Origin of the sequence: Balneola sp., assembly GCA_002694685.1 — a bacterium.
In the GTDB taxonomy this organism is placed as follows: domain Bacteria; phylum Bacteroidota; class Rhodothermia; order Balneolales; family Balneolaceae; genus Gracilimonas.
This window is the reverse complement of record NZMW01000004.1, coordinates 417,458-475,128: the sequence shown is the minus strand read 5'-3', so window position 1 is coordinate 475,128 and position 57,671 is coordinate 417,458. Positions and strand designations below refer to the sequence as shown.

Genomic DNA, 57,671 nt, shown 5'->3' with positions numbered 1-57,671 from the left:
ATAAATCCTGAACATGTGATTGAAGATTCGGCATTTTCTTTCCCTCTGGATACCACCAATTTTTACGACCCGGATGGAGAACCGTTTACATATACAGCAACAGAACAAGGGAAAACGGATTTGCCCGAATGGCTAAATTTTGACCCACAAACAAACACCTTCAGTGGCATAGCCCGGCAAGAGCAGGTAGATATCTATCAGTTTGAAATTGAAGTAACCGCCTCTGACGGTGAATACAGTGCTACAAGTTCATTTAAACTATATGTGAACAACGTCAATGATTCGGTGGAAGTGGTAAGCCCAATTCCTGACACCACAGCCATAGAAGATGATTTATTTACCCTGGGTATCAGCTCGGTATTCTTTGATGAAGATGACAAAAATCTCATCTACGAAGTTCATAAAAAAGGCATCAGTAGCTTACCCCAGTGGCTGTCGTTTGATGATGAAAATTTAACACTTTCCGGGACCCCCGAAAACCTTCACGTTGGTACCGTAACCATTGTTGCTGAAGCCAGCGATGGCCAATATACAGCCACTGATGAATTTATCATTACTGTTATAAACACTAATGATGACGTAACAGCCACATCAGAAACGTTCTATATCACAGCAGAAGAAGACGTTGAGAAAAATGTAGAATTTCCGATATCGCTCTTTTCTGATTCAGATGGTGACTCTCTCTCCTACGAAATGAGTACGAAAGCGGGAGAAAGTTTACCGGAATGGCTTACTTTCGATGCTGATTCACTAACCTTATCCGGAACCCCAAGCCAAAGTGATGTGGCAACCTACGAATTGGTATTAACGGCATCTGATGGCAATGGAAGCTCGGCATCCATCAATGTGATACTTGAAGTTTCATATACTATTGACTTCCCGGTCAGTACATTTCGATTACCTGAAACCGAATCGCTGCAGGAAGACTTTCCTTCTTTCGAGTATGCAGACCTTGATACTCTTTTTACTGATGAAGATATAGCTATAGATGACAGCCTTACCTATGATGTACGCCGTACGGGAATAGCCCTGACAGACACTTTAAAGGGAAGTACACTCTATTTATACCCTACCCCCGACTCAAGCGGTTCAACAACATTGTATCTCACAGCGAGAGATAAAGATGGATACGCTGCAACAGACACCGTTGAAATTATTGTCGAAGCGGTAAATGATCTTCCTATACCAAACTTTGGAGTCTCAGATAAAGAACTTTCAGCCAGTGGTTTACAGGTGCAATTTTCTGACTCTTCATCCGACCATAAAGATCCATTTGGAGGCATAAGTGAGTGGTACTGGGATTTTGGTAATGATTCCGTTTCAACAGAAAGGGAACCCTCCTTATTATTTACTGAAGAAGGAACGTATAATGTACTTCTTAAAGTCACAGACAATGAAGGCGGAACAGATTCATTAATTAAACAGATCGAAATTGAATTTATAGCTTCTGAAACAATTTCTGTGGATAAAGGGGCCGTAGGATACATTTTGGAATCATTAGGTATATACCTCTATATAATTAATGATAATTCCGGAAGTGTATTTGATTTAACATTTAGCAAAAAGTTTATAGATGAAGATCAGCAACTTCCGGATAGCATATCCACGTTGATGGGGGATTTTTATTGGTCAGCAGAGGTGCAATCCGCATCCGATGATCCTCTTAACTTTGAATATAGTATAACATTCGACCTGGAAGGATTTGAGTTAGATACCGTGAATTATTCGGATCTAACCGTGCTTAAAAGAGCAAATGAAGATTCATCATGGATAAGCATTGAAGATCTGGGGGCAAATATTCGCATTGATTCCGTAGAAAACACATTCTTAGTTACGGGTTTAACATCGTTTTCAGATTTTGTATTTGCAGTTAAAGAAAAATACATAGGCACTGCCAATGAGTTACTTGCCGGTATTCCAAAAGAATTTGAACTCAGTCAAAACTACCCCAACCCCTTCAATCCAACAACAACCATTCGTTTTGGCTTAAAAGAAGCTGTAGATGTTCGTTTGGAAGTATTCAACCTGCTTGGGCAAAAGGTAGCTACTTTAGCAAATGAAAAAATGAAAGCCGGCTACCATAAGGTAAATTTCGATGCCTCTCACCTTTCAAGTGGTATGTATATCTATAGAATTGTTACCGGAGACTATGTTCAAACCCGGAAAATGATTCTTGTGAAATGATAGGCTTTATTTATAGGTTGATTTAGTAATAGTTTAACTAACTCCAAATCTTATGAAATCAGCCCTAGTTTTTATTTTCACTCTATTTATATCAGCTTCTGCTTTGGCACAGGATTATGCCATCCAGCAGCTCGAGGATTCTCCCCGCCATCACGAATGGGTGACGATAGAATCAAATGACCGAACGCTTCACAATTTTGTAGTGTACCCGGAGACTTCTGAGCCTGCTCCTGTGGTTATTGTAATTCATGAAAACCGGGGCTTAAATGACTGGGCTCGCAGTTTCGCAGACCAGCTAGCCGGAAAAGGGTTTATTGCCGTAGCTCCCGATCTTATCTCGAATACGGTTGATGGCATTAAGAAAACCAGTGACTTTGAAACTTCTGATGCCGCTCGTCAGGCTATTTATGGGTTAGAAGCTGACTTCGTTACCAAAGATTTAATGAACGTTCTAGAATACGCCAAAACCATCAAGGCGGGAGATGGAACCTTTGCTGTTGCCGGATTTTGCTGGGGAGGCTCTCAGTCATTTCGTTTCGCTACCAATGCCGGTGATGCTATTGATGCGGCTTTCGTTTTCTATGGAACAGGCCCCGGAGATCAGGAAGCTTACAGCAGCGTTGAAGTTCCGGTTTATGGGTTCTACGGTGGAGACGATCAGCGCGTGAATTCCACCATTGAGTCATCAGAAGAAGCGATGAATTCATTCAACAAAACCTACCAATACGAAATTTACGAGGGCGCCGGCCACGCTTTCATGCGCCGGGGAGATGACCCTGAGGCACCCTCTGACGATCCTAACGTTATGGCACGAAATAAATCGTGGGATCGGTTAGTTTCTATATTGAATGAACTTTAAAACATCAGTTAGAAGCAATACAGGCTGAGTCTTTTTTCGTATTCATTAAAAAAGCGAAATCATTACATTCAGCCTGAATCTAATTTTAATAAACTCTCCCGTTTTGAAAAGCTACGCTATTTTAATTCTGGCTACATCTCTATTTATGGGATGTTCCTTTTCCAAAAAGAAATCAAACGACACGGAAACACCACAAAATTCAGAATCGGTATCTGAGTCTAGCTCTGCTGTGCAGGATTCTGTGTTGGTAACTCAGCCTTATTCCTTAGAAGCTGACACTTCTGAACTAACTTCCTTCTCCGGTCAGTTCAACTATACCGGTAATGAACCCTTTACTGAGGCTGCCTTGTTTGTATCCAATGGAGGCCCCACCTACAGGCTTACTGGTGATGAAACCTTTATGAAGGAAACCTTTGATAGCCTGTCGGGCAAAACCGTTACGGTTTATGGCAAAATGGTAGAATCTGAGACTTCTACTCTTTTGGAAGTCCACTATTATGAATTAATTGAAAATTAAGACCTATGAAGAAATTATTATTACTTCCACTGTTTGTACTAATCTTTTCCACTTCGGGACTTTTGGCTCAGGATGTACAGCTTCCTGAATCCCAGAAAGAGGGAGTCAAAAAAAGCTATCCCATCCACGTAAGTGATAAGCTAAATAATAGTGAGCTTATGCAAAGGTTGAGAGCCAATCCGAGTACTTCTTCAAGCAGAAGTAAATCAATGCTTGTTATTGATGATGAAGGAGACGAAAGGTTTTTCTTCGTGTATGATTTCAACACTGAAAATTTCACACCAGTCGAATTCAGACTCGTCAGAAAGGGTGCCCTTACTCAAATTTGGTTTGAAATTGATGAAATTGATAATGGGCATTTAAACACGGCTGTAGCCGATAGCATGTTCAAGTATCTGGAGGAAAAATCGAATCAGTTTTCCTTCAACCCAAACAAAGGAATTATTGAACTGAGTAACGAATACCTGGGAGATCCTCCCAATTATGACGGAGATGGCGTCGTTGATTTTCTGATTACAGATATTAAAGATGGCTGGAGTCCTGAAACAGGTGGCGGCTATACTGGTGGATTTTTCTATGGCGTGGATCAAAACACGGATCCCGGTGCCGGAGGAAGTTTCCGGTCGAATGAGCGGGATGTTTTGTATATCGATTCTTATCCAGGAATTTCGAATGGGGAAGAAATCAACCCCCTACGCCCTTTAGCAACTCTTTCTCATGAGTACCAGCACCTGATTCATTATAACTACAATAGTGGAGCACAAAGCGAAATAACCTTCATTAACGAAGCGCAGTCTAACTTTGCTTCTTTACTAAGTGGGTATTTTCCGCACTCAAGCTATGGAGGCTATTTAGCGGATACTAATATCCCCCTTTTTCAGTGGAGTTCCGGCAATGACGTTTTGGTCGACTATGGTCGTGCCGCTTCTTTTGCCAGCTATATGTGGGATCAGCTTGGTTTTGAAAATTCCGGATCGCTGACTCAAAATCCGCTAAGTGGAAGAGCCGGTATTACCTCTACATTCACCGGCCTTGACGCACCCTTTACTTTTGAAGAATTCTTGGTGAACTGGAGTATTGCCAATCTTATTAACGACAAGAATATCAGTAGCCTCTATGGATACGATCATCCCTTTTTGACTAATTTAGAGGCCTCGGTAAGATTCAATGAGCCCAATATTGATGAGCAAACTATTAAAGTTGAAAATGGAGCGAGTCAATACATTGGGTTTCAGCAGGTTAAGAATCTCGAAATCTCTATCTCATCCGCAAACACTGGCGTTAGTGAAATCAGGATTGTTACGAATTTAGCCGGCGATGTGGAAGTGAACACACTGAGCAGCGGCTCCACATTCACAACACCAGCAGAGCAATCATACGATCAGGTCTATATCGTTTTGGTAAACACCTCCACTACAGAAAACGAGCCTTTAGAGTTTACCGTCTCTGCTAATGGAGAACAGTCTTACAACCTGACTACCGTCAGCACCTTTGAGGAAAATATTAAGTTTTACTGGCCGGTACCGTACGAGAATGATTCAGGTGTTGGAAGGTTAGGGTTCAGTAATCAATACACCATCGATTCTGATGCTTTGATCCACTCTCTGGAACTTTATATAACTTCCGGCCAAGGCGCCGATGGTGAACAAATTGGAGTGAAAGGAAATGGAACCCTTCGCCTTGCAGCGTACACCGATCAAAATGGGGAACCTGGAGAAGTCATTGCTGCCGATTCTATCGACTTTTCACAAATAGGTTCCGGATGGCAGACGTTTAATGTCACAGATTGGGACGTGGTACTCGAACAAGGCACTAACATTCATATTGTGTATGAAATTATTGTTCCCACTTTAGACCGGGATGTGAACTCTATCCCACTTCGTTTGGATGATGGAACCGGTGTACAAAATGTAACCCATGTTGTAACCGGACCGGATGAATTTGCAGATATGTTTAACGATACCGATACCAATGGCCAACATGGAGTATGGAACCGGCTTATTCTTGCTGATGCGGTTATCACTGACACAGAAGAACTAGGATTTACTCAACCTGAAAGCTTTCAGCTTAGCCAAAACTACCCGAATCCATTTAACCCAACTACGAATATTGACTTCGCACTTCCACAAGCTATGGATGTCGAAATCCAGGTATATAATGCGCTTGGACAAGAGGTAGCAACTTTGGTCAATTCCTCCATGCCGGCCGGAAGTCATTCTGTAACCTGGAATGCTCAGGACATGGCATCCGGACTCTATATTTATAGATTAGTAGCCGGAGACTTCACTCAAACCAAAAAGATGGTGTTGATGAAATAAATATTTATTTACCTCTTTATTCTTTTCAAAAGCTCGGCCAAATAACCGAGCTTTTTTTGTTATCTGATTTATGTAATAAAGCAGAATTCTATTTAACTTTGATTCGATAATGAATGCCCGAGTGGCGGAATTGGTAGACGCGTGCGCTTCAGGTGCGTATGTCTTCGGACGTGGAGGTTCAAGTCCTCTCTCGGGTACTTAATTTAATGTAAGTATAGTAAAAACAAGAGCTGAAAAATCTTGTTACCAACTGTGTTACCACAAATAAGGTGCTTTTCAGCTTTTTGAGTGGTTAAGGCAAAAAATAATATGTTTTGTTGAACTGCCACTTTTACCACTTACACCACTTTTTGATATGAAATTGATCAGGTGGTTTATATCACCTGTCAATAATGCCTATATTGATGGTGTGGTGCTATCAAACAATAGGTAGTTTATTTCGAGAGCCAGTTTCCTTTGTGGTGAAGGAACTGGCTCCTTTTTTTTGATCATAACCCTCTTTTCTCAAAAATAGCCCTAAAGCCTCAGAAACGGCTTTCATATTTCAATTGTGAGGCTTTCTCTCTTCCTGGTTAATGGTATGGCATTCATAAAAAAACCCCTCAGCTACTAACTGAGAGGCTTAACCGGATGAAATAAAATGATCAAAGATTGGATAATAAGTTATCAGTGCTTTTGGCTAGCTTCCTAATTCGCTTCCTGAATGCTATGGATTCTTTTGTATAGAGGCCATGCTTAAAAGCGTTCTGGTTTCCTTTAGGCGCTCCAACACCCTCAGCACCCCCATGCAATCTACAACGTCCGTTTCTCTTTGTGCCTGGTCGCTTACAGGGAGTACCGGATCTAGTCTTAGCTCCACATTTTGGGAGTTTATCAAAAGGGTTTCCCGATTCATGGGGTTGTTCTTCCATTTATAACTAATCCCCCTCCCCCTTACCGTTGAAGGTTCCTATAGCAGCTTTACCACCTTCATGCACGTGAACATGCTTTACAATTACTTCCTGCTTTCCTTTCTTTCTGTGATTAGCTAAAGCATTAACTAATTTAGATGAACTGCCACTAAGTTTATTCACTGCATTGATATAGGTTTTCTGAGCTTCTAAGAATCCTTCTTTTTTATTTGAGTCCACTGAGGCTAATGATTTTAGCATAGCATTGTGAACGCCAATGATCTGCATAGTTAGCATAGCCTCAATTGGATCCTCTGGACTGCAAGCATCCATTTGAGCCATTATCATATTAAATTGACGGTCTGTTTCCCCTTCATTGCTTCCATGCCTGATTAGGCAACTCATCTGTTCTTTGATTATCTCAGAGGATAATTCAATTGAAGCATTCTCAGAAAGCCCGAACATCTTTAATAGCTTACTAAAACCATCCTCTTGATTGATTTTCATGCTACCATCTTCACCTTTAAGAAACTGAAGGGGCTTTTTTTCTTTCTTTGCTACGTTGGACATATTAGTATTGGTTTAAATGAGTTCTCTTAGTTTTTATAGTCTATTTTTCAGTGTTGTTCTGCTCGATACTGGGTATAAGCTTTATAAATCTTTCTATTAAGCGCACTCTTTTCTTTTTTTCCATGTATCATTGAATAGAAGGCATAGCAAAGATTCAACTGGTCACCAAATAACCCATAGGTAAGACCATCTTCATCTCTGGCATCCCTAACATCACTGAAGCCATACAATACGGGTTTTCCATTCTCTCCCTTGTAGAAGTTAAATAAGCCCGGATGAAAGTTTGAATAGCTATTCCGGTGAAGGTACCCGATAACATCACACATGGATTCAAATATTTCCATCTTCTTACGCAAATCTATTTTGTGAAACTTTTCGTGGTAAATACTACCATCCGGAAAGTCCATGACGATATAATTCTCAGTATAATCATAGCAGGTAGGAAGGCCGGGATGTTTAAGGGAGCTTAGAATTGAAATTTCTATTTCAAATTCCTGTCTATTAAAATCCTTGGGCACTTTTAGTAAATAGTCTTTAGAATCCCCATCTTTGCGTACCCTATGATATTCTCCCTCCATGCCTGGAGATGTCGAGATTCCATGTTTCTTTTTTTGCACGCTCCATTTCCCAAAGTTATCCATCATTTAAACCTTTCAAATTAGTCGTCAGTTTTAGTTTTTGTAAGTTATGCTTCGGATTAAATGAGTGGCTTTAGCTGTGATAATCTGTTTTTCAGTCCGTTAGAAACGGTATCTGAAGAAACCTTTTCCTTTATTCGTTCAAAGTCACCTACCATGGTTAAATGGTACAGGGCATCAATTTTTAAGCTTCTCTGCTTCAGTGGCAGGCATTGTTTTGAAAGCTCGGTTCCTTCATTCATAACCTTACCGGAAAAATGATTTTCAAAGTGTTCAAGTAGAAAATCAAATATCTGGTCGTTCTCCCAGCCTTCAGATTTAAGCGCTGTAACATCTACACTGGAACGTTTTGTTAATGTTAATGGAGCATCCTTTTCATAATTCAAAAGAAGCCTGATAATTTCGGCTTTCGTTTCTTGGCCGTGCATACTGGTTAAGGTTACAAAGACAAAGGGGAACCCAAAGCCTGTTACGTAGTCATAATGTCGATATGTAAATAAGTCTGTATTCATTTTTTTAATTTTTGAGTGATTGTTTCTAGTAATTATATCGGTTTTAGATTTTTAAGGAATTTTTCTTACTTCGATTTATAACACTCAATACTTTTGGACTTAATTTTCTCTCAAAGAATAGTTCATTTCAAACATGTGAGTTTGGTTGATGCTGAATTGAAGCAAGGTATAATTTACCACCGACCAGCTTCTCTTCTTTTTTTAACTGTTCTACCAGCCTAAAGAAAGCTATTGATACTGCGTCTTCAGCCTCTCCGGGCTTACCGGAATATGTCGGTAGCTCTTGTTTAAGTAAGGAACCAAATCGATCCGTATAAACCCCATCATATCCACCGCAACCAATGCCACCAACAACTATTTGACCTTTTTCAGGATCGAAGGCATGTCGATTGTCTTCTTTGCTATTGTTTAGCCTCCAAAGCTCTGGCTTTCCCTCCTGGTTAAAACCAATTGTGTTGATATTGTAGAGAACCTCTGGCTCGAAATTGTGTTTATCCTTCATTTGCTTTAGAAATTCATCTACAGTTTCCTTTAAAACTAATCCTGTGATTTTTGCGACCTCTTCTGGATACTTGGCGCCAGCTTCTTCCAACCTTTTCATAATGATAGGCTTGACTGAATGCATATTACCAAGCCAAAGCATTCCAACCTGAGAATTGACTTGGATTATTTTATTGTTGTTTGTGCTAGTGATTTCGTTATTGAAAAAAGCAGCCCCATCTGAGGCAAGCAATATTTTATCTGGAAGGCAGGCGTATGCTATTACTGACATAATTATTCTTAGGTTTCTCTGGTTACAATTTCTAATTCTGCTTTTGAGCCATCAGGAAGCTTGCAATACAAGTTGCCGTTCTTAATGCCCATAAATTCTATCGTATTTGATTTAACTCCCTTTCCCCCGGTGGTCATATCCAAGTAGCTGATGGGAGACTCATAAGCTATCATGCCATTATTTCCCAACAAGGTTTGAGGTTTGTATGTAATGACTTCAACATTGTCGATATAAGTCAATAGGATGTCTGTTGAATCTTGAGAGGCTCCTAAGTCAAATCTTAAATGATGCGTTGAGGCATCTTCTGGAACAACAAAAGTACATGACACTGTATGCCACACACCCCGATCACCAATATCATCACCATCCGGAACGGTTACATTTTGTTGAGTGAGAAGATAGGTATCATTAAAAATATCTATGGTAGCCAAAACAGATTCTATGCTCCCCCACGCTCCTTTATAAAGCTTAAATACAACTTCAGGCACTCTATCAAACGGATCAGAGCTTAACTTTGCCCTAGCCCTTACCGTTACTGTTTTTCCCTGATAGCTACTAAGGTCAAACTCTTGATAGAATCTCTTAAACAGGTAGTAGTCTGCACCTACAGTCCCTCGGTTAATTCTCAAGCTATACGTTCCTGAATGTGACTCACTGCTTCTGTCAAAGCTTCCGGTTCCAGACCCACCAAGCGGATCAACCCAATCATAGGTTCCAGATGTATCTACCTGTGGGTTGCCTGTTTCAAAATCAGCATTTCCAATAATTCCAGACTCAATTGTCTCTACTGTGTCAGGGATTGAGGCTGTAAAATCACCAAACCTGATAGCTTTAAAAGAATCCTTAGTAATCCAAATTTCTTTATCGCCTGAATCAATATTAAGCCCCCCAACATTCAGTTGGTAATGATCAGGAGTAAAAATGATTTGCTTTGAATCAATATGGTTTGTGTGTCTTTTCATATTTCTATTTTTACATCTAATGATTTTAAATTGAACTTAGAGAGCAAAAACCCGGCACCCGGCCAGTGCTTTCACTCAGTAAGTATTGCCTATGCGGTTTCACCAAATAAACGTCTTGAAAGTTTTTGAGTTCTTGGCTCTAATTTTCCGAAATCCTGCTGCAGCTCAAAATAATCTGAGATCTTTTCTTTGTCTTTCGGGAATACTTCTGAAGCCTCTGCCAAAACCTTAAACTTGGGGTTATCAGAAATAACAGAAGCTTTATAAATAGCTCTCTTTGTTTCCTCACTTGGATCTGTTTTCAGCATCCGTATCAAGTCCTCATCGCTGCTATTTGCGAAGGATTGAACAGCCTGATCAAAGGCAATAGGATTGCTTACTTCACTACCGGAATAAACTCGCTTACCAAGTGATTTAATACCGTTGTTAATGATATTGGCTTTCTGTTCCTGAAGCTTTTTATACTCTCGATCTCTTTCTAATTCAAGCTCATTAACTCGCCTGTTCTTAGCGCCCTCTGTTAAGTCTGAACTTTCCTTTACTTCTTTAGTTTGGTTCCGGTAATCTTCACCACTTTTATTAAGTGCTGCGTTCTGTTCTGAAATGCTTTCTCTAATCTGATTGAGTGTTGACATGGTTAGTCCTCTTTTTTTTCCTCTTTAAGTGTTACTTTTATTTCAACTTTAGTGTCTTTACGGCCTTCGTAAAGCCTGGATAGTCTCGCCCGGTCTGGACTGTTAGGGATGATCAAAGGGCTATTAAGAACCCGTCTTAATTCTGTCTCGGTGGTAATCACTTCTTTGCTCATGGTTTTATTTGTTTAGTTATTGTTTCAGTGATTTGATTATTGTAAACGCTACAAAATTGCTTATTCGTGGTAACATTGTTGGTAACAAAATTAAATTTCTATTGTTTTTATTGAATTTATAAAAATTATTGTGCTCGTTGAACGACTCAAACACTCAAATCATCCCATTCTTTTGGATACCCTCTCGAGTCGAAAACCTCTTCAGTCCAGGGGTTCCATCCGTATGGTGAAAAATCTCTCAGATCATATTGAATCAAATAATCTGCAATATCATATCCCGAATGCCTCTCAGATGCTTTTGTTTCCAGTAAAGTGGATACCTTAATTGAGGCCACATCCTTCAACTCTTCAGCCTTTACCTTCCATTGATCATAAACCCCGATATCTGGAAACAATGTGATTGATCTTCCTGCCAAAGGCTTCATTTTATATTCACTGATCCCATGAAGCTGGCCTGAAGCAATCCAATGGAACTGAGGCAGATATTGAGAGGCAATAAGAGCTGTTTTCTCACTTTCTACAATGGCTACTGGTTTGGTATCATCTACAATGTGAAGGCCGTAAAAACATTGAACAAGCTCAAAGGTTTCCAGGTGGCCGGTTCTCTTTAATTTGCTATGTATCCAGTCCTGAGTATAGCCTGTTTTCAATCTGTGGCCATCTTCAGAATATGCCATCATTTTGCCTGATCGCACCTTTCCAGCTTCATCAATCTGCCAGAATATTGCCCAGCCATCTTTGGAAGTACCTACTTTATAAAGCTCAGCAACTGAAGAGGCGATTTCCCAACTCCAGCCTGGAAGAGAGGCCATCCAAGATAAAAGTGTGTTGGCTTCATAATTGCCCTGAGAATGCTTCAAATACTTATCTGGCAATGTACTGGCTTTAGGTGCTTTGGTTGGCTCAGATCTACTGTAAAGCATGTTAGTAAGCTCAATTCCATCTGCTTGGCGTGGTGGTTTGTGATAGCCACAACTTTGCTCTCTGTCGCACCTTCCAACATCATCTGGAAGATAGCTTCCATTATCTTGGTCAACGTATCTCACAAATCTTTTGCACTCACATGCTGGACATCGGAACTTCTTTGAGCTTGGATCTAATTGATATCTGTATTCTTTAGTGAGCATGGCCATTCACCTGGTGTTTTTTGATATGAATAACCTTTCCAACATTCTTGGTACTAGTGAAAAGCCCTAAGGTATCGCAGCGCTTAAGCATGTTCTTTTTGGAGAGTGGTTTCAATCCTTCACTAAAGCACCATTCACGGTAAGACTGATAGACTGGTTTAGCCTGTGTCCAGCTTTCCGGATCTGCTTTATAGCCTAAATCATCCATAAATAAAGCCACTGAGTCAGATTCTTTTCTGAAGTCCTTTAAAACTTGATCTGAAGCCTCACAATGTGAAAAGCCTTCCTGTTCAATCAGTCTATTCAGGCCAGCCAGCACCCAATTAAATACACCCGGCAGCTCATTGGATATGATTTTCTCAGCCAGCTTGGGATCTCTTCTCTCAGGCTCAATGTATTGATCAAAGGGAATGATTAGGAAGCGCTCAAAGAAAGCGTCTGTATGCTCAACATCAGCAGGAAGTTTATTTGTGTTAAAGGCAAATTTACATACGTTCCTCAGTATAAATGGCTCTTTGTATGGAAGTCTTGCCTCAATCGGTTCACCTGAAGCAAGCTGTTTAAAGGTATTACTTTGAAGCTTATCACCTACATCTGAAGCCCAATTAATCAACTTATTTACTAATTTGGCTCGGGTATAATTTGTATCGTCAGTTAGGTTCTGAAGGCCATAGAAACTGATATTATTCTCTCCCAGCATAGCCTTTATGATGTCAAACATCACGCTTTTTCCGTTCCTACCAGATCCATAAAGAAAGAGAACTTTTTCAAGTTTCAGATTTCTTAGAAAAATATACCCCATAAACTCAGCCAATACAGTTTGGCTCTCCTGATCTGGTAACACTTCAGAAAGGTATCTCTCAAAAAGTGGTGCTGAAGCCTCCGGGGTGTATTTAAAAGGAAGCTGGTAAGTCATAAAATCATCTGGATCAAACTCCCTCAGATTCTGTCCTTTAGGGGTTATCTCAAAGGTTCCGTTTTGAAGGTTAACTAATGCAGTGTTTCCATCAATTTCAGGCTCCGGAAGGTGCGCTGAAGATTCAAACTGTTTGAACAGCTTATCCTTAAACTCGTAATACCTGGAGTCGAATTTCGGAACTCCCATCTTCTCGGCTACATTTCCTAAGAATGCTGCCAACTCTTCTTTATTAAGTACATGCCAATATTCGCCGTTATAGACGTAATAATCTGCTAATCTTTGGCATAGATCCCATTCATTAGCCCTTGCAACCTCTAAAAGCTTTTCTATGGTTATAATCAGATAATGCTTCTGATAAAGCTTAAATGAGTCCAGCTTTTTTTGAATCTCACTTAATTCATCAGGATCATGAATATCTTTTTGCTTGGCTCTGAGTTTTTCAACTTTAGGATATGCTTCTTTATCAAAGTCTATTTCTTCAACTTGTGCCAATAAGTTTTTAAGTACAAAAGAAGCATCTTTCTGAACCGGCTTTGGGCTAGCCAGTCTTTGGGCTTCATCAATTATTTCATCTGGTGATATCATTATTTGAGTAGTTTATTTCGATTGTTATTTAAGAGGGCTTTATGTGGTGATCCTCTAAAAATTCCATGATTCCCTTACGTGGGTAAAGAATTTTTCTACCATGTTTTGAATATGGGATTTGGTTAGAATCCCGCATGTGCTGAATGGTTCTTGAACTCCACCCGGTAAGGTCGATCAACTCTTCTTTTGTTAGCCAGGGCTTTGCTGTGGCTTCCTTCACCAACTCAGGAAGAGATTCATTTACTTTCTTGTCAAAGAGCTTACTAAACACCTTCTCTAAGGCGCTTTCGGTTGTTACAATTACTGTATTATCTGTGTTAATATTATCTTCCATTTCTTGATGCGATATATTTAAAGTGGCAGCCTGTATAAGGCATATTTATATGGCAAAGTGTTAAGCACTTATGCTGCGTGCTCTTGCCTGCTGCGTGCCCACTCATCAAGATCTGATTCAAAATATCCAACTGTTCTTGGTCCCAAATCTATCTTATTAGGAAAATCTGGATCTTTCATTCTCCTGTAAAAAGAGGCTAAAGATATATTCAGCTTATCTGCTGCTTCTTGAGGTCTTAAAATTCTATCATTTTGAGTACGGCTTTCTTCGTTCATATCTAGTTCTTTTGTTCTGATTAATGACATCAATAGAAAGCTATGGATAGACATTGAGAAACTTGGCTTAAAATATTAAAGCCGACCTCCTTACCCTTTAGAACATACTATACTCTTTAAAAAGTGGTGAAAGTGGTAAAAGTGGTGGTATGAGAAAACATTTATTTTTTGATAAAAAGAAACCCCGGCTATTGTACCGGGGATTTAGATTAAGCTTCTAACTTTCTCAGTTTTTTGATTTCGAATGTGTAATCCTGAATGCGTTCAAATGAATCATTGTGAAGAAACTCCATTAACTCTTCCTTTTTGGCCTCAAGGCTTTCAATGGTTCTTTTGTGATCTGGCTCCATCGGGGTGTAAGTCTTCATGAGGTCAATAGATTCACCCATTGTGTAGAGCAAATTATGCACATAACAGATTGCTCCAGCGCTCATGCTGCGGATGCAGTCTTCTATATTTAACCCTCTTTCATCAAGTATGGAATCAAATACCACTATTTTAACGACTTCCATTTTATTCCAAACTGAAGTGCTAAATACTGTTTTGTCTTCCAGTATTGGGGGGATGATTTCTTCCAGGAAATTATCGAATTCAGTTTCACTCATTTCATTAGAAAGTGATTTTAAGCCCTCTACAAATGAATTAAGGTCTTCTTTTACTTGCTGTAACTTTTTTGGTGCTTTTTCTTTAGTTTCCATTGTTAATCTACTTTTTTAGGTTAATGATGAAGCCTCAGGATATGTTTTGCGACTGGCCTGGGGCTTCTGTTTTTGTTAGTATTATTATCTTGATTGAACAAGTTCTTTCAATTCTTTGTCAGCATCATATTCACTGAGTGAATCCAGATATTGCTCTGTAGTGGCTCTCTTACTGTGAGCTAATGCCTTACCTATAAAATCAAGGCTCAATCCTTTAGCCTTTGCCCAGCGTGCGAATGAATGCCGGGATATGTGAAAACTGATATTTGTATCTATTCCAGCCATCTTTTGAAGATCCTTTAGCTTTCTGTTTACAATTACATTCTGAGAGTTAGCCTTTTTCTTATAACCGGAAACAGTCATATTCATATCAGGAAGTATTGGGAAAATGAAGTCCTTATCTTTATTTGATTCATCTTCGTAATGGCTCAGGATCTGCTTTGCTGGTTCTGTGAGAAGTATATCCTTTGCTCTTCGGGTCTTTCCCATTGTATAGGTCAACCTGCCATCTTTGATATTTTCCCATTTCAAGTGAGCTAAATCTGTAAACCTGATTCCAGCATTCCAGAAAGAAAACATGAAGTAGTTTTTTACATGCCAAAGCTGTGAGCCTTCATCCAATTCAAGCGCCTCAATGTTCTGAATTTGCTCAATAGATAAGGCTTTTTTCTTTGTTGTTACTTCTTTTGTTTGTTCATAAATAGAATGATCGAAAGGATTTTCTTCAATTATACCCTCTCTGTGAGCTTGCTTAAATACGGCCTTTAGCTTCACCATATTGCTGGCTATTGTGTTGGGATGATTGCCCTTTTCAATGGTTCCATCTTCCTGCTTCTTATCTTTAGCCAGCCATGTTTGAAAATCATTCAACATGTAAGGTGTTACTTCATCAAAAGAAACATCTCCAGCATAATCTTTGAACTTATTCGCTGAAGTCCTGGTCTGTTTATAGGGATTAAATTTTCCATCATCCTTTAGCTTCTCTGAATATTGATAAGCATACCCATGTACTTTGATTGAGCTGGCCTCATCAGTTTCATTGAGTTTTTCCACAATCTCTTTTCTGCCAATACCTTCATTCTCATCAATAATCCTGTTTATCTCATTCCAGATTTGAAATATTTTGTTATTCCAGGCATCAGCTGAAGGATGATCTTTGATCCAGTTCCGTTTGGTATAATTACCTTTTTTATTCCAGCTCTTTGCCTCAATGTAAATCTCAGTAGAATAGAGTGAGTAAGATCTGTTTTGAGTGATCCTTAAATAAACAGGATAAAGGCCATCGGCTGTTTTTCTTCTCTTCAGTAGGTAAGGCGTGATAGTGGTTTTCATGTGGTGTGGTGTTATTTGTAGAAAGGTGGTTTATAATTGGCTTCAGCTATTCCATGAAGTTCTATGTATTCAGGATCAATTGAATCCTGCTCTAGTATCCACTGCCAGCGTGCTGAAAATTCTCCAACATTGTCCTGGATAAGCTCAGTTTTAAAACCTTTGCTGTCTATTTCAAGAATAGCGTACTCATCTAAATAAACCTGATTCACTGCTATGTGATCAGATACCTTATTCACTACATCATTTACTTTAAATGCTACATTCTCAAATAGGAAGATCTGGCCTTCATCATTAGCCTTTAACCCCTCCCCCAATATCTTCTCAACTAAAAGTATATCCCTGTCTGTAATGTGATAGTATTTCATATTGGTGGTGTGTGGTGAATATCAAATGTTACCAACTTTGTTACCAACAATATAGGGATAATATTACGTCTTATGAAAGTATTAAATTACATAAATGCCTTATGAGAGGGTTGAGAAGTTATTTAATGGGGCAAAGCTAATCAGGGCTTTTCAATTGTTTGAGTCCTCTCTCGGGTACAAATAGCCCAGTAAAGCATTGTTTTTACTGGGCTATTTTATTATGGTGAAATTTGGGTAAAACTTTCTCAGTCTTTTCCTTTGGTGGAGTCATAGTTCTTGGCTGACCAGTTTCTGGATCTTGGCTAGCTCTGAACCGACCTCGTTCTATTACATACCTAATTCTGTCTACTTGATCATGGGTTATGTCCCTCCCTCCTTTCGGCTGATTCCAATAATCCATAACGTTGTAGCTCACAAAATTTTGTCCAGAACAAGATGTACGATTAGTGCTTTGTGAACCTGATTCATATACTTCCCGATCATATACTTTTGTGTCGCTTGCAAAATCAGTGTCTGAGTCACAAGCAGTGGGTCCAAATACATGAAATAACCCAAAGTAATGACCAACCTCATGAGGAAAAACCCAATTTCCTTCCCAAAGATTATCGAGTTCCAGAGCAATGCCTTCAATGCTGAGAGGGGTTTCATCATCGGTACACTCCAAACCTCCTAGGTTACTATCACAACTAAGCCTTGGGTAAATTCCCCAACTGTATCCATTCTTTGTATCTCCAATCCATACATTGATGTAGAAGTCAGGATCCCAGTAATGATCCCACATCCAGTCTTCAAATAAAATAGAATATTCGGTACCAGGCCTTTGGATCCTATTAATACCAGGCTCCTCAAGTTCTTCCCCTTTCGGGTTGACTGTAGCAAGTTTAAAAGACATCGCAGCAGGAGTAGAATTTGGAGTATAACTCAGAGATTCATTGCTAAATACCTGCCTTAACTTATTCAATTGGTTATCAATAACATCCTGAGAAACATTATATCCATCACCTATTTCTTCACCATCATGAACAATGTGAAAAATGATATTGAATTCTACTTCGGTAAGCTTTTGTTGTCGACGCACTTCTATAAGTAACGTATCTGAACTTATGCCTTCATACTCAGCATGAATTCTATAATATCCAGGTACTTCTGAACTGAATTTTTTTGGAGTACTTACTACTTCGCCATTTGAATACAACGTATAACTGGTTCCTATTTGTGCCTGCTCTCCGTTATCCAATTTACCCGTCACACTAATTTCTATCGGTATGAGATTCCCCGCTACACTTAGTAATTCGGAAGCCTCGATATCAAGGTGACTGATACGGGGCTCCGGATTTTTCTTAGGTCCGCTATCAATCAGATCACACCCTGAGAAAAGACCCAATAATAAAACAGAAATAATTAGCCTTAACATATCTATTGATCTTTAATCTCTTTCATCCACCACTTTAATGTTTCCGGAAAAGATGCAACCCAAACAGCTGAGTCATGACCGCTGGGGAATACATTCAATATTGAAGGTATTCCGTTTTCTTTTAGAGAATTATACAGTGACGCAAGATTAGATCTCATGGGTTGTTGCTCAAGCAGACCAACACTGAGGTAGTGCATGGCAGCATTTTCCCATCCTTTAACAGGTTCCTTTTTTACGGTCTCAGGCCCCAAAGAATTAGCTATTATTAGGCCAAATTTATCCGGCATTTCACGCCCAATAAGAAGTGCGAAATTTGCACCGCTTGAAACCCCATGTATCGCTCTCAACGTCCTGTCTTTAGATGCATTATATTCTGCTTCTATTATTGCCGGGACCTCATGAGTAAAATAATACTTATGAGCCAGATGATGATTAACAACTAAAAGGCTGTCTGCACCCGGATACTCACCAACCCCTTCATGATATTCGACCGTTCTGTAATCATTGGTTGGGTTATAGGGTTTATTACTATTAACCAGCCCTCGTCGCCCCCATATTCCTACTAATATAACGGGAGGCAGCTCTCCAGACTTAATCAGTGGATCTATAATTTGTGCATATTTCCCAACTCCTTGTCCATCTGCAAAATATACTACCGGATATGTTCCATTTTCAGGTGCTTTACTCGGTTTATAAATGGAAATTTTTCGCCATTCCTTCAGCGTATCACTCCATATAGAATCGATTTTAATGATACCGTTTAGATCTTCAGTAATTTCCTGTTTAGCCTCGGCATTTTTGCCCCGCCATATACGAATGGTTTCATCATCCGTGACAAATGAAGCGCCCTTTTGATAGGAAATACTTGTGGAAATCAGGGCTGTATCCAAGCCGGGTATGTTAAGAGAAATAGCCCAGATATCTGTGTTTTCAAATCTTGAAAGCGGTAGCTGTATTCCACCCATTAGCTGTAGACTTTGTATAGATTCATCATCAAGACGGTAGGCTGCCGACCACGTGTTTCCATTACTCCATATCGAATAATTACTTGAGTCAAGGTAAGCTCGAGCCTCATCTAATGAGGGATTCTGCGTGATTCGGCAGGCTGTTTTATCGCTATCAATTGATTCTGAACAATCGGGGAATGATCGCCAGGAAGGTATCTTTTCTAAAATAAGATCCTGTGAGTGGGCGATATCCGAGAATAACAGAGCTACTAATATTCCAAGTAAGCATATATTCTGAACTAGTCTTTTACTAATCATCTGAACATTGACCTAAATTTAATTCTGAAATATCTGATCTGATATTTGTTGAACTATATCGAGTGTAGAAGGTGACTTAAAAGGCTTATTCATCATTTTTAGCTGGGTAATCACATATTCAGGATTTTCCAAAAAATGGCTGGTTCCTGGTAGTACGTTGAGGTTTGCATTCGGAAGTAGCTTAAATAACTCAAGCGTATGCTCGATTTTGACAGCGTCACGGTCTCCTACCATAAGCGTTACCGGCATAGAAACCTCTGTGATTTTGGAATCAGGAATTGCTTTTTGCTCCGCCATCAGCTTTACTTGTAGCCGCATATCAGGAATGGGGATTTCTTCATATCGATTTACCATCCCCACGATTTCAGGTAACATCGCCGTGGTGTCCAGTCGTGTATTTGCACCGGATATTAACATGCGGTCAATTTTTTGAGGGATGGTATAGCCTAACATCAAGCCAACTATTCCTCCATCACTATGCCCCCATATTCTGATCTTTTCATAGCCAAGTTCATTAATTAAGGCTGTTAACTCTTTGGTAATGAATTCATAGCTCAATAGGTTTTCATTGCAAGAGCTTTGGCCGTGGCAAGGGCTGTCAACCGCTATCACTTCGTATTCTGATACCAGCTCGGGGAGTAAACGATACACACTTTTTGTGGAACCTCCGTTGCCATGGAGAACTAACAAAGGATTGCCTGATCCAAATTTTTCATAGTGTAAGGTGGAATGCTGAGTTTTAAATTCAAAACTTTGTCCTTTTACTCCATTGCTTAAAACTACATCTTGAGCTAATACCTGGGTCCCCAAAAAAAGAGAAATCAATACTAAAAGAATACGCTTCATAATACTTGCACGTCTTAAATGATTTATTGAAATCATATTCTAAGCAAATGAAAGACGCATTAATTGTAAATATCCGACAATCTCGGATAGATCAAGGAAAACTCTTTCCAAATGCCTGATCATTTTTTGTTATAAGTCGCTTTTGCAAACTGGGTATAAATTCCTTGTTGCTGAATAAAATCGGTTACTATCATACTGCCATCGTTCTGTAAAGCGTAAACCGTTCGGCCTTGCTCGGTATCAGATCTGCCCCAATCTACGCTTAACGTATTGCCTTCAACCTGACCTTTGAGGGGAAAACTTATCCCTCTTACATCAAACCAGGTACCGGTCCATCCCTTTTCTCCCGGACGATACATTGCGATAGCATTAAATGTGACAGGACTGCTATTCTCAGGGGTTCTGCTATTTTGGAATGTAAGCTTTAAGAATTGCCCACCCAGCTCCTTTTCCCAACGCATATCGAAGGTAGCTTCGGAGCCCATTAAATTGCCCGTACCCTGCCAGCTGCCTATAAAGTGTTGCGATAGGTTTTTCTGAGCAGTGACATCATGGTTCATATACACTGTGGATATCAATATGATCAAGGTTACAATTATTTTTCTCATCACTAATCCAATTCAGTCTAGTATTTATGTTTGTACTATTTTTATACCGTTAACACCATGATAACTTTTTAAAGTTTGATCCGTATTTCTCCGGTGATATGAGTTTATCTAAATAATTAGGCGTTTAATTGTAAATATCCGACACTTTGATTCCGATAGAGAAAATACCTCAAGACCATTCGGTTGCATTACATATTGACAGATACCAGTTTTATGATTTTAGTAAACCGGCCTACCTGAAAACAGTGCCTAATGGTAAATTTGATGTTTACTTTATTTTAGAGGGTAGCTTTTCGGTACTTGATCAATGTGATGGCACTTTTAAAAAAGCTCCCAATACAGGGCTATTCTTTGCCAGTAATGATTCTTCTCTACTTCGTATTGATGCGGGAATGAAGTGCATAAATATTAAAATGAAGATCTCAGTGTTGGGTCACCCTGAGTTTAAACTTCCCAAAACCAACAAACTTCTGATCCCCTTTTCTTTCCCTTTCAGTCCTGAAGTCCAGGATGAAATCAGAAAACACTTAGCCAATCGACAGGAAGGATTTGAAACAGAATGGTTAGACGCTCTATTTAAAAGAATACTATCTCCTATCCCCAAAGAAGGGAAAATTTTAAAAGTACTGGAGGAATTCACAGACCTTAACAATGAAGATATAGGGTCAATTTCACAGTCCCTTTTTATGACAACCAAAAGCCTCTATCGATTTGTAAAGAAACATTTTTCACTTTCTCCAAAACAGCTCAAAGATGTAATCAGGTTTGATTTGACAACTTCACACCTGAAGAAGAATCCCTCCACCAATCTGGTCGAAGCTTTATCATTTGGCTATTATGATCAGTCCCACTTTGTGAAAGAATGCCGAAAAATAACCGGTATGCCTCCTAAAGAATTCTTTTCTGATATGCCTTTTACCACCAATGATTTGATATTAGAACACATCAATAAAGGCTGACAATTTCTGCGAGAACTAAGTCATTCTTTGGCCAAAATTTCCCTTTCACATTCCATAATCTGGTTCTGTCTGTTTTTTACAATTTAAGCTCGGGCAATCCTGATAGTTTATTGAACTCTATCTGGCGAACTTAAACTATTGTAACAGCCAAATAGTGCTTTAATAAATTGAAATGAAGTTCTCACATTTTATGTCTTTTAGAATCCCATCAGCAATATCATCAAAAAAATATTCTCTACTCCTGTTTCTAATCCTTCCTTTTCTACTTCTTGATAGTATTCAAGCTCAAACAGCTGACCAAATCATTCAACAAATGGCTGCTGAAATGGGAGGTATTGAAACCCTTGCACCAATCCAGTTTATCAAATCCACTCATGTTGGGCATAAGCACTGGATCGAACAATCTGAAAATCCAAAAGGGCCTTTTATCACTTCTTATGAAAGAGCTACCGAAGTGAGGGCTCTTCAGGAAGATAAGATTCATCAGGAGTTGTCAGTCACCCAGTTTCAGTTTAAGCAACCTGTTGAAAGTGTTTCCCTGATAGCCGGAAATTCTGGCTACATGAAATTCGGAGAACGCAATTATCCTATGCCTACAAGTTACTCCGGTGAATTTTTAGAGTGGATTCGGTACGATCCGGTTACTGTTGTTCAAAAACTCCTTAAATCAAATTCTCTTCAAAAGAAACCGGATGTAATTATTGATGATATACCTCATTTCGTGATTGATGCTACCTTTGATGAAAGTTTGCACAGGTTGTATATCAGCCAAGACACCTACCTGATCTCAGAAATTGACTTTATAACTACCCTTCCCAATGATCAGTTTTATGCCCTCTGGGGAAGTTTTAAAACGAACGTGAAATTCTCTCTTTATAACTTTTTCGAAAATGGGGTTAGGTACCCTATGCAGTGGGATATTTACCGCAGGGATCTGAAGTGGAAGTCATCAACAATTCTGGATATCGATTTTAAGCCTGAAGTCCCGGACAGCTTATTTATTACTGATCAGCAACTTTTTGATACCGGCTCAATACACGATAAAAAAGCAGATTTTTCTTCTATTCAGGAAATAGCCGATGGTGTGTTTTTGTTACCCGGAGCCTGGTTTGTCAGCTGGATTATACATGAGAACGAGATCGTAGTTATTGAAGCGCCAATCAGTTCTTCATACAGCTCAAGTGTCATTGATTATTTGTCATCTACCTATCCTAATAAAACCATATCTGCTGTTATTAATGCATCAGATGCTCATCCCCATATCGCTGGTCTGAGAACCTATGCTGCAAAAAATATCCCTGTTTACAGTTCTTACCGGAATCAGGAATTGATCGAAGAATTATTCGAGGCGAATTACTCAAAACATCCGGATGTGCTATCGGAAGTCTCTCACCTGCCTACTGTTGCGCCCGTTAAAACCAAGATGAAATTAAATGACCGAATTGAAATCTATCCTGTTGAAGGCGAAGGGGGTGCCCGCATGCTGTTTGTTTATCTAAAGAATGAAAAACTATTATATGCTGCTGATTTGATTCAGAAAATTCCGAATGGCTCTTTTTTTATGCCCCAATATCTTACTGAAGTAAAAGATGTGATTGAACGTAATCAGCTTAACGTTGAAACGGTTTATGCACTCCATACACCACCTATTCCGTGGCAATCTGTTGAAACTTTTTTAATGGACTTCAGTAGCGCTCAATAGCTTGTTGAGCCAAACCAAAATAAAATCTTGACATCCAAGCTATGTTTTGCAGAACGGCCATTTTTCTATTCTCTTTTTTTCTGATCACTGATCTTGCTGCCCAAAATGCACAGCGGCTTCAACCAGAGCATTTTCAGCCTTACACAACATACTTTGAAATTGAAGCTGGAGTAATTAACGGGGCAGATTCTTTAATCCTGGAAGTTTCAGAAAGCCAGTTTCTCTCATTAGGCGAGTTACATAATCGTGTTCAATTAAGTCTATTTACTTCCGCTTTACTGGATACTGCGACCTCTTTTGGATTTAGTTATTTCGCAGTTGAAACAGGACCATATGCGGCCGATAAATTGGAGAACCTGATAGAAGAAGATCCTGACAGGGTTTCAGAATTCTATGATGAATATTCCAAGAATCTATTCAACATTTACCCTATTCCCTTTTTTACAGGAAAAGCTGATCTGAAAATGCTGGAAGTGGCTAACAAAAATGGATATGATTTATGGGGGATTGATCAAGAGTTCTCTTTCGCAATTCCATACTTACTAGATGAACTTGCAGCCCAAGCCGGTGAACTAACACCTGATCAACAAAAACTTTTGAGAAAGCTACATAGGAAGATTAACCGGAAACAATTACGGGCACAGATTTTCAGAAGTTATGCCTTAGCATGTAACCTCAAAAAATCAGAGCTCTTGAACTCCTACCTTGACTCTCTTGAAAAAAATGATGCCCAGATTTTGATGATTATTGATTCCATACAGGAAAGCCTCAACATCTACTGCTTATATGAAGAAGGTAGTTATAATCTTAGCAACCGAACTCGAATAGCATATTTTAAATCCAATTTTGATAATAAGTTTGCTCAAGCGCTAGACGAAGACTCCGAGCCCAAAGTAATCCTTAAGATGGGCAGTTATCATTCGGGAAGAGAGCGAAGCCCACTTAACTATCTTGATATGGGTAATCATATACAGCATCTATCTGACAGCTTAGGAAGTAAGGCGTTATATCTGCGTTTTCTAAATCGTTATATCGATGGCGAAGATATGATGGATAATAAGAATTATTCGCTCTCTGGAAATTTTATGAGTGTTGGAAGTAAAGATCGGTGGGCACTTATTGATGTAAGACCGCTTCGAAAAAAAATTCTTAATAAAGAGCTCACAGGTTCAAAATTTGAGGTTCGGGAGATCATCAATTACGACTATATCGTAATCATGCCTGATGATTCTTCTGTAGAAAAGCACTATTAATTATGTTGATTTCAAAATTGTCGTTTTTTTCCAATTTGCTTTGGGTTCTGACTTTTAATTTGGTTCAAATTATCAACCTAATATAAGTTCATGAAAAACCTAGTCCTGCTTTTATTATTTGTACTAAGTACATCAACCTCAGTAATCAGTCAAAATTTACAAGACCTTAACTGGATCAGTGGTTACTGGACAGGAAATACCCAGGGAGTTGCCATGGAAGAACTCTGGACTCCCGTAGCCGGAAATATGATCTTGGGCGTACACCGCGATGTTGTTGGAGAAAATTCTGGCTTTGAATTCCTGCGTATCACAACAAAAGACGACGGCACCATTGTATACCTTGCATCTCCTTCTGGAAAAGAACCTACTGAGTTCACATTGTCGGAATTGACTTCAGAAAAAGTGGTTTTTGAGAATCTTAGCCACGACTTCCCACAACGTATTATTTACAGCCGTGCCGGAGATAAACTGACAGCCAGAATTGAAGATGAAAGTGGAGAAAAAGGAATGCAGTGGTCTTGGACTAAAATGGAGTTAAAATAGCTATGAGAATAATTAAGATCGTATTACTATTAGGGCTTTTAAATTCATTAAATGTCTGTGCTCAAAAAGCACAAAAACAATATAATCCTGAAGGTTTAACCTACCATAGTATTGGTACAGTTCTGGGCTTTACCATTGCTGCTCATGATATGCCAAACATGGTCGAATTTTATAGAAAGGTTTTTAATGTCGATTTTTCTGAAAAAACCATACAAGGATTTACCCTATTTGAGGGTGAGTGGTTAGGATTGAATTTATTAATCTGTCCCGCTGAATTTGCACAAAATACGGCCCAACAAACACGGCATCAGTTAGATATCGCCGTAACTGATTTTGATCTTATTATAGAAAATGTGCAGCAATTTGGGGGATCATTATTAGGAGAGGTTACCGTTCAGGATGGAATTCGAAGTGTCGGTATTCTCGATCCCGACAAGAACTCCATGATTATTATGGAAGCCCAGAAGTAGGATAGCTTATCTTTTACCAATCTTATCCGTTTTCGTAGAAGAGATGAGTGAAACTGAAATTAGAATCAAAGAAATCCTTTGGAGTAAGTCCGGTATACTTTTTAAAATCCTTAATAAAATGGGCTTGGTCGTAGTATCCGTTATCATACGCAAGCTCAGTAAGTGTATTATATTCTTTGTTGATCATCTTATGTACTGCTGTTTTCAACCTGATGATCTTTGACAGTTGTTTGAGATTTACACCTACAGTATCCGTAAACCTCCGCTCCAGAGTACGTCTGCTTACCGAGCTTTCTATAGGAAGCTCATTGATTTTCTGTCTACCCTGACTTGAAATAATTGTATTCACGGCATCATTGACAATAGAATCTGCAATTGCAGAAGATTCAAACGTAGCCGTCAGGTAATGTTCAATAAGCTTTATTCGCTCCTCACTGGTTGAAGCATCCAGAATTTTGGATCCAAGAGATAATCCTTCAGGCCCTAAAACCTTATCCAATGGTACCGCAGAATCCTGAAATTCTTTAGCTGCCATTTGTGATATGGGTTGTAAGCCCTCCGGTTTGAACCTGACAGCAAACATTCCGGAATCGCCTGAAGGTTCAATCTCAAGCTTCTGAGTCAGTTGCCCAAAAACGAAACATCGCGGTTGCTTGATCTTGCTTCCATCCGGCAGGTATTGGTAATAAAAATCTCCATAATGAAAGATCATTTCCATGCATCCATCGGGAACAATGGTCTGCTTTTCATTAATCTCTTCACTTGTGCCTTCCAGCACCCAATAACATTTCAGGATAGATTTTAAATCATCACTGGGTTCAAACTCTTTATAAATCATTTTCCCCTTATAGCTTTAGTCGGACGCTCAAAATACAGCATTGGTTTGCAACAATACGAATTGTCTGTTTTATACAATTACCTCTGTGGAATTGCTTTTAAGTTCAGGTAAATCGATCTCAAAACTGACTCCAATGTCATTGAAATTTCTACCATATCTACTCTTTCTAATATCCTTGTTACCTGAAATGGCCTTTACTCAAGACAAGAAATTTAACCCGTGGGAAATAGTTTTTAATATTGAATATTCAAATCCAGGTCGTTCTACCTACGACTTTAACATCTTCAAAACCAATTCAGAGATTGAATATCATTCCCGGACAGAATTCAGACCTTCGATACAAATTGGAATTAATTACCATTTAAGCCGATCGTTTTTTCTATCTGGTCGTGTTGGGTGGGTAGATAATGGACACCTTTCAAATCGATTAATAGTTCCCGAATTTGATGAAAGCACCTACAGTTATCGGGCACTTTTTTTGAGTACCGGAGCTGGAGCTGGATACAACACCCCAAAATTCTTTAAGAGCTTGAATATTGAACTTTCAACATACCTGGTGTTGAATACTTTTATCAAAGAAATAAGTGAGGAGCCTGAATTCGATTCCATTGATATTTTTCGATGGAGAAACTATTTGAGTACCCGTTCGAACCTTGGAGTGAAGTACCATCTTTCAGAAAAAATTAAATTATATACCGGCATCTCGTTAGACTATAACTTCACCCCAACTACTAAGAAAGTTCAACCTCAAGACAGTATTAATAATAATATTCTAAGGTCTTCATTTAAGCTCGGAGTAAGCTATCGCCCTTAGATTAACCCACACCATTTTTTGCAAACAAAAGTAGTTTTACTGAATCAACAATGGTTGATAGTTTTCAACTCTTAAAATTTTCAAGAAAGGGAACAGACTTCGGTGTAGTCTTCTCTAAATCTTTCCATCCATATTGGTTTTGGCAACCTCACTTTGGGTTGATATGGCAGAAGCTTTTCCACCTCTTTTTATCCAACGGAAGATCCCGTACACCATCAGTGCCCAAACTACGAAGATGAGCTCCAATAAAATCAAGTAGGTTGGCCATTCTGGTAGCAGGCTGAAAAAGGTAGTTCCAGGTGGCTTACCCATAACATACAGGTAGTTACTGCTCAACAATAGATTAATTCCACCAATAAAAAGTGCCACCATATTTAATGCAATGACTGAACGACCAACATCACGAATTTCTAACTCCCACTTCCACTCAATAGCTGGGTACAGTGCCACCAGCACCAATAAAAGGTGCACCAACCAATAGCGGATAGCATCATAATGGAAAAGGGAATATTCTATAGAAGGGGTGAAATTTGCCTGTGACACGCCCAGTACTACCCAAAAGAAGATAATGGCCCATGTATTTCTGTCACTTTTCAAATACACCCACACAAGTACAAAGGGAAGAAAATTACACATATGAAGAGGGATGTCATGAGTAACATCAAAAGTACCTGTGTATATGTTCAAGGGAATCTTCATAAGCTGAGATGAAGATATCAGCAATGCTATAGCCAAGAGAACCTTACGCTGATATTCGGGACTCCTTCCTTTCATAAATGGAATAAACCAGGCACAAAAGAATACAAAAAGAGCGAGCACTACAAAGTGCTCAACTGAATAAGGCAAAAACAAGTTTGTATTATCAAAAAAGGTGTTCAAAAATGGTGCTGATTGGTATTAATAGAAGTCGAATTTTTTTATATCGATTTTTGACTCCAGGAATTCAGGCTAAAAAAACAAAAAAATTAGATTATTTAATCAAGTATGAGAAAATATTTTTTGTTACTACTCAAGTTCCCAGAATATACACTGGTCAAGGTAAAACTAATCACATATATTAGGTATACTTTATATAACATTTAGATAGTTTTATTATGCAGTCACCAGTCACAACTCAATATCGTGAATTTGAAAAAATAGCAACCAGTATTTTCGAAGATGCTTCACTTGCATCAGCCTTTGTCGCACAAGAAATAGCTTCAACCATTCAGGCGAATAATAAGAATAACACGCATACTGCTCTAGGTTTAGCGACAGGGTCGACCCCGGTAAAAGTATATGATGAACTTGTCAGAATTTACCGTGAAGAAGAAATAGATTTTAGCCGGGTTTTCACCTTTAATCTTGATGAGTATTACCCGATGAGTCCAGATTCTCGTCAGAGTTATGTGACCTACATGAAGGAGTATTTCTTTGACCATGTGAATATCCCAAAGGAGCAAATCAACATTCCTGATGGAACACTTAATAAGAATCAGGTGATTCCCTTTTGCAAGTCTTATGAGAGAAAAATCAGGGATTTAGGAGGGCTGGATATACAAATTTTAGGGATCGGAAGAACCGGTCATATTGGCTTCAACGAACCCGGATCTTCCATTCACTCTGAAACCAGGCTTATAGCTCTGGACAACCTGACAATATTGGATGCAGCTAGTAGTTTTTATGGGGTTGAAAATGTTCCTAAGCAGGCAATCACAATGGGAGTTGGTACCATCATGAATGCCAAGCGTTTACTGCTCATGGCTTGGGGAGAAGGCAAGGCGGATATCATCAAGAGAACGGTTGAGGGTGAAATAACCGAACAAGTACCTGCTACTTATCTTCAACATCACAAAAATGCGGAAGTAATTCTTGACCAAGCCGCCTCGGCAGAACTTACCAAAATCAAAACTCCCTGGCTGGTTGGTCCTATCAAGTGGAGCGACGCTCTGATTAGAAAAGCTGTTGTTTGGTTAAGCCTAAAGCTTGGTAAGCCTATTTTAAAGCTCACAGATCAGGATTATAGTGAAAACGGCATGAATGATATCCTTACTGATTTTGGGGACTCCTACTCTATCAATATTCGGATTTTTAATGAAATTCAGCATACCATCACGGGCTGGCCAGGAGGTAAACCTGAAGCTGATGATTCAACCCGTCCCGAAAGAGCAAAACCTTACCCAAAAAAAGTGCTGATTTTCAGTCCCCACCCCGATGATGATGTCATATCAATGGGAGGCACTTTTATACGGTTAGCCGACCAAGGGCACGAAGTTCACGTAGCCTATCAAACATCCGGTAATATTGCTGTTTTTGATGATGAAGCACTTAGGTTTGCTGATTTTGTGACTGATTATAATGATGCCTTTCATTTCAAAGATGAAAGTGTACTTCAAACTTTTGAAGACATCCGAGCGTTTTTAAAGCAGAAAGAATCCGGGGAAGTAGACTCCAAAAAAGTCAAAACCATTAAGGGGCTTATACGCCAGGGAGAAGCCAAAGCCGCATGTCGGTTTATTGGTATACCCAATGAGCAGATTCATTTCCTTAATCTCCCTTTTTATGAAACGGGTAGAATTCGAAAAAAACCAATCGGTAAAGACGATATTAGAATCGTGAAGGAGTTGATTGAAGAAATTAAACCCCATCAAATTTATGCTGCGGGAGATCTTTCTGATCCTCATGGGACACATCGCGTATGCCTGGATGCCATCTTTAAAGCTGTAAACATTTTAAAAGATAAAAGCTGGATGAAAGACTGTTGGCTGTGGTTATATCGCGGGGCCTGGCAGGAATGGGATATTTCCGAAATTGAGATGGCAGTCCCACTCAGTCCATATGAGAAGAACAGAAAACGTAGCGCAATCTTTAAGCATCAATCCCAAAAAGACCGCCCTCTTTTTCCTGGTACGGATAAAAGAGAATTTTGGCAGCGGGCGGAAGAAAGAAATCAAAAAACAGCCGAACTTTATGACCAGCTTGGACTTGCAGAGTACGAAGCCATTGAAGCTTTTGTGCGACACAAATTTATTTAATGTGAAAAATACACTTTCATATCTGTTAATAAGCTTAGCAAATAAGTTTTTAAAGACTTATGGATAATAATTTTCGAATAAAAATAGCTGACTATTAGTAGAAATTAAGATTATTGGGTATATTAGGTATAGAATAATTAAGAAAAGCATATACAGAAAATATGGCTATAGATTTTCAGGATTCCACCCCGCTCTATGTTCAAATTGTTAAGGACATCAAAACTAAAATATCTAGTGGCAAGCTTGAAATTGGGGAGCAGTTAAAAACGCACAAAGAACTTGCAAAAGAATATGATGTGAGTTTGATCACTGTTAAAAGTGCATTGTCTTCATTAATTGATGAAGGTTATTTATTTAGCCGTGTAGGAAAAGGGACTTTTGTTGCCAAAAAGGAAGAAAAGCATTCTATTTCTCAACACGACTCAGTAGGGTTAGTTCTTCAGGATCTCAAAAATCCTTTCTTTTCGCTAATAGCACATATGGTTGAAGAGACCGCTTACTCCAAAAAGTATAACCTGCTTCTATCTAACAGCTCAAGTAAAATTGAGAAGGAAGAGGGTCAGATTAAACACTTTAAGGAAATGGGAGTAAAGGGATTGATCATAGCAACTTTCCGAAAAAAACCCCACGCACCTGAAATTATCAGAAACCTGCACAATGAAGGATACCCTTATGTGATGGTTTCTTACGTAGCTGATGAAGACATTTGGTATGTTGGAACCGACCATGAAGGCGGTGCTCATATGGGAACCAAACACCTTATAGATCTGGGATACCAAAAAATTGGTTACATCAATAGTCATACAAAGAATGCTCTAGGGCAAGTAAGACATGAGGGCTTCAAGCGAGCTTTAAAAGAAAACGGAGTCCCTTACGATTCAAGCCTAAACCTTAGCCCTACCTTTCCAAATTCAATGGGTGGCTTTGACACCGGCTATAAACTTGGTGATGATTTTGATAAGATGGATAATAAGCCTGAAGCGTATTTCTCGTATAACGATCTCACCGCACTTGGATTTATAAAACGCATACAGGAGCTGGGATACAATGTTCCCGAAGATGTTGCTGTAGTTGGTTTCGATGATATTGATCAAGCTGATTATGCCAATGTACCTTTAACTACTATTCACCAGCCAGTTGAAAAAATTGGAGCGGCAGCTATTGATACATTAATCAGCAGAATTGAAGGCAAGGATGCGGATGCTCATCGTATCATTTTTCCGCCAACCCTGGTAGTCAGGGATTCGTGTGGAGCTAAACTACATGAGAAAGTAGAGCAAAGCTAAATAGCTGAATACAAATTTGAATTAATCTACTCTGGTACGTCCAGCTTTTCACCATTAATTCGGACATTCTCATATCTGAGATCTTCAACATATGCCACATTCTGCGGAGTATCTGCCTGAAGAACCTCAAGATTAACTACTCTTATATTCCTTGCAGGCATTTGCTGAATCCCCAGAATTTCTATGCCAACTCGTGATTGCTTTGCGGTTACATTTTCAATCACAAAGTGTTCGTATTCAGCCGGGTAATTCCCTCCCCGATGAGAATGGTAGTTGATATGAAAGCGTAATAAGATATCTGCTTTTTCCACCTCTGTGTTTCTGACAAAAACATGGCGTATGTAGCCACCACGGTCCAGATTTGATTTGAAATATATTGCTGAAGCTACTTCTCCCAGCCTATTACTCTCCATATATATATTCTGTACTCCGCCCGACATCTCACTCCCAACGGCCAGCGCATTATGTCCTTCCATATAATTATCACGAATAATAATCTTTTCACTGGGTTTTGCCACCCGCCATCCATCCTGATCTCTACCAGACTTGATGACAATACTATCATCACCTGTCGAAAAACTATTGCCTTCAATTAAAGCCAGTGTGGAAGAATCGAGGACTACCCCATCGTTATTCAACCGATAACTTTTCACCGTTACGTTTCTTAACGTAATCTGTGAGCTATAAATAAAGTGATTAACCCACATGGGTGAATTTTTAATTGTAATGTCTTTCACCAAAATCTTTGTACTAGAAAAAAACTGAATAAAGCTAGGCCTGAGGTAATCGTCCAGACCAAAAACCCGCTCATTTACAGGAACACCTTCTGCCCCCATTTGTCTGAGTCTGTTTTGTGCTTCATCTTGTTTATCCCGCCATGTTGCAAAGCCATGCTCAGCATTTCCATTAAGCGTTCCCCCACCTGTAATAGCAACATTGTGCGCTTGATAAGCATAGATCAATGGAGAAAAGTTAAAAGCCTCGGTGCCCTCCCATCGGGTTAGCACTTGGGGCAAATAGTCTTCCGGGTCGTCACTAAAAACCAACTCAGCACCCTTTGAAATATGCAGGTTGACATTACTTTTCAAGTGAATAGGCCCCTTCACATACCACCTACCTTCAGGAATAATGACCTTCCCTCCACCCTCATAATTAGCTCTTTCTATGGCTTTCTGGATTGAAGGCAGGGCATTGGCAGTATCAGACTTGAAATCAGTAATCAAAAACTTGCGTTCAGGAAACTCAGGCAAGGTAATTGTTTTCTCTATTTCATCAACCTTCTGCCAACCTGTAGTTTGAGCCTGGACTGTGGTATAACTTATTATCCAGATCAGAGCCACTACCGGAAGAAATAAAACAGAAGTTTTCTTCATCTATACAAAGCTTAGTAAATAGGCTAGCAATAAGTAGCCCATCACAATTATCCATGATATTCCGAACCCTTTCAAATCAACCTCATAATTTTTAAAGCTGAATGTTTTACGGAGATTAAGTAAATCTACAAGTAGCAGACCTTCCCCATTTTTTAATGCCATATTGTTATCTAACAGCTTGGTTTTTCCTTTTGCTTTAGGAATATCATCGGCAACGTCGCTTTCATCAGAATCAGGAATCAATGTTGCATCATCCAGATCGCTTTCATCAACGTCAGAAACTTTAATACCAGCCTCTTTAAGTCGGTCTTCGTGTCCAACAGGAGTATTTAACAGCGAATAGAATACGTTTAATTTATCCTCATCTTCTGGTTTTGTGAAGTAGCTAACTGTGATCATTGTTGCAAAACCAATCGGGAGATAAAGCGCTACTTGCTCCGGAAATGACCAGCCATAAAAGTCAGTAGTAAAAGCAAGAATGGCAGTAATAATCATTGAAGACCAAGCTCCGTATCTATTCGCCTTTTTCCAGAAAATTCCCATCCAGAATGCAATACCCAAGAATGCCATAATCTTCCAGATCAGGAATAATCCCTCAACTACCGAGGGAATATAAAGTGCGATACCAACTCCAGCCGCTACAACAGCTACGGAACTAACTCTGGCTACAGTTAAATAATGATCCTGATCAGCTCCTTTATTTAAAAAACGCTGGTAGAAATTTCTTGTAAACAAAGCCGATCCATTCACCATAAAATTATTACAGGCTGCTACCACGGCAGCAACAATAGCCGCAATCATCAGTCCAATAAATCCGGTAGGCAGCAACTCCAAAATGGCTAAGCCAAAAGCCTGCTCTCGTTGAGAAACATCTGCAATCATTAAAGAGGGAAATACCACTGCAATAAAAATCCCACTAAAAACCCATCCAAGAGTTACAAAACGCTTCAGGAAGTTTCCGTAAGTCCAACCACTTCTACAGCTGATCTCTGTTTTTCCTGAACCATTAATCGACATATGATGAGGCTGAACTACAACACCCACCAAACCATTAAGTACTGCCATCACAATAAAAAACAGTGTAACCTCTTCATTGGCAACCAGGCTAAACCAATCTTCTGGTAAAGCTTCGTGAACGGCCGCCATACCACCGGCTTGCTCCAGCGCAAATGGAATGAGTAAAAACGAAAGTAGAATAATGAAGAAACCCTGAATCAATTGTGTGCTTGCAGCGGCAACTAATCCTCCCAATAATCCATACAGAACAAAGAAAGCAACCATCCCAAAAACCGCCATTTCAGTGGAAATAACTCCTCCACTAACAGCTTCAATGGTCACGCCTGTACCTTTTAATACGACACCAATATTGGCAGCAAACCATGCTAAACCAACAAAAGCATAGGCTGCTCCCATACTGGTGCCATAACGTTCTTCGAAAAAATCACCAATAGTTATATAGCGAAGCCGTCGATAAATCGGAGAAATCAACCAATAAAAGGGAGTAGAAAATAGATACAACCACTGGTACCAAATTCCAGCGAGACCAATCTGTGAGGACGCACCAATAACTGCAACGGCTTGGTCAGCCCTCGTGCCTGCCCCAAATGCCTGGGCTATCATCAGTAATTTCCCAAACCGCCGGCCTCCCATGAAATAATCGCCGGTGGATTTAACGGCTTTATTTGAATACCAGCCGATAGCTGTGATTAACACAATATAGCCGGCAATTACAGTCCAATCTAAAAGGGTGATTCCCAGAAATACATTATCCATGATTATTCCCCTGCTCCGTCTAGATATCTTTCTACAGAAATGGCTGCATACAACAGAGCTCCCAATCCTCGGGGATCGCTTCTTCGGGTTCCCCAATTTGCATATTCCTCATCCGAAAAGAAGATAGGTGTACCACGTACAATACCAACTACATCTCCTTCCTCATTGATTTGCCGAGTAAGTGATGCCCAGCCTTTATTAATTGCTTCATCATAAGTAGCTCGATCCAGCCAACCTTCGGTTACACCTGTCGCAAATGCCCTAACGAACATAGCTGTGGCTGATGTTTCCAAATAAGTTGATGGGTCATCCAGTACCTGATGCCATCTCCCATCTTCAGACTGTACAGCTAGCAGCCCTTCCGAGTGACGAGTAAAAATCTCCTGTATTTCTTCTTTTTGAGGGTGATCCTCGGGCATGGCCAACAGTAGTTCTGTCTTAGCCATCATGGTCCAGCCGTTGGCCCTTCCCCACTTTGTGGACGAATGTTCTCCATTCTCCGAAAAGTAACCGTGCCAGTAGATATTCGAGAATTCATCCAAAAGATATTTATCAAACTTAATAACCTGGTCAACTACTTCGTCCATATATTTTGCTTCGCCGGTTAGTTCATGCATCTTCAATAGGACAATGCTTGCCATAAAAAGATCATCAGCCCAAACCGACATCGTGTCGGGAGTAAAGCGAGCAAAGGTGCCATCCGGCATCCGTGAAGCATCATTCATAATGTAATCAGTAACACGACTAGCCAGCTTGTATTCCTCTGAATCGGTGTCAACTTCATCTTGAGCGATCAACCGATTTACATAAGGCACCGTCTGCATGCCCATATCATCAAGTAAGGAAAAACGGAAATAGTGCCCGAATGGACTTTCTATCAATCCATAGTCCTCTCTCATCGCTTCAATATCTTCAATATTGTTGAGCAAGAAGTCCATATGCTGGTTGATGTAATCACTGTAATCCAAAGAAGAGAATTCATTGGATACATTGTTCATAGCATCCAGAAATGTTCCCCCGGAATAGTGCCAGTTTTGATAGGTTAGCCAGCCCGGCAAAGATTTAACCAAATGTTTTTTGGGAAGATCCCATCGCACCGACTCTCCATTTACTGATGTGAACTCAGCCGTCACCAACTCCTTTGGGCTCAATAATGGATTCATAAACTCCATCTCTTCTACCCTTTCTTGAACAGGGCCAACCCACCAATATCCATAGCCTGCTAGTTCTTCTTCCGTTGATGGGGCTTGTGCCTCCACAGCAGGGTGACTTAACCCATTATCCGAGCGAACCACATTAAAATAAATTCGATTTGGAACATCTGTGTTTCTCGGGGTGAATTTAATCGACAGCTGGTGTTCTCCATCCTCAAGATCAACCGAAAAACGATCTTCATATTCAAACAGTCCATAATCGATATTATCAAAATGTCCCGCGGAATTGGAAGATTCAGAGTAGATGGCTTCGCCATTTAGTTGAACTTTGATTGTACCAGCTGGATAAGTCAGAGCAAACTGGGATCCAAAATCATAATCTTCAACTCCTTCTACTGTAATCACTGACCGAGCGTAGTAAACACCTTGCTCTCCAGCAGGAAACTCTACCATAAAGACTCCATCCTGTTCAAACTCCTGAACGGCGGGTTCGAAATGGAATTCGGTTCCATTCACAATTACATCCGAAACGTGACGGGCAAACTCTTCTGGAGTCATCGCTGGTTCAGATTGCTGGCCGCAGCCTGCGAATATTGTAACGGTGACAAAAGCAGTTAACAGAGAAAAATATTTAAGGGTATTCATAATTGGTCGGTTTCAGATGAGAAATCGTTGATTTATCGTTTATAAATAAGTGGGTTTAAGTCTGTGGCAGCAACATCGCCAGGCTCAAGTCCGGGAAGAAATGCGTCTCTATCATCAGGATGGGCGGAATTTGTAAATTCACTTACTTTCACCCCGTCTTCCATGTAAATGATAGTCATAACAGCACGAACCTGATCAGAAATATTTGCACTGGCACGATGGAAAGTCCATCCTCCGTGAAAACTGATTTCTCCGGCATCGAAGCCTTCATCTACCAACTCCAAATTAGCATCAGACAATGCTTTTCTAATTCTCTCTTCGCTTTCATCGCTGATTTCCAGATCCCTGCCGAAATCATACTTGTGACTTTTCTTACTGAACGCGAGTGGTCCCATATCAGAAGTTGTTTTCTGAAGGGGAATCCAGGCGGTTATTGTATTATCCGTTTCCAGAGGCCAGTAAAATTGATCCGCATGCCAGGGTGTGATATTCTGGACTTTCTCTCCGCTTGGTTCTTTGTACAATGCCTGATCATGATATAACCTTACACCTTCTACCTGCATTAAGTCTGCAGCCAGTTTACCAAGCCGCTTACTCATTACTAGTTTTTTTATCGTTTCGTTAGTCTTAAAGAGATTACCGATCTGGATGAATGCTTTTTCGAAGGTCGAGCGCTCTTCCATTGGTTTTTTGAGTAATGGATTTTTCTCGTGAACTACTTTTGTAATCTCATGATTAAAATAATCCAGCGTTTCCTCATCCAGTACCTGTTTTAGCTTTATAAATCCATTCTCCTGATAATATTCGATGTCTTCAGGTTTCAATTCATAGGGTTCGTTTAATTTTTGCTCGATTTTATTCATGATATTTTCTCTATGATATTTTTTGCTGAGTGATTATCTAAGTAAAGTTTTGCATCTGGATGAAGGCGCAAAACTGTAGATGGACATTCTTCTGAGACAGGATGAAACAAGGTTTTTGATGCCGCAACGGCTTTGGCTGATCCCGGCACTACAACGGATAAGTAATCAGCTTTCATCAAAGTTGGAATAGTTAGAGTAACTGCAGTTTCCGGCACATCTTCCAGCGTTTTGAATTGTCCATCATTTACCTGTTGTTGTCTGCAGATTTGATCCAGCTCCACTTCTTTAAGTACTTTTGGGTCCTTAAAATCAGCGACAGGGGGGTCATTAAAAGCAAGGTGCCCATTTTCTCCAATTCCCAAACAGATAATATCGATATTAGCTTCATCGATGAGATTAGAGTAAGCCTCAAAATCACTTTGCATATAATGTACTGCGCCAAATGGTTTATGCTGGAAAAGATGTTCTTTCAAAAAATTCCCAAAACGTTGAGGGGCTTCATTCGGGATGGTATGATATTCATCCATGTGAAAAGCAGTGATTTTTTGCCAAGGGATATCTTCAATCTTGAGCAACTCTTCCAAGAATTCTTTTTGAGAAACAGCCGCGGCAAATACCATCCGAACTGATTCTTTCTCATCAGAAACTTTTTTAATTCTTTCAGCAACATCCTGAGCAGCTTGTTCCCCAAGACTTTGGCGGCTTTCAAAGAAAAAGACCTTTAATTTTCCAGCTATATATTTTTTAATAGTACTCACAATCGTATTCTTTCTATTCGATGATTTTATATCGGTTCTTATAACTGCGCATTTCAGAATCAGGTAAGCGAAAGCTAAAAGCCCAGTCTCCATCACCTTGAGTAATTCGAATCATTAAATGATTTCTGCCCTCCTTTAGCGGTAGGTATAGTTCATCTTCATCAAGAGTAAAAGGTCGTTCCACATAGTTTTCATGAACCGATTCTCCGTTTAGATATACTTCGATTCCATCGCTACTTCCGGCTAATGCCCGTACTTTCCGATCTTCCTGAATATCAATATGTGCGAAGGCATACATCACAACATTTTCGTCAGGATTATGAAGTTCGTCGAGATCAACTTTTGCAAAGTATGGGGTATTAACCCTTCTCCAGCGGTACTTCACATCATCATAGAAAAACTCTTCCGTCACATTTGGGAAGGTTGCTTCAATACCGCTCATATCTTCCAGATGATCTACACCCGGATCTTTAAAACCATCAGGATTGGGAATTGGCTCAATCATCAGCCACCCCTGGAAGTACCACCCTTTACTCTCCTGGATATCAAGACGGATTTCTGATGGCGGGGGCAGTTTTTCACCCTTATCAAAATCATAAGTTACGCTTAAAACAGAGTCTCGTAATTCAGATAGGTTTGCAATCTGAGCATCATACTTCTCAATTACTCGATCTAAGGCGTATACTCTGTTTTCCATAGACCATAGGTATTGATTTCGGGTCTTCAGCTCAACCAAATTAGCGTAGGCTTGTGAAATCAGACCATATGCCTCTACCAATTTTGCACGTGTTGCCATTCTATCTTCATCCTGAATAGATACTGCTTCGGAATAGTTAGATGAAGCTTTCACCAAACCGGGTCTGCTTGTAGCAATAAACTTATACAAATCGATGATATGCTGGATATATAAAATATCTTCTTCATAAATCAGAGGAGTGTAGTTTTGCAAATGACGCTCTGCTTTCTCCACAATTTCCATCACCTTAGGCCAGTCCTGAATATTCATCAGAACGGTCTCTCCTTTTTCAGGAACTACTTTAGCCCAAATAATATCTTCATTCATCTTCTCCGTTGACTTCAAATTTGCCAACTCGTTTAGGGAATGAATGGCTTCAGAGAGTCCATTTCCATCTGCTCCATATACCACCCGATTAAATCGAGTGTCGTAAGTATCATCATCGAAATTACTGTGCCAGCTTTGGTCAGCCGCGTAAGCTACTCCGTACCAGTCTCTGGAGAACAGTGCAAAACCGCCATCATCCCAAACCGTATTCAGCATACCCCAGACACCTTGTTTGACTGATTCTTCCATGAACCCACCAATATTTCCTCTTGCTACATTAAAATCAGGAATAGTGCTGTAGGAATTTAAAATCCCGGTTGAAACCAGCTGTGTGAAACCGGCTTCTTTAAATGGGATGATTCTATGGGAGTAGTCATCAAAAATATCGTAACCCCAGGTAATCAAAATGATATCCTTTGGGAGCAACTCAAGAAGCTTTGGGTGATCCAAAGCAATATCGCCCCACATCATCATCTTCTTACCCATACCTGTGATAATCTTGTGGATTCTTTTGATGTGATTAGCATAAACCACTTCCATCCCTAAACTGTCTACCATTGCTTTGGAAGCGCCGGTCCCCAAATCAAAAGTCTCATCGGAATTGATGTGGAAATAATCAGAGTGAAAAGCGGGAATCATTTCAGAGTAAATATCTTCCAGCAATTCATAGCTTTCCTCAAAAGCAGGAGAAAGCAGCATTCCACTTTCACCTAAGTGGGCGTATTCAGGATGCTGAAGGATTTGATCGAAGTGTCCAAAAGACTGAAAATTCCCAACCAGATCTATATGATATTTTTTTGCATAATCGGCTAACTCAGCCCATTCCTGGATATCCAGCGCACCTCCGGGAGGAGCAAATGCTGGATGGCTTTCTGTCTCAACCACATTCTCTGTGTAATAGGTCAGCATATTGATTTTCATCTCTGCCATTCGCTCAATCTGCTGGTGCATATATTCTTTAGTAGGAACCGGTCCCCGGCTGATATCATCCATCATTCCACGGATTTCAAGATCCGGCCAATCGGTAATCTTCATGGCAGGAATTTCTTCTTCTGCTCGCTTGGTTCTCAGCAGCTGTTTAAGGGTTTGAACTCCGTAAAAAGCACCTTTTTTGGTATTCGCAGAAATCAAGACCAGATCTTTAGACACCAATAGCTGGTAGCCTTCATCTCCAATTTGGTCATTTCTACTTACACTATTCGTTTTGGCTAGTCGATCAAATTTATTGCTTTCACCATGAACCCCAACCACAATTTTCCGATTCGCTTTTGCAGAAATTTCCTTACCCAAACTTTGCTGGAATTCTTTAGATAATTGCTCTTTTAGAAAAGCTTCTTCTCCAGTATCGCTTAGATGAAATTCAATTGAAATATCACCAGAAAGAGAAAATGCGCCTTGCTTGTATTCAACCTGCTGGGGATTTGGAACCAGATTTATGTTCTGTTGAGCTACTGCTGTACTCAACCATAATGTGGTAAGTAGAACTGCAAATATAATGTTTCGGATTGCTTTCATAGTCTATAATTTTTCTTGAATAAATTTTGCTGCTTGGGTGTAAGCTGAATCTAAATTGGCTACACCCGATTCTGCTCCTCCAATGTCGATCCCAAAGTGACCTTTAAAGTCAATGACATCCAAGGTCTCAAAAAAGTCATCCCAACGAATTATGCCATCTCCAATGGCCAGGTGTTCAACTTGCTGTCCTCGGTTGTCTGAAATGTGGATGTAATCGATGTAGTCTTTCAGTCTTCTGAGTGAAAGCTGGAGGTTATCTTTCAGGAAGTATTGGTTAGCGGTATCGAAATTGAAGCGAAGATTATCTCGCCCAACGGCATCATGAAAATGCAGAAAGGCATCGGTTGTAGAAGCCAAAACACCAAGGGCCGGATGCATTTGATAGGTTAAGCCATAGTTTGCGGCAATATCACAAGCTTCTCTATAGGTTGCAGTGAGTTGCTCCCAGTACTTCTTCCAGTTTAAATCATCAGGGAACTTGGCAGAGAGAATCACATCTTCATGGTAATGACGCACAACAGGGATATCTTCCGGAAACTGATAAGGTGGCAGGGGGGCATTATCCAAAATCCCTAAAGCCCCAAACGCTGAGGCAACTTCACAGCCTTTCTCAAACAATTGGAGATTGTGTTCTCTTTCCTTTTCATCGGTAGATGAAAGTCCGGGCAAAACCGCACAGAAATAAGGTACTTCTAAATCAAGTTCACTTATTTTTTGGGCGATGTGGTTCTTCATCTCATACACCTTAGTAAGATGGTTTTCGCGGATTCCTTCCAGCTCAACCGACTGAAAGCCCAAAGCTTTAAATTCCTCCAAATACTGGAGGGTATCCTCAGCGGGTGGCGGGTAGCCATACTTACTGATGGTATACAAATAAGCACACGAAATTCTGGAGTTAATCATCATTCTGTAAGTCTGGATCGTTAAAAAGTTCTTTTATCTCGGCTACTCCTCTAATTGAAATAACCGCAGCAATCACAAAAAAGATAGTTGCGAACACACCAAATAAGATCATCCAAATCAAAGTCCCGTCATTCATAACTGATCTCCGCTTCGTTAATTATTTTGGCCGGGTATTTCTTCTGGGTAGCTAAAGAGCCGACTATCATTCCCAGTGCAGCCAGTATAAAACTCAAAAATCCTGCAGTATTTACATCAGTAGCAAAAGCCAACCATGCGGGTAGAGAAGAGGAGAACTTTTCCAAAAGCAGAAATGCTGCCGGAGTGACCGCTCCTAAAATCAATGCTGCCTGGGCTCCTACATCATTTGCCTTTTTCCAATATAAACCGGCCGTGACCGTGCCTAAAGCACCGGCGGTATACATGGTTCCTGTTATAAAAATGTATTGAAAAGCCGTTTCTGGAATTTGATACCAAAGCCCGAATATGAGCAAGAAAAGCCCGATTAGTCCTGAAATGAATCTGGATATCATCATCTTGGTTTGCTCGCTAAATCCTCCAGGCTTCAGAATAGAAATAACATCCAGTGTAATTACTGAACTCCATGCCAATACATAGGAACTGTAAGTGCTCATTGAAGCGGCTAACAAGCCGGCAACCAGCAAGCCAAGCAGACCTACAGGAACTAATTCACCAAGCAGCATGGGCATAGCAGCTGCAGTATTTTCTCCTCCTCCAAAATAAGCGAAGGCTGCCACTCCCCAGAACATGGGAATCATAGCCCTTCCTGCAAAAGTTAGACCGGTGATCCAGAATACTTTTTTTGCTACTTCCGGACTTTCAGAAGATAATGCCTTTGACGTACCCGGCTGCCATAGTGCAGCGGCAGCAATATTGGTTACCAGAATCCAGATGATGAAGCTCCAGCCAAACCTCGGATTTTCAATCGGGTTAAACCCTCCATTTCCAAAACCAGACATAACGGATTCTGAAATCAGGCTAAGATCAACTTCCAAAAGAACAATAATAGTTGTCGCTAGCATGGCAAAGGAAAGCACTACATACTGCATAAAGTCAGTGATAACCACGGAAAACATTCCTCCCAGAATGGTGTAAGACATAACAACAATCAGCATTAACGTCATGATAAAGCCAAGTGCCTGAGGGCCAAATCCCATCACCTCAGATAAGAAAATTCCATCGAACTTCAGAAATATCCCCATATTCAATACTCCGCCAACAAACAGAATCAAACCGCCAGTTACCCGAACTTTTTTATTGAATCTCAGTTCGTAGAATTCGGGGATGGTCATCATACCATAGTAGCGAAGTTTTTCTATGATAAACCCGGTTTTCCCTACTGTTGTATATGCGATCATCGCTAAAATACCAATGATGAAACAGGAAAAGCCCGTCACATATCCAAGTTCTCCAAAATAGACAAAGGTTACCGTCCCTAATTCAGTAGCGGTAAAAGTGGCAACACCTAAGGAAACTTTGATCTTTCGTCCAGCGACCATATAGCCGCTTAGATTCTGAACATACCTCTTCACCCAGATACCCACATAAACGGTAACTATCAGATAAGTGATAAGTATTATCCAATCTATTGGAGTAAAATTCATGCCTCAGGGTTAAACAGTTGTGTCCAAAATTGTTGGTATTGTTCCCACTTCATGAAGTTAATTCCCCAGTGTGGACTAGCGCCTGTCATCCACGTTGAAACCCGGCCTTTGCCGTAATCATGTTCAGCCAGCAGCGGATGCCATTCTCCCATGTTTTCAATTTCAACAATAGCAGTAGCAGAAGACTTAAGTTTTGTTTCGTTGAAGCCTAGGATGGGAGGCACTGTATCCCAGTCGAGCCCTTTAACAGCTCGATGGCTATCCTCTACCGTTCTTACTTTGTAGCTGGATGTTGACTCTATCAGATCATCTCCCGGGAGGCAATCAACAGGAAGAACATTCTTGAATCGGGATCTTCCCCAGCCGCCTTTCCCAAGTTCGCCAGAAAAACTTAGCCAGCCTCCATTCATATGAAAATGACCGCCCTTTTCCACCCATTCCCTCAGCAGATCAAACCGGTCCGGGAAGGTGACATAGGAATCTTCCCACTTGGTGCGGTTAAAGAAGTCGGGATGTAACATCAGGCATTTGGTTTCTACATCTGCAAAGATGATGATATCGGCCCAATCCAGACGCTCATCAAACTCTTCGGGAGACATGTGATACAGTTCCCAGGAAGGTTGGGTTATTACTTCTGCTTTCGGAATTTTGCGGAGCGTATCTACGAATGGCTTCGCATAATTCAGTACTTCTACGTCTTTACTTGGTGCCTCAAATGGAGACTCAACATACGTTTGGCCTATGTGAATACACCAGTTTCCAACATGCCAGATGGTTAATCGATCGGAACTCATACTTCTAATAATGATTTGTTTCTGTAACTGCTATTTATTTTATATCAGAGACAAGAAAACCTGACTTAGGTTTCTTAGGGCGGTGATCATCTTGGATTCTTTCCAATGAATTCCAGTGGTCTCTTAACTTGAATGCCACACTTTTTGGGTGACGGTCGCGAGTAAATACGCCTTTCTTATTTAGAACTACCCTTCTGAAATGCTGAGGGGTCATGAAATCAGCGAAGTTCCAAACATGAGCACCTGCAACAAATTCTCTTGGTTCCATAACCTCCAGGTATTTGAAGATGAAAGCCGTCTGAAATTCTTCTGTAAACATTTGAGCTGTCGTAGCGTGCAGACCTTCAACAGTATCAGCTCCAAATTCAGTGACCATAATGGGTTTGCCATATTTTTCGAAGGTGGCATCCAGCTCTCGTGCTAAATCTTTCCCTGCCTGTTCTAAGTCTACCGGATTTGTATACCAGCCGTAGTACCTGTTTATCCCAATGATATCACACGACTCTAATACTACATCATTTTCCTTATGAGCGGCCATTGAGATGGACATAATTGGACGAGTATCATCTAGACCTTTTGTGAAATCATACAGCTCTTTGAAATACTTTTTGCTGGTTTCGTTCTGATAAAATTCCTCCGCCCATAAATTCGGCTCATTGGTTATAGACCAGGAAATCACGCTTGGGTGATTCTTATCCCGTTTAATTAATTCTTTGATAGATTGCTTATGGTTTTCAAATAAAGGCTTAAGCTCATCAAAATCGTTGGACCAAAATCCCAAGCTAACAGCAGGAACCTCATCAATAATCAGGAACCCGAGTTTGTCTGCCAAACGCATCATTTCTTCGTCATAGGGATAGTGACTGGTTCTGTATGAATTTGCCCCAATCCATCGCATAAGCTCATGATCTTTTAGATAAGCCGGACGAAATTGACCGCGGCCTACAATCGGAAAATCTTCATGCTTACCAAAGCCACTCATAAAAAGAGGCTCGTTGTTAAACATGATTTTTCCTCCTTCAACCCGAACTTCCCGAATACCAAAGGTTTCATGGTATTCATCTACTACCTTTCCGTCTTTCATTAACGAAATGCTGGCGGTATATAAGTAGGGGTTTGAGGGCGACCACCACTCGGGTTCATCAACGGAAAGTTTACAAACTCCATTTTTACTATCGCCCTTGGCTATTTCCTGATCATCCGCAGACAGGATCCGGACATTAAAGTCCAAATCTGTCGTTACGTCTGCGGTGATTGTTATTTGTCCTTCCAGAGTAGAATGAATGGAGGTATCTGAAATGTACTCTTTAGGAGTTGTAACAACCTGAACGGATCGTGTTAGTCCGCCATAGGGGAAAAAATCAAATCGGGTTGCCGGAAAAAGATGTCGGCGTTCATAGCTTGGTGTACTATAAAGAGGAGATTCCGGACTTACATCCTGAGGAATGGTGTGCATCGAAAGAGAGCTATCTACACAAACCACCAGGTGATTTTTTTTACCTTTCTCATTGAGAGCTTCAGACAGGTCTAATTCAAAAGGCAGATATCCTCCTGAATGCTCACCTACGAAATTTCCGTTAAGCCATACTTCTGCTTTATGATCTGCTGCTGCAATACGCAGCCAAACTTTACTGCTTTCCTGAACCATTGCAGGTATTGTAAAATAAGTTTCATGCCAAGCCTTACCTACGTAATTTCGAAGTCCCTGCTCCGCAAGCTGCTCATTCCAAGAGCCGGGAATGGCAATCGAATGCACTTCACCGGCTAACTTATTCTTATACCAACCACCTTTGTGACCTTCTTCATTAGGATCTGCTTTTAAGTTCCAGTACCCACCTAAATCAAATACTGCGCGAAAATTATTTTGTTGTGGAAAGAGCATATTATCCTTCTAATTATTCAATGTTACTATTTTTAAATCCCGAAAATCCCAATGATTCCCAGTATTGCCATAATCAGGGAAAAGAGGAAAATCAGACCTAATACAATATTCTTAGCAGGTTTAAGAGCGTGTTCCCCAACCACCTCTTTTCGATTCATAAGAATGATCATAAATAAGATGACAACCGGGGTTACTGTAGCTATAAAAGCCTGAGAAAGAATCATGATAAAAACAGGTCGGCCGCCAAATAATGGCACGGAGAGTGTCAGCAGAACAATACCAAGAGAGATCAAACGGTTGGTCTTAGACTGGAAATCAGGATTTACTCCCTGATAATCTGCAAGCAGCATAGGTGCTAACATAATGTGCGGAAATAAGGAAGAAAGTCCTGCAGCCAGGATACCACCTACAAATATTGATACTGCAAATCGTCCGGCAAATGGCTCAAGCAGACGTACCATATCAATAGCGTTATCTACTTTCATTCCTTCTTGATGCAAGGTACCTGCGGCAGCTGCCATCACCGCTATACTCAATACAAACATCAAAATAGCTGAAAACTTTGCGTCTCTTTTCTCGAGCTTAAATTGCTCTACCCCCCAGCCTTTTCCTTTTATAAGAACAGAGCGAACTACATAAATTACAGCTCCCATTGTAGTTCCAACCATGCTGGCAATAAGCAAAAAAGCACCTGACTCATTCGGAACGCCGGCAACAATTCCTGCTATCACTTCTGATGGTTCAGGAATCACCATAAACATGGTAATTATAAAACTTAAGCCCATCACGCCTACAAATACCGCAAGCACTTTCTCGAAGAAATTTTGTTTCCCTTTCCAAAGCAAAGCATACAGTGCACCACCAAAGAGAATGGTTGAATATAGCGGGTCAATTCCCGCACCGGATTCTGTAAGTGGACGGGTCCACTCCTGAGTCACCTGTGTCACTATTGCCATCACTCCAATACAGCCTACTGCTTCTGTAAAAACCAATGCAACCAGAACAAAGAGTCCTGCAGGTTTCCCAAAATGCTTTTTATAGCTATGTATTACTGTGTCGCCGGTTACGATGGTATACTTCCCAAACAGTACAATCAGTATGTATGTAAAAACACAAGAAAGCAGTAAAGGTAATGCCATTCTCATTCCATACTCGGCGCCGGTAGAAGCCATTGAGGTAACACTTCCCGTTCCAATATTATAGCCGATTATGAATAAAGCCGGGCCAACTGAAAGAATAAATAACTTAAACTTTTCTAGAACCCCTGGTTGTGATGTTGGATCTGCCATCTATGTTTATTTAGAAGTTTGTTGAATGGAAATTTTCACTAACTGTTTAGATGGCAGTTCTAAACGGAATCTATCGCCGCCCTTATTTACGGTAATGTCTCGGGACTCTATAGTTTCCCCTTCTGAGGTTAACTCAAGCTTGTAGCTCCCTTTTGAAAGTTGCCATGAACGCATGGTTAGCCCTTCATTCTTCTCTGAAAAGGAGAACAGCTCTGCATCAAGCCTGGTGGAATCACTATCGGTAACTAAATAAGTGATATCCCGGCTGGCATCTTCCCAGCTTACTGCTATGTAAGGAGACGAGCTCTCAGCTATGCCATACCCGGTAACCATGCCCTGGACAATGCCTATTTCCCGGGCATTCCCCGGACCGATATGAATCCGATCGGTATGGATGGCTTCAGTAGTAAATAGTGGATAATTGTAACGGATGGTTTCCAGGTAGGGTTGAATTCCTTCCACCAAGAAGCCGGTATTTCCGGTAAGTCTGTATTTTATGAAGGGCGTGCCGTGCTCAATAATCAGTTTATCATACTTATTATTACCGGTAAGCAATCGCCAGGTCCCAACTACATTCCAGAATCCGTCACTGTTGCCCAGTTGATGAGCCGCCCAGCCTTCAGAACCTTCTTCAAACTGATTTTGTGAACTATTGAGATCACCGCTATACTTTGAAACCAAATCTAAATGCTGAATGAAAGGCGTCAGGTATTTATCATTTCCGGTCATCGTCCAGGTGAATAGCAGTTGATCCAGAATGGCACTTCCTCCACTCCAGTCAAAATAATCCCAGTACATATTAGCCGTATACCAGTTGTCTTCACTCCCATTAAATTCTCCGGATGGAAAAGCAATAGAGGCTGGAATAATACCCACTGGTTTCCCTTTGTCTGTTTGTTGGGAAACAGCTAACCAGCCATCCGCCCATTCTTCAAGAGCTTTTAAAGTGGAAGCATCCTGCGTTTTCCAGGCATAATAGCGAACTGCTTTTGCAGCACGAGTGGTATAAGGAACATCCCTGTTCTTTGGAGGCTCCATTTCTATTTCAGTTGAACTAAACCAGGAGGATTTAAAAAAACGATGGTTATTATCGTTAAAACCAGTCCAAAGGTTTTTGAAGTAATCGGCTGAATAAGACAACCGTTCTTCATACCTGTCATCATCATTATATAAAACCATTAAAGGTGCAGTATCCGAAATAAACTCGGAGGAATGCTCAACATCACTTGGGTTTTTCGCATAGCCCTTATAGACTTTTGAGCTATTCCATACCCCATCAGCAAGTTTCTTCCAGCCTTCATACACCACAGAGTCACCTGAAAGAATCAAGGGTGACCAAAAGCGAAGAATTTCTACATCATCGCCGTATTTCCCGCCAAATTCACCGCGTTCATCCTGTTGCTCCAGCACCCACCAGTCGGCAATATGTTTTAGCCGGTTGGTAACTTCCCACTGCGCAAAAGCCCAGTCAGGAGCATTCGTAGGTTTATTAATTCCATCAAAGGGATCTTCATTATCTATCTGCTCCCCGTTATACATCCGAACCATCTCATCCTGGGGGTGAAGCTCCAGCATCTTTGCCAAATCTCTTTCAGCTGCATCTTTTTCGTAGTGGATTCCTCTTTCCAGCCATAACCAATACAACAAACGGCCTCTGTACCAAAGCTCTCGCTCATATAAAGGGTTTTCTTCTGCACCAGAATAGTTAAGAAGACCATCATAAAGCATCACCGTTTGATGTAAATGATCAAACAGGCCTAACTCAGTCTTCTCGGTGTACTTACTCCACCCCCTGTACCAGAAATATTTTTCTGCTTTTTGGAGAATCTGAAGCTGTAATTTCCAAAATGTGGCAAAGTTCTCATATTCTTCCTGTTGAGCTAATTCATCCAGTTCCTGAACGAGTGGCTCAAGTTCTCTTTCACTGTCATAGACTCCAGCGTTTTCTAGTTTTGCAAAAACTTCAGCAGCCGCCCCTTTCGGTTCTGAACTTGGAATCATAGAAAATCCTAGCAGACGGAATGCATCTTCATTCCCAATAAAATCCAGCTGTAACCCATCATCTTCAATAACCACCTTTCGCTGGATTACACGATATATTTTTTGAATACTCTCCCTTTCCTCTGAATTTGGAGTAAACGTTTGTAGTTCAGGAGTAATATTCTCTCCATTTGCCATAACCACTGCCGTGCTTGAGTCTTCCAGACCTGCTTCAAACCAAACGGTAACCCACCACTCTCCTTTGGGGATATCTGCTTTAAACTTTAGCTCTGTTCCTGAAATACCGTCAATTAAAAAAGCATCCCTGGATGGTTCCCACCCCTCGTGAAAAAAGCTTTCACCACTGTTTTGGCTTAACCAGCCATATCCATTTTCTTCAGAATAAGTCCATGACGGGGTAAGTGGAATTGCATCATCAGAAAGCTCTGCCTCAGCTGCGCCGACATCAAAGAAGTAAGGTTCGCTTTCAAACGATATTGGTTCGGGTTGATTTGTTATTTGGCATGATGTGAGTAGAAATAGAATACAAACCAAAAAACCGAAGTTACCCTGGTAGCTTTTATACAAATTCTTTTTTGACTTCTGATGCATGAGTGAGAGAACAATTTAATACTGAAGGGCTATTTCACCCGCCCTTCAGCTATTTTTCTTGGTATCTAATTTGATGTACTACTTGATAAGAGTCATTCTGCCTGTTTTCACAAAACTGTTTGTAGCAGAATTAGCGGTTACTCTGTAAATGTACAATCCGGAGGTAAGGCTTGAAGCATCAACCTTAATATTCAGATTGGTTCCAGCACTCAATTTCTGAGCAGGAACTGACATTACACGCTGACCAATCACACTAAATACATCAATGCTTACAGTAGCGGCTTCAGCTAAGTTGAAAGAAATATTAGTGGTTGGGTTGAATGGGTTTGGATAGTTACCGTTCAACTGAAATGCCTGAGGTGAGGTGCTTCCCGGCTCTTCAAATTCATTGCTTACCGTCATACCGCCATGCCAGATCAATGAACCAAGCTGTTGACCTGAAGTACCACCTGTGTAAGAGTCGAAGGTATCTGCATATCCAAAGTCAAATGGTTCGCCGTCTACAGGAAACGAAGGAGGAGACTCATTGTCTGGATCTGTCCAGTATGAGGTAACTACATCGGAAGGAACAGCCGGACCATCTGTGAATGAAACATCTTCATTCAAAAAGGTAGATGCACTTCCCTGATCATCAACAAAAGCCTGAGCAGTTGCATTGAAATTAACCGGTGCCTCTACTGAATCTGGATAAGCATCTACAATGGCACTGGCTAAATACACATTATTGTTATTAGCCATAAAGCTCTGTGCACCCAGTGAATCAGTCTCACTTTGAGTTAATTCTTTAAGACTTACAACAGCTAAATGAGGATCCTCTGAATTTGTGTTATGACCATAGAAAGAAGCATTCACGATCATGTTATTAGTCATTACCCCTTCAACAATAGGGCCTAACTCAAAAGCAGAATTGTTACCAATATTCACAGCTGTATTCTGGTTGATGTGAGCGTAGTTAATTATACCTCCACCACCGTCACGAATAATCTGACTGGTAATGTTATAGAAGGTATTATTCTCGAACCAAAGAGTATCAATTTGGTTACCACGATCATCAATACCACGGCCATTATCAGGACTTGCAGATGTACCAATATTGCTCACAATTGAGTTTGTAAGAAAAATTCGAGTCCCAGTACCGTCAATTCGAAAACCAGACTGCCCGTCTTTATCTAACTGACAATTATCTACCCTAATGGTGACATCATTCTCACTTACCCTAATGATTCGTGTATTTAAACCACCCAACTCATCTTCGTTGGTAACATACAGGCCTCTAATTGTCAGACTTCCTCTTGGTCTAAAAGCCCGGCTTGAACCTCCACCTTCATCAACTGCTGGAATAAGTCTTGGGCGCTCTGTCCATCCATCTTCAGCAACAATAGTAAGGTGAAACCCTCTGTGCTCAATACTTCCATCGAGCAGGTAAGTGCCTCCGCTTTCCAATACGTACACTGTACTTGAATCCGTTCTTGCACCAGTAGCAGTCGTATCACTATCAATGGCTTCGTTTAGCGTGCCCACTCCGGGTTCTACCGTAACCGTACGCTGCGCGTAAGCTTCTTGTAAAGGTAATAAGAGCACTGTCATACAAAACAGAAATGCCCCTATAACTGTGACTAGTTTATTAGTATCGATTGTCATAATCGCTCCTTTTTTTTGGTTGATAATGCAATTAAGCATTTGTTAAAACTTATACTTTACTCCAATACTTCCGGTTAACCCGTAAGTAAAATTTTGTGTATTCAGGCGTGTACTTCCGGCTCCTATAAAATCTCTTTCTACTTCACTGGTGAGGTTGTTGACATTCAGAAATGCCGTAAGGTTAGGTAGTGTCGCAAAAGATTGGTTTACCCTGATATCCCAAAAACTAAATCCCCTGGAGAGTTGATCTACCGGTTCTGAAGAACCTAATTCTTCTAAAATTTCTTGCTGATAAGCTAATGATGCCCTAGCCGAGAAAAGCCCAATTTCATATCCCAAAGTAAATGAAGCGGTTACGTCTGGCTGCCCGGGAAGCTTACCTGATCTTACCGTATCTATAATTGTTGGCCTAAACGGAGGTTCGGGACTTCTTGGCCCAATTTTTAAAACCGGGAAGAAAGTTTCGGATTTAATAAACGCAATGTTTGTTGACAGTATAAGCCCATTAAGTGGTTTTGGTAAAAATTTAAAATCTGTCTGTAAATCAAATTCCACTCCTCTTACTGTTGATATTCCGTCAGCGTTTACTGGTGAAGTCAACTCATATCCTGCAAAATCTCCCTCCGTAATCCTCGTAGTTCTGAGGTAATCTACGTCTTCAATTTCCTTATAGAATACACCTGCACTAAAAAAACCAAATCGGCTGTTATAGAATGAAATAAAAGCATCGTAATTGATAGCTTTTGAATGCTTTAAATTTGGGTTACCCCTCGATATCTGCCTTTCAGGTTCATTAATCTGTTCATAGGGCACTAAATTGTTATAATCCGGCCTTGACAGGCTATGTGTGTAGGCAAACCGCAGATCTATTCCTTCTACAATAGCTACCTTTAAGTGAAACTGAGGAAAAATCTCCCCATAATTTTGACCACCAGTTGTATCTGAAATAGTACCAGTCTCTCCGAGGTTTCCTCTTAAATTACCTACGTTTCCTTCATAAAATGTCTCTACGTATTCATACCTGACACCCGGCAGAAATGTAACCTTGGGACCAATTTCTAACTCCCCCATTACATAAGCAGAACTAACTGTTTCACCAGCCTCATAATCTTCCAGTTCCACAAAACGATTTAGCCCATAGAAATCCGAATAAGTATTATAAAAATCATTGAGGCCGCCCATGTCCAATCCTGGACTTAGTACTGAATACCCATTAATGTTAGGAATATTATAATCCTGATTTATAAAGTTACTTATCGCAATGTGTGTATCGTTGTACAAGTCAAATTTATCGGGATTAGCCTGCCCTATCTCACTTACAACGTTAAAGTCTGTTTGTACCGAGTTGTCGTTACTATCTTTGTCTTTTTTCCTAACCTTACCACCCGCCTTCAAGTAGCCATTCAGGTTTTCATTAAGCTGGAAATTATATTTTAAGTTTCCTGAAACAGTCAGATCTCTTTCTGTTCTCCTATACCGATCATTTGTACCATAGAGGAAATAGGTCGCATCTAAATTATTTCTCGCCTTTGCAATTATGTCATCAACGTCCGTTTCATCTAACCCACTATCATAAGCTCCTACTTCATAGAATCGGGCATAATTCCCAAAAGTCTGCTTAGCTAAGGTGAATGAATAAGCTCCCTGCCAATCTACCTCAAAATTATTCAGTTCGTGACGACCAGTTAATACATTGGTATACAGTAGCTCATACCTCTCCTGGTCTCTGGCATCGTATTCAGTTCTGGTATTACCTACCCGATACCTTTTTCGATATCTTTGCTCATCCCGATCTGTTCTTCCAAATAGAGTAGAGAGAGAAACTTCACTGGCATCATTAAATTGATAGTCAAGACTGGTGCTTAATCCATATTTATCTCTTACCTGGAAGTTATCTGCAAAATTCAGATTATTTATCACATTAATTGAATCGCTCTGGTTCCATTCCGGATCTATATCAAATAATTCTGACCCACGATTAGCTCGCTGAATACTTCCTGAGACCAATACACCCAACTTGTCATCAAAAAAGCGATTACTACCATATGCCGAAAACTTATATTGTCCAAGTTCAGAACGAATATCATTGTAACCCGTCTCGGCACTAACATTTCCCCTGAATTCTGAGGGAGCTCTTTTCACTAATAAGTTAATCGTTCCACCTACAGCATCAGCATCCTTATCAGGGGTTAGAGCCTTATAAACCTGAATACCATCCAATACGTCAGAAGGAAGTAAACTTAAATCTACCGAACGATCTCCTTCCGTTCCCGGCATCCTTACACCATTCACAGTAATAGAATTGAACCTTGGCGACAAACCCCTAACAACTACTTTAGATGCTTCCCCAGCATCTCGCTGAACTGAAACTCCGGGAAGTCTGGCTACCGACTCAGCAGCATTTTGATCAGGCAGCTCTGCGAGTCTTTCTTTTGAAACTACATTTACAATTGTATTTGAATTCATCTGTTCCTTAATAGCCGCAACCTGCCCTGCAGCCTGTGCTAATACCTGAATTTCTTCCCCTTGTACAAAGTCACCTTCTAAAACAATACTGAGTGTTGTTTCTGATCCTTCCGTGACCGTCACCTCAACAAATTTTGTCTTATACCCCAGGTATGAAATGCGCATATCATAGCTTCCAACAGGAATGTTAGCTATTTCAAATTCACCATTAATATCTGTAGCAGCTCCTTTAGATATTTCGGTAATAAAAACGTTAGCACCAAAAATCTCTTCGCCTGTTAAAGAATCTGCGACCACCCCATTAATTATCCCCGTACCTTGACTCAGTGCAGAAAAGGGAACCAAAAGGATTCCCACAAAACAAACAAAATGTTTCAGCACTGTTATAAAACCGATTCTTTTGAGCAGCTCTGGCTTTAATTTCATTGTCTAAATATCAGGTCTTAGAAAATTAATCTATATGCATCTTGCCATAAGAACTATAAAAAGCGCTTTTATGACTCATGCTTAATATGCTAGGTATACTTTATATATGCAATTTTATTTTGCCCTTTTTCACATTTTTATATAATCTACTTCTTATAGCCTATTCTTTTGAATAGCAGTGAGTTTTTTGGCTTCTTTAATGCTGATCATCTTGAAGCTTAATCTATTCGAAGTCCAAACCTGACCTAAGCGCCATAAATCAGCATCTATAACTTTAGCAATTCTGGGATAGCCGCCTACCGACTGTGCGTCTTTCATCAAAACTATGGGACTTCCTCCTTTTGGTAGCTGAATAATTCCAGGAACAACTGGAGCCGATTTCATTTCTCTCTCTATAACATTAAAGCCATCCTGAACTTTCAGCCGTATCCCCATTCGATTACTCTGGCTTGAAATCTCAAATTCAGTAGCTAAAAACTTTGCCCTTTGATCTTCAGGCAACCACTGCCACTCTGGTCCTTCGATTAATCGTATTCTTTGCTTTGATGAAAAGTATGGAATGAGCTTTTGAGGAACTTCGCGGACTTCAGTATCAAGACTTTTTGTTTGCCAGTTTAACAGATCACCTTTTTTGAGCTTTCTCCCTTTAATCCCTCCAAATGATGCTGGGATATAAGTTGAGTAGCTACTCATTACTTTTTCTATTTCCCAGTTCCCGCGAATGGCTAAATAGATACGACATCCTTTTTTTATCTGCCCGATGTTGAGTATATCACCAGAATGGACAACCAAAGTCTCATTGGCTTTTCTCTGTTCAGAATTAAGCGTTATCTCTGCCTCTCCTCCACTTAACCCAATAATTGCATCAGAGTTAAACTGGTAACGGCCTCCTTGAATGGTCATTTCTAAAACTGGAGCATCCCCCTCATTTCCCACCAACCAGTTCACTAAGCTGTACGCGTGGTCGTCCATCACCCCTGAAACCGGGACTCCATAATTTCGGTATCCAACTCGGCCAGCGTCCTGAACGGTTGTAAGCATCCCCCCATCCAATACTTCCAAGCTTCCATTCATGATGAATACCCTTTTAGATTCTGGAATTCCTCTTCAGATATTTTATTGAATTTGACCTTATCTCCAGCCCTAACTTGAGTCGGTGGATCCTGTAAAGCATCAAAAAAAGATAATGGAGTCTGACCAATAATCTGCCAACCACCCGGACTTTCCAGCGAATAAATCCCGGTTTGATTTCCTCCAATCCCTACCGATCCTGCAGGTATTTTAGTCCTCGGCTCGGCTCTTCTTGGGCAAGCAATGTTTTCAGACAATCCCGACAGGTACAGAAAGCCAGGTATGAATCCCTGCATTGCAACGGTATAAGATCCTGAGGTGTGAAGTTCGATAATTTCCTTACGGTTTAAACTGGTATGACCTTCAACTTCATCCCAATCCAATCCCAATTCATAACACACCGGAATTTCATGTATCTGGGGCGAATTCAAATTGGCTGAAATATCAGCACATGCTTTTTCTATAGTTTGCAGCTCTTTATTTATTTCTCCAAGTAGTCGGTCATAGACAAGCACAATACTTTCTAAGGATGGGATAATATCAACCACACCATTAATAGAAGCCTCTTCAAGTATGTTTACAGCCTGATGAATACTTTCGATTTGGACATCAGACCGGTCTGACTTTAGGCTCAGAGCTTGCTCTCCTAGCTCTGAAACGGTCCAAATTCCTCCGTTAAGATGCAGTGATTTCGACATCCTGTTTCTCCAGATAATCGTGGATTTCCTGAGCTAATTCTTCCGCACCCTCGGTATCGCTATGAAGGCAGATAGTTTCGGCGGTTATCGGAAGTTCTAAATCACCATATGTTTTGACCGTGCCTTTCAAGAATCCGGACAGCTGATCCAAAACTTCTTTTTTATTGTGAAGGACAGCTCCTTCCAAAGATCGAGATCTCAAACTCAGGTCATCTTCGTATCTTCGATCTGCAAAGACTTCGCTCCGAACTTTCAGTCCGGCATCTATTGCAACTTCACTTAGAACAGAATTGGCCGGGGCATAGATCAGCATATCCTCCTTAATCTGAACGATGGCTTTTACAATTCCCAAAGCTGTTTCCTCGTCCTTTGCTGCATGATTATAAAGAGCCCCGTGTGGTTTTACATGATGAAGTGTGCCTCCTAAAGATTCGGTCATCCCCTTTAAAGCCGAAACTTGATATAGTACACAAGCTTCCAGTTCATCCGCCGACAAATTCATAATACGCCGACCAAAGCCTTGCAGGTCCGGGTAAGATGGATGTGCACCAATGGAGACATTATTCTTTAGTGCAAGCTTAATGGTTTTAGCAATAGTTACCGGGTCACCTGAATGAAAGCCACAAGCAATATTACAGCTCGAGATGAAAGGCATAATCTTGGAATCACGCTCATCGTCATACATTCCATAAAATTCACCGATATCACAGTTCAGATCTATCTTGGTAATCATAACTATAGAAAATTAAAGACTGAATTTAGACTTCTGAATCCAACTAAAATCGTAACGAGGATCACAATAATAGCCATTATATTTTGTTGGGTTGAATTCCTGTTGGAACCCAACAGCATTGGCTTATTCATTATATATAAAAGGAAAATCGCGATAACCGGAAGCGTAATTCCATTAGCAATTTGGGCAAATTCAATGAGCTGAACAGGATTAAAACTCACAGCAGAAAATATAACTCCGGCAAACAATACAACCATCCAGACTGCTCTGAACTTTACAGATTTCAAATCATTCTTCCAGCCCAAAATACCTTTAGTTGCATAAGCTGCAGCAAGAGGCGCTGTTACAGCTGATGTAATTCCCGCTGCAAAAAGCCCGATACCCATAAATACTTTTGCCCAGCTTCCAAGTAACGGTTCCAGTTGTTGCGCCATGTCTGAAGCACTTTTAATGTCTGTAAGTGTTCCATCAGAAGCTGCTGCACTTGTAATCACAATACAGATAGAAATGGTACCGCCAAGAATGATCCCGACCGCATTTTCAATACGCATATCTGAAAGCTGAGAATAGCTTTTGTACCTTTCTTGAACCGTTGAGGCGTGTAAAAACAGGTTATAGGGAACTACCGTGGTTCCGATAAGAGCAATAACAGTCAGGAATTCGTCGGGAGAAGCGACGGGGACAAAAAGTCCTTTTAGAATGGCACTTAAATCCGGCTGAATGACAACGGCAG

51 protein-coding genes and 1 tRNA gene (2 of these 52 running past the window's edge) are annotated in these 57,671 nt (G+C 40.3%); 14 read left to right on the top strand and 38 right to left on the bottom strand.

Features of this window, described 5'->3' with window-relative positions:
• From CL667_07610 to CL667_07590, 5 genes are all read left to right on the top strand, one after another.
• Nucleotides 1-2,184, top strand: the 3' end of a protein-coding gene (locus CL667_07610; GenBank protein ID MAL17562.1) for a hypothetical protein. It extends 3,918 nt beyond the left edge of the window; the window shows 2,184 of its 6,102 coding nt (coding positions 3,919-6,102); its start codon lies beyond the left edge, outside the window; the stop codon is at nucleotides 2,182-2,184.
• A 52-nt stretch (nucleotides 2,185-2,236) separates the two neighbouring features.
• The gene (locus tag CL667_07605) at nucleotides 2,237-3,043 is read left to right on the top strand and encodes a carboxymethylenebutenolidase (GenBank protein MAL17561.1); all 807 of its coding nucleotides are present in this window, start codon (nucleotides 2,237-2,239) and stop codon (nucleotides 3,041-3,043) included.
• Nucleotides 3,044-3,188: 145 nt separating this feature from the next.
• Nucleotides 3,189-3,560: a hypothetical protein gene (locus CL667_07600; GenBank protein ID MAL17560.1), complete on the top strand. Its 372-nt coding sequence runs from the start codon at nucleotides 3,189-3,191 to the stop codon at nucleotides 3,558-3,560.
• A gap of 5 nt (nucleotides 3,561-3,565) precedes the next feature.
• A complete protein-coding gene (locus tag CL667_07595; GenBank protein MAL17559.1) occupies nucleotides 3,566-5,878 on the top strand; it encodes a hypothetical protein in 2,313 nt (770 codons plus the stop codon).
• Nucleotides 5,879-5,993: 115 nt separating this feature from the next.
• Nucleotides 5,994-6,075: transfer RNA gene (locus tag CL667_07590), tRNA-Leu, on the top strand.
• A gap of 447 nt (nucleotides 6,076-6,522) precedes the next feature.
• On the opposite strand, the gene CL667_07585 is transcribed toward CL667_07590, so the two are convergent.
• The 18 genes from CL667_07585 to CL667_07500 form a co-directional block, all read right to left on the bottom strand.
• Nucleotides 6,523-6,789, bottom strand: a complete 267-nt coding sequence (locus CL667_07585; GenBank protein MAL17558.1) for a hypothetical protein — start codon at nucleotides 6,787-6,789, stop codon at nucleotides 6,523-6,525.
• A 6-nt stretch (nucleotides 6,790-6,795) separates the two neighbouring features.
• Nucleotides 6,796-7,338 carry a hypothetical protein gene (locus tag CL667_07580; protein MAL17557.1) on the bottom strand — a complete coding sequence of 181 codons (543 nt, stop codon included), beginning with the start codon at nucleotides 7,336-7,338 and terminating at the stop codon, nucleotides 6,796-6,798.
• A 47-nt stretch (nucleotides 7,339-7,385) separates the two neighbouring features.
• A complete protein-coding gene (locus CL667_07575; GenBank protein MAL17556.1) occupies nucleotides 7,386-7,982 on the bottom strand; it encodes a hypothetical protein in 597 nt (198 codons plus the stop codon).
• Between the two features lie 53 nt (nucleotides 7,983-8,035).
• Nucleotides 8,036-8,488, bottom strand: coding sequence for a hypothetical protein (locus tag CL667_07570; protein ID MAL17555.1), 453 nt, complete (start codon nucleotides 8,486-8,488; stop codon nucleotides 8,036-8,038).
• Between the two features lie 127 nt (nucleotides 8,489-8,615).
• Complete coding sequence (locus tag CL667_07565; protein MAL17554.1) at nucleotides 8,616-9,260, bottom strand: hypothetical protein; 645 nt, start codon at nucleotides 9,258-9,260, stop codon at nucleotides 8,616-8,618.
• Between the two features lie 8 nt (nucleotides 9,261-9,268).
• Complete coding sequence (locus CL667_07560) at nucleotides 9,269-10,222, bottom strand: hypothetical protein (GenBank protein ID MAL17553.1); 954 nt, start codon at nucleotides 10,220-10,222, stop codon at nucleotides 9,269-9,271.
• 89 nt (nucleotides 10,223-10,311) lie between these two features.
• On the bottom strand, nucleotides 10,312-10,857 hold the full coding sequence (locus CL667_07555) for a hypothetical protein (GenBank protein ID MAL17552.1): 546 nt from the start codon (nucleotides 10,855-10,857) through the stop codon (nucleotides 10,312-10,314).
• 319 nt (nucleotides 10,858-11,176) lie between these two features.
• On the bottom strand, nucleotides 11,177-12,163 hold the full coding sequence (locus CL667_07550; GenBank protein ID MAL17551.1) for a hypothetical protein: 987 nt from the start codon (nucleotides 12,161-12,163) through the stop codon (nucleotides 11,177-11,179).
• Nucleotides 12,147-13,661, bottom strand: coding sequence for a DNA primase (locus tag CL667_07545; GenBank protein ID MAL17550.1), 1,515 nt, complete (start codon nucleotides 13,659-13,661; stop codon nucleotides 12,147-12,149). Before CL667_07545 ends, CL667_07550 begins: the two co-directional genes overlap by 17 nt.
• A gap of 28 nt (nucleotides 13,662-13,689) precedes the next feature.
• Nucleotides 13,690-13,995: a hypothetical protein gene (locus tag CL667_07540; GenBank protein ID MAL17549.1), complete on the bottom strand. Its 306-nt coding sequence runs from the start codon at nucleotides 13,993-13,995 to the stop codon at nucleotides 13,690-13,692.
• A gap of 68 nt (nucleotides 13,996-14,063) precedes the next feature.
• Complete coding sequence (locus CL667_07535; protein MAL17548.1) at nucleotides 14,064-14,324, bottom strand: hypothetical protein; 261 nt, start codon at nucleotides 14,322-14,324, stop codon at nucleotides 14,064-14,066.
• 155 nt (nucleotides 14,325-14,479) lie between these two features.
• Entirely contained in the window at nucleotides 14,480-14,968 is a 489-nt protein-coding gene (locus tag CL667_07530) for a hypothetical protein (protein MAL17547.1), read from the bottom strand.
• 84 nt (nucleotides 14,969-15,052) lie between these two features.
• Entirely contained in the window at nucleotides 15,053-16,300 is a 1,248-nt protein-coding gene (locus CL667_07525; protein MAL17546.1) for a hypothetical protein, read from the bottom strand.
• 11 nt (nucleotides 16,301-16,311) lie between these two features.
• Nucleotides 16,312-16,665: a hypothetical protein gene (locus CL667_07520; GenBank protein MAL17545.1), complete on the bottom strand. Its 354-nt coding sequence runs from the start codon at nucleotides 16,663-16,665 to the stop codon at nucleotides 16,312-16,314.
• Nucleotides 16,666-16,867: 202 nt separating this feature from the next.
• A complete protein-coding gene (locus tag CL667_07515; protein ID MAL17544.1) occupies nucleotides 16,868-18,079 on the bottom strand; it encodes a hypothetical protein in 1,212 nt (403 codons plus the stop codon).
• 2 nt (nucleotides 18,080-18,081) lie between these two features.
• Entirely contained in the window at nucleotides 18,082-19,344 is a 1,263-nt protein-coding gene (locus tag CL667_07510; GenBank protein ID MAL17543.1) for a hypothetical protein, read from the bottom strand.
• Nucleotides 19,345-19,362: 18 nt separating this feature from the next.
• Nucleotides 19,363-20,226: a hypothetical protein gene (locus CL667_07505; protein ID MAL17542.1), complete on the bottom strand. Its 864-nt coding sequence runs from the start codon at nucleotides 20,224-20,226 to the stop codon at nucleotides 19,363-19,365.
• An 83-nt stretch (nucleotides 20,227-20,309) separates the two neighbouring features.
• On the bottom strand, nucleotides 20,310-20,798 hold the full coding sequence (locus tag CL667_07500; protein ID MAL17541.1) for a hypothetical protein: 489 nt from the start codon (nucleotides 20,796-20,798) through the stop codon (nucleotides 20,310-20,312).
• Between the two features lie 146 nt (nucleotides 20,799-20,944).
• Here CL667_07500 and CL667_07495 point away from each other — a divergent pair, with 146 nt between their 5' ends.
• From CL667_07495 to CL667_07475, 5 genes are all read left to right on the top strand, one after another.
• Entirely contained in the window at nucleotides 20,945-21,757 is an 813-nt protein-coding gene (locus tag CL667_07495) for a hypothetical protein (protein ID MAL17540.1), read from the top strand.
• Between the two features lie 190 nt (nucleotides 21,758-21,947).
• A complete protein-coding gene (locus CL667_07490) occupies nucleotides 21,948-23,459 on the top strand; it encodes a hypothetical protein (protein MAL17539.1) in 1,512 nt (503 codons plus the stop codon).
• A gap of 41 nt (nucleotides 23,460-23,500) precedes the next feature.
• Entirely contained in the window at nucleotides 23,501-24,712 is a 1,212-nt protein-coding gene (locus tag CL667_07485; protein MAL17538.1) for a hypothetical protein, read from the top strand.
• A 90-nt stretch (nucleotides 24,713-24,802) separates the two neighbouring features.
• Nucleotides 24,803-25,255 carry a hypothetical protein gene (locus tag CL667_07480; GenBank protein ID MAL17537.1) on the top strand — a complete coding sequence of 151 codons (453 nt, stop codon included), beginning with the start codon at nucleotides 24,803-24,805 and terminating at the stop codon, nucleotides 25,253-25,255.
• Nucleotides 25,256-25,257: 2 nt separating this feature from the next.
• Nucleotides 25,258-25,725: a hypothetical protein gene (locus CL667_07475; protein MAL17536.1), complete on the top strand. Its 468-nt coding sequence runs from the start codon at nucleotides 25,258-25,260 to the stop codon at nucleotides 25,723-25,725.
• A gap of 22 nt (nucleotides 25,726-25,747) precedes the next feature.
• On the opposite strand, the gene CL667_07470 is transcribed toward CL667_07475, so the two are convergent.
• Complete coding sequence (locus tag CL667_07470; GenBank protein MAL17535.1) at nucleotides 25,748-26,563, bottom strand: AraC family transcriptional regulator; 816 nt, start codon at nucleotides 26,561-26,563, stop codon at nucleotides 25,748-25,750.
• Between the two features lie 175 nt (nucleotides 26,564-26,738).
• Between CL667_07470 and CL667_07465 the strand changes: the two genes are divergently transcribed.
• Nucleotides 26,739-27,377 (top strand): hypothetical protein, encoded by a 639-nt coding sequence (locus tag CL667_07465; protein ID MAL17534.1) that lies wholly within the window; start codon nucleotides 26,739-26,741, stop codon nucleotides 27,375-27,377.
• Nucleotides 27,378-27,491: 114 nt separating this feature from the next.
• Here the strand turns inward: CL667_07465 and CL667_07460 are convergent, their stop codons facing one another.
• The gene (locus CL667_07460) at nucleotides 27,492-28,256 is read right to left on the bottom strand and encodes a TIGR02206 family membrane protein (GenBank protein ID MAL17533.1); all 765 of its coding nucleotides are present in this window, start codon (nucleotides 28,254-28,256) and stop codon (nucleotides 27,492-27,494) included.
• Nucleotides 28,257-28,258: 2 nt separating this feature from the next.
• Between CL667_07460 and CL667_07455 the strand changes: the two genes are divergently transcribed.
• From CL667_07455 to CL667_07445, 3 genes are all read left to right on the top strand, one after another.
• The gene (locus CL667_07455) at nucleotides 28,259-28,438 is read left to right on the top strand and encodes a hypothetical protein (protein ID MAL17532.1); all 180 of its coding nucleotides are present in this window, start codon (nucleotides 28,259-28,261) and stop codon (nucleotides 28,436-28,438) included.
• 33 nt (nucleotides 28,439-28,471) lie between these two features.
• Nucleotides 28,472-30,391, top strand: a complete 1,920-nt coding sequence (gene nagB / locus CL667_07450; GenBank protein MAL17531.1) for a glucosamine-6-phosphate deaminase — start codon at nucleotides 28,472-28,474, stop codon at nucleotides 30,389-30,391.
• Nucleotides 30,392-30,552: 161 nt separating this feature from the next.
• On the top strand, nucleotides 30,553-31,677 hold the full coding sequence (locus CL667_07445; GenBank protein ID MAL17530.1) for a hypothetical protein: 1,125 nt from the start codon (nucleotides 30,553-30,555) through the stop codon (nucleotides 31,675-31,677).
• 26 nt (nucleotides 31,678-31,703) lie between these two features.
• Here the strand turns inward: CL667_07445 and CL667_07440 are convergent, their stop codons facing one another.
• The 18 genes from CL667_07440 to CL667_07355 form a co-directional block, all read right to left on the bottom strand.
• Complete coding sequence (locus CL667_07440; GenBank protein ID MAL17529.1) at nucleotides 31,704-33,050, bottom strand: hypothetical protein; 1,347 nt, start codon at nucleotides 33,048-33,050, stop codon at nucleotides 31,704-31,706.
• A complete protein-coding gene (locus CL667_07435; protein ID MAL17528.1) occupies nucleotides 33,051-34,823 on the bottom strand; it encodes a hypothetical protein in 1,773 nt (590 codons plus the stop codon). It abuts the gene before it with no gap.
• A gap of 2 nt (nucleotides 34,824-34,825) precedes the next feature.
• Complete coding sequence (locus CL667_07430; GenBank protein ID MAL17527.1) at nucleotides 34,826-36,622, bottom strand: hypothetical protein; 1,797 nt, start codon at nucleotides 36,620-36,622, stop codon at nucleotides 34,826-34,828.
• A gap of 32 nt (nucleotides 36,623-36,654) precedes the next feature.
• Nucleotides 36,655-37,485 carry a phytanoyl-CoA dioxygenase gene (locus CL667_07425; protein MAL17526.1) on the bottom strand — a complete coding sequence of 277 codons (831 nt, stop codon included), beginning with the start codon at nucleotides 37,483-37,485 and terminating at the stop codon, nucleotides 36,655-36,657.
• A complete protein-coding gene (locus CL667_07420; protein ID MAL17525.1) occupies nucleotides 37,482-38,336 on the bottom strand; it encodes a glucosamine-6-phosphate deaminase in 855 nt (284 codons plus the stop codon). Before CL667_07420 ends, CL667_07425 begins: the two co-directional genes overlap by 4 nt.
• Nucleotides 38,257-40,821 carry a hypothetical protein gene (locus CL667_07415; protein MAL17524.1) on the bottom strand — a complete coding sequence of 855 codons (2,565 nt, stop codon included), beginning with the start codon at nucleotides 40,819-40,821 and terminating at the stop codon, nucleotides 38,257-38,259. The genes CL667_07420 and CL667_07415 overlap by 80 nt, the downstream gene beginning before the upstream one ends.
• A gap of 3 nt (nucleotides 40,822-40,824) precedes the next feature.
• The gene (locus CL667_07410) at nucleotides 40,825-41,727 is read right to left on the bottom strand and encodes a xylose isomerase (protein MAL17523.1); all 903 of its coding nucleotides are present in this window, start codon (nucleotides 41,725-41,727) and stop codon (nucleotides 40,825-40,827) included.
• Between the two features lie 125 nt (nucleotides 41,728-41,852).
• Nucleotides 41,853-43,346 carry a hypothetical protein gene (locus CL667_07405; protein MAL17522.1) on the bottom strand — a complete coding sequence of 498 codons (1,494 nt, stop codon included), beginning with the start codon at nucleotides 43,344-43,346 and terminating at the stop codon, nucleotides 41,853-41,855.
• Nucleotides 43,343-44,140, bottom strand: a complete 798-nt coding sequence (locus tag CL667_07400) for a hypothetical protein (GenBank protein ID MAL17521.1) — start codon at nucleotides 44,138-44,140, stop codon at nucleotides 43,343-43,345. The genes CL667_07405 and CL667_07400 overlap by 4 nt, the downstream gene beginning before the upstream one ends.
• A gap of 34 nt (nucleotides 44,141-44,174) precedes the next feature.
• Nucleotides 44,175-46,022 carry a beta-glucuronidase gene (locus CL667_07395; GenBank protein ID MAL17520.1) on the bottom strand — a complete coding sequence of 616 codons (1,848 nt, stop codon included), beginning with the start codon at nucleotides 46,020-46,022 and terminating at the stop codon, nucleotides 44,175-44,177.
• A 32-nt stretch (nucleotides 46,023-46,054) separates the two neighbouring features.
• Nucleotides 46,055-47,311: a hypothetical protein gene (locus CL667_07390; GenBank protein MAL17519.1), complete on the bottom strand. Its 1,257-nt coding sequence runs from the start codon at nucleotides 47,309-47,311 to the stop codon at nucleotides 46,055-46,057.
• Nucleotides 47,312-47,317: 6 nt separating this feature from the next.
• Entirely contained in the window at nucleotides 47,318-49,879 is a 2,562-nt protein-coding gene (locus CL667_07385; GenBank protein MAL17518.1) for a hypothetical protein, read from the bottom strand.
• A 102-nt stretch (nucleotides 49,880-49,981) separates the two neighbouring features.
• Complete coding sequence (locus CL667_07380) at nucleotides 49,982-51,583, bottom strand: hypothetical protein (protein MAL17517.1); 1,602 nt, start codon at nucleotides 51,581-51,583, stop codon at nucleotides 49,982-49,984.
• Nucleotides 51,584-51,586: 3 nt separating this feature from the next.
• Nucleotides 51,587-54,436: a hypothetical protein gene (locus CL667_07375; protein ID MAL17516.1), complete on the bottom strand. Its 2,850-nt coding sequence runs from the start codon at nucleotides 54,434-54,436 to the stop codon at nucleotides 51,587-51,589.
• Between the two features lie 153 nt (nucleotides 54,437-54,589).
• Complete coding sequence (locus CL667_07370) at nucleotides 54,590-55,510, bottom strand: KipI antagonist (protein MAL17515.1); 921 nt, start codon at nucleotides 55,508-55,510, stop codon at nucleotides 54,590-54,592.
• Nucleotides 55,507-56,205, bottom strand: coding sequence for a hypothetical protein (locus CL667_07365; protein ID MAL17514.1), 699 nt, complete (start codon nucleotides 56,203-56,205; stop codon nucleotides 55,507-55,509). Before CL667_07365 ends, CL667_07370 begins: the two co-directional genes overlap by 4 nt.
• Complete coding sequence (locus tag CL667_07360) at nucleotides 56,183-56,938, bottom strand: lactam utilization protein LamB (GenBank protein ID MAL17513.1); 756 nt, start codon at nucleotides 56,936-56,938, stop codon at nucleotides 56,183-56,185. The genes CL667_07365 and CL667_07360 overlap by 23 nt, the downstream gene beginning before the upstream one ends.
• Before the next feature lie 2 nt (nucleotides 56,939-56,940).
• Nucleotides 56,941-57,671, bottom strand: partial view of a manganese transporter gene (locus CL667_07355; protein MAL17512.1) — the 3' portion only. 505 nt of this gene lie beyond the right edge of the window; 731 of the gene's 1,236 nt are visible here — the last part of the coding sequence; the start codon falls outside the window, past its right edge — the gene reads right to left on this strand; it ends in the stop codon at nucleotides 56,941-56,943.

Coding starts and splice junctions, on each gene's coding strand:
- CL667_07605 (MAL17561.1), top strand. CDS start 2,237: ATGAAATCAGCCCTAGTTTTTATTTTCACTCTATTTATATCAGCTTCT.
- CL667_07600 (MAL17560.1), top strand. CDS start 3,189: ATGGGATGTTCCTTTTCCAAAAAGAAATCAAACGACACGGAAACACCA.
- CL667_07595 (MAL17559.1), top strand. CDS start 3,566: ATGAAGAAATTATTATTACTTCCACTGTTTGTACTAATCTTTTCCACT.
- CL667_07585 (MAL17558.1), bottom strand. CDS start 6,789: ATGGAAGAACAACCCCATGAATCGGGAAACCCTTTTGATAAACTCCCA.
- CL667_07580 (MAL17557.1), bottom strand. CDS start 7,338: ATGTCCAACGTAGCAAAGAAAGAAAAAAAGCCCCTTCAGTTTCTTAAA.
- CL667_07575 (MAL17556.1), bottom strand. CDS start 7,982: ATGATGGATAACTTTGGGAAATGGAGCGTGCAAAAAAAGAAACATGGA.
- CL667_07570 (MAL17555.1), bottom strand. CDS start 8,488: ATGAATACAGACTTATTTACATATCGACATTATGACTACGTAACAGGC.
- CL667_07565 (MAL17554.1), bottom strand. CDS start 9,260: ATGTCAGTAATAGCATACGCCTGCCTTCCAGATAAAATATTGCTTGCC.
- CL667_07560 (MAL17553.1), bottom strand. CDS start 10,222: ATGAAAAGACACACAAACCATATTGATTCAAAGCAAATCATTTTTACT.
- CL667_07555 (MAL17552.1), bottom strand. CDS start 10,857: ATGTCAACACTCAATCAGATTAGAGAAAGCATTTCAGAACAGAACGCA.
- CL667_07550 (MAL17551.1), bottom strand. CDS start 12,163: ATGGCCATGCTCACTAAAGAATACAGATATCAATTAGATCCAAGCTCA.
- CL667_07545 (MAL17550.1), bottom strand. CDS start 13,661: ATGATATCACCAGATGAAATAATTGATGAAGCCCAAAGACTGGCTAGC.
- CL667_07540 (MAL17549.1), bottom strand. CDS start 13,995: ATGGAAGATAATATTAACACAGATAATACAGTAATTGTAACAACCGAA.
- CL667_07535 (MAL17548.1), bottom strand. CDS start 14,324: ATGTCTATCCATAGCTTTCTATTGATGTCATTAATCAGAACAAAAGAA.
- CL667_07530 (MAL17547.1), bottom strand. CDS start 14,968: ATGGAAACTAAAGAAAAAGCACCAAAAAAGTTACAGCAAGTAAAAGAA.
- CL667_07525 (MAL17546.1), bottom strand. CDS start 16,300: ATGAAAACCACTATCACGCCTTACCTACTGAAGAGAAGAAAAACAGCC.
- CL667_07520 (MAL17545.1), bottom strand. CDS start 16,665: ATGAAATACTATCACATTACAGACAGGGATATACTTTTAGTTGAGAAG.
- CL667_07515 (MAL17544.1), bottom strand. CDS start 18,079: ATGTTAAGGCTAATTATTTCTGTTTTATTATTGGGTCTTTTCTCAGGG.
- CL667_07510 (MAL17543.1), bottom strand. CDS start 19,344: ATGATTAGTAAAAGACTAGTTCAGAATATATGCTTACTTGGAATATTA.
- CL667_07505 (MAL17542.1), bottom strand. CDS start 20,226: ATGATTTCAATAAATCATTTAAGACGTGCAAGTATTATGAAGCGTATT.
- CL667_07500 (MAL17541.1), bottom strand. CDS start 20,798: ATGAGAAAAATAATTGTAACCTTGATCATATTGATATCCACAGTGTAT.
- CL667_07490 (MAL17539.1), top strand. CDS start 21,948: ATGTCTTTTAGAATCCCATCAGCAATATCATCAAAAAAATATTCTCTA.
- CL667_07485 (MAL17538.1), top strand. CDS start 23,501: ATGTTTTGCAGAACGGCCATTTTTCTATTCTCTTTTTTTCTGATCACT.
- CL667_07480 (MAL17537.1), top strand. CDS start 24,803: ATGAAAAACCTAGTCCTGCTTTTATTATTTGTACTAAGTACATCAACC.
- CL667_07475 (MAL17536.1), top strand. CDS start 25,258: ATGAGAATAATTAAGATCGTATTACTATTAGGGCTTTTAAATTCATTA.
- CL667_07470 (MAL17535.1), bottom strand. CDS start 26,563: ATGATTTATAAAGAGTTTGAACCCAGTGATGATTTAAAATCTATCCTG.
- CL667_07455 (MAL17532.1), top strand. CDS start 28,259: ATGGTGCTGATTGGTATTAATAGAAGTCGAATTTTTTTATATCGATTT.
- nagB (MAL17531.1), top strand. CDS start 28,472: ATGCAGTCACCAGTCACAACTCAATATCGTGAATTTGAAAAAATAGCA.
- CL667_07445 (MAL17530.1), top strand. CDS start 30,553: ATGGCTATAGATTTTCAGGATTCCACCCCGCTCTATGTTCAAATTGTT.
- CL667_07440 (MAL17529.1), bottom strand. CDS start 33,050: ATGAAGAAAACTTCTGTTTTATTTCTTCCGGTAGTGGCTCTGATCTGG.
- CL667_07435 (MAL17528.1), bottom strand. CDS start 34,823: ATGGATAATGTATTTCTGGGAATCACCCTTTTAGATTGGACTGTAATT.
- CL667_07430 (MAL17527.1), bottom strand. CDS start 36,622: ATGAATACCCTTAAATATTTTTCTCTGTTAACTGCTTTTGTCACCGTT.
- CL667_07425 (MAL17526.1), bottom strand. CDS start 37,485: ATGAATAAAATCGAGCAAAAATTAAACGAACCCTATGAATTGAAACCT.
- CL667_07420 (MAL17525.1), bottom strand. CDS start 38,336: ATGGAGACTGGGCTTTTAGCTTTCGCTTACCTGATTCTGAAATGCGCA.
- CL667_07415 (MAL17524.1), bottom strand. CDS start 40,821: ATGAAAGCAATCCGAAACATTATATTTGCAGTTCTACTTACCACATTA.
- CL667_07410 (MAL17523.1), bottom strand. CDS start 41,727: ATGATGATTAACTCCAGAATTTCGTGTGCTTATTTGTATACCATCAGT.
- CL667_07405 (MAL17522.1), bottom strand. CDS start 43,346: ATGAATTTTACTCCAATAGATTGGATAATACTTATCACTTATCTGATA.
- CL667_07400 (MAL17521.1), bottom strand. CDS start 44,140: ATGAGTTCCGATCGATTAACCATCTGGCATGTTGGAAACTGGTGTATT.
- CL667_07395 (MAL17520.1), bottom strand. CDS start 46,022: ATGCTCTTTCCACAACAAAATAATTTTCGCGCAGTATTTGATTTAGGT.
- CL667_07390 (MAL17519.1), bottom strand. CDS start 47,311: ATGGCAGATCCAACATCACAACCAGGGGTTCTAGAAAAGTTTAAGTTA.
- CL667_07380 (MAL17517.1), bottom strand. CDS start 51,583: ATGCTTAATTGCATTATCAACCAAAAAAAAGGAGCGATTATGACAATC.
- CL667_07375 (MAL17516.1), bottom strand. CDS start 54,436: ATGAAATTAAAGCCAGAGCTGCTCAAAAGAATCGGTTTTATAACAGTG.
- CL667_07370 (MAL17515.1), bottom strand. CDS start 55,510: ATGAATGGAAGCTTGGAAGTATTGGATGGGGGGATGCTTACAACCGTT.
- CL667_07365 (MAL17514.1), bottom strand. CDS start 56,205: ATGTCGAAATCACTGCATCTTAACGGAGGAATTTGGACCGTTTCAGAG.
- CL667_07360 (MAL17513.1), bottom strand. CDS start 56,938: ATGATTACCAAGATAGATCTGAACTGTGATATCGGTGAATTTTATGGA.